This is a genomic window from Nocardioides ultimimeridianus, from assembly GCF_054777895.1.
Genome location: NZ_BAAHAB010000007.1, coordinates 171,254 through 228,924, shown reverse-complemented (window position 1 = coordinate 228,924; position 57,671 = coordinate 171,254). Strand labels below are relative to the sequence as shown.

Sequence of the window (57,671 nt, the reverse complement as noted above, 5' to 3'; positions counted from 1 at the left end):
CACTCGCTCGCCTCCGGCTTCGTGGCGCTGGCCGCCGAGGAGGCCGACGCGCTGGTCGCGGCGGGCGAGCCGCTCACCTTCGCCGCGCTCAACCTCGCCTTCCAACGGCTCACCCGCCGCGTCGTCCTCGGTGAGTACGCCGCCGACGACGTCTGGATCTCCGAGCGGCTCGGCGAGCTGATGGCCGCGGGCAACTCGATGCCCGGCTCTCCCGCCGAGGGGTACGAGGAGTTCCACGAGCACCTGGCGGCGTACGTCGACGCACCGGACGCCGCCGCGCTCACCGGCCTGATCGCGGGCGCGCCGCACGACGAGGCCACCGACGTCCCCGGCCAGCTGATCCACTGGCTGTTCGCGATGGGCGACACCCTGCCGGCCAACCTGTTCCGCGCACTCGGGGTGCTCGCGACCCACCCCGACCAGCGCGCCAGGGCGCTGGCGGAGGTCGCCGGGCACGCGTCCGGCGACGTCGCGGCGATCGCCGGGGCGTCGTACCTCGCCGGCTGCATCCTCGACACGATGCGACTGTGGCCGACGACGGGGCTGTTCGGCCGGGTGCAGGCCGAGGACGTGCGCTGGACCAACGGCGAGAAGACGCCGGCCGGGACGCCGCTGCTGATCCACAACCTGTTCAACCACCGCAACCGCGAGCGGATCCCGTACGCCGACCGGTTCGCCCCCGAGGAGTGGAGCGAGGGCACCGCCGGCGAGGACTGGTCGTTCAACTTCTTCAGCCACGGACCGCAGGGCTGCCCCGGCGCGGGCCTCTCGATCCTGCTCGGCCAGGCCTTCCTGGCGCGCATCCTGACGACCGCGACGCCGGTGCTGGAGTCCGGCCCGAAGCTGGACCCCGCCCACCGGCTCCCCCACGGCTTCGACGTGTACGCCGCGACGATCGGCCTGCAGGGGTAGGCGACCTCAGGCCGGGCGTCGCGCCAGCCGCGGCTCGGCCAGCCACAGCTCCTCGAACCGCGCGGCCGGCAGCGGCCTGGCGATCAGGTAGCCCTGGATCAGCGGGCAGCCCAGCTCGACGAGCAGTTCCCGCTGCGCGACCGTCTCGACGCCCTCGGCGACCACGCTGATGCCGCAGGCCGCGGCCAACCGGACCACGGCGGTCACGATCTCGGAGTCCACCCGGCTGCTGCCCAGACCGGCGGTGAAGGCGCGGTCGATCTTGACCACGTCGACCGGGAACCGCTGCAGGTAGGACAGCGAGGAGTAGCCGGTGCCGAAGTCGTCGATGGCGACCCCCACCCCGAGGGCCTTCAGCTCGACCAACGTCGCGATGGTGCGCTCGGTGTCGTTCATCATCCCGGACTCGGTCAGCTCCAGGCAGAGCTGCTCGGGCGGCAGGCCGGTGCGCAGCAGCACGGCCTCGACGTCGGCGGCGAGCCCCGGCCGGTTGAACTGGACCATCGAGAGGTTGACGTTGACCTTCAGCGGGACCCGCTCCGGGTGGGCGAGGGTCCAGGCCAGCGTCTGCCGGCAGGCCTCCTCCAGCACCCACGCGCCGAGCGGGACGATCAGGCCGGTCTCCTCGGCCACGGGCACGAAGCGCAGCGGCGTCACCACCCCGTCGGCGGAGTTCCACCGCACGAGCGCCTCCGCGCCGACGATCGCGCCCGACACGGTGTCGACGACCGGTTGGAAGTAGAGCTCGAAGTCGCCGTCGTCGAGGGCCCGGCGCAGCGCGGTCTCGAGCTCGAGGCGCGCCCGCGGATCCTCGGCCGTGGCCGGCGCGAACATCCGGACGGTCCCCTTGCCGGCCGCCTTGGCGGCGTACGTCGCGCTGTCGGCGGCCGCGACGAGGGCCTCGCGGGACGCGACCTGGTCGGTCGTGGCGATGCCGATCGAGGCACTGACGAAGACCTCGTGGCCGCCGACGGTGGCGCCCTCGGAGATGCCGTCCAGGATCCGCTCGGCCGCCGCGACCGCCTGCTGGGCGTCGGCGATGTCCTCGATGAGGATGGCGAACTCGTCGCCGCCCAGACGGGCGCAGGTGTCCTCCGGGCGCATGGTGCGCTTCAGCACGGCGGCGACATGGACGAGCAGGTCGTCGCCGATCGGGTGCCCGTAGGAGTCGTTGACGAGCTTGAACCGGTCCAGGTCGAGCATGAGCAGCGCGTGCCGGGTCTGGTGGCGGTCGGCCCGGATCAGCGCGTGCTCGACGCGGTCCTGGAAGAGGCGGCGGTTCGGCAGGCCGGTCAGCGGGTCGTGGAACGCGAGGAACGACAGCTTCTCCTCGAACGCCTTGCGCTCGGTGATGTCGTGCAGCACGAGCACGGCCCCGGCGTGCGGTGAGCGCAGGCCGGTGGCGGTCAGCGCTACCGGCGTACGCCGTCCGCCGACCACCAGGACCGCGTCCTCGTCGCGGATCGTGGCACCCGACGCGCACATCTCGGCGAGGCTGAGCCGGCCGGTCCCGCGCTCGACGGTGAACACCTCGTCGGCGTGGCGGCCGAGCAGGTCGGCCGAGGGCGTCACCAGGCCGCAGACGGCCGGGTTCGCGAACGTGACCACGCCGCTCGCGTCCACCGCGAGCACGCCCTCGGACTGGGCGTCGGTGACCGCACGCAGGTGTGCGACCAGCCGGGCGTTGCGCAGGGTCTCGGCGCCGACGCTCGCCAGGGTGCTCAGCGCGTCGCGCTCGGTGTCGATCCAGGCGCCCCCGCCGATCCGGTCGGCCACCCGCAGGTCGGTCTCGGCGTCGATCGGCGCGCGCAGCTCCCCGTGGCCGCGCGGCTCGTCGGGCGACACGTAGTCGGCGACGCGACAGTGCAGCACCTCCCTCGCCGCGGCGAGGAGGTGCGCGCGGACCTCGTCGGGCTCACCGGAGCCCCGGACCGCGACGACCCCTGCCTGCAGCGCCTCGGCGGCGAGGCGGCCCTGGCGCTGCACCACCACGGCGACGTACGCCGCTTCGATGGTCCACCCGAGCACGATGGCCGGCAGTGCCGCCCAGGGGTGGTCGCGGACGGCCACCCCGGCGACCAGGCCGAGCAGCAGGGCGCTGAGCGAGGCCACGCCGCGGCTGCGCCAGTGCTCCCACAGGCCGGTGAGGACGGGATCGCCCACGGCGAGCCGGACGATCCCCGCCACCGCCGCGGACGACACCAGCGCGAAGACCAGCCCACCGACGCCGCACGCCACCGCGGCGCCGAGGGCGATCGGCGCGGAGGTGTCGGCGTGGATGAGGTGGGCGACGGCGTAGCCCGCGAGGCCGGCCAGCACGGTCTGCCCGACGTTGAAGACCATCTTGATCGGCGGCCGCCGCGCGGCGATGTTCCCGGCGAGCGAGGCGACCGCGATCGCCAGCGCCGTCTCGACCGGGCTCAGCATCAGGATCATCAGCGGCACGAGTGCCTCGTCGAGGTGGTCGGACTCGACGGTCCCGTGACGGTGCACGATCCGGACCGGGCGCAGATGGGTGTAGGCCAGCAGCGCGGTGAGCACCGAGAACGTCACGGGCCGCGCGAGCGCCGGGCCGCCGTCGAGGAGGCCGGCGAGCAGGGTCGCCGCGACGGCACCCAGACCGACCGCGGCGCACACCGCGAGGATGCCGCCGGCGGGCAGCACCCGGGGTGCTGCCCGCCGGCGCCCGTTCAGTTCCATGCCGTCGACCAGAAGGACGTCGATGCCCAGCCGCCCGCGTTCCACGCGGTGGAGTTCCAGGCCGTGGAGTTCCAGGCGGTCGAGTTCCAGGCCGTGGAGTTCCACGCCGTCGAGTTCCAGGCCGAGGAGTTCCAGGCCGTCGAGTTCCACGCGGCCGAGTTCCAGGCCGCGCTGTTCCACGCCGAGCTGTTCCACGCCGAGGACGACCAGGCCACGCCGTCACCGGAGCTCGGGCTGCCGGCGGCGAGCAGGGAGCCCTCGGACGTGACCGGCGAGCCCGAGCCGTCGGAGTGGCCCAGCCCCTGGTTGGCGCCGGCCGCGGTGGGCGCTGCCAGGAGGGCCTCGATGTCCAGCTCGCCGGCACCCTGGGCCGAGGCCGGGGCGGCGGGCAACGGCACGGCGGTCCCGACGAGGAGCGCCTTGACCTGGTTGTTGGTGAGGTCGGGTCGCTGCTGCAGCAGCAGCGCCGCGGCGGCGGCCACCTGCGGCGCGGAGAACGACGTACCGGAGCCGCGGAAGTAGCTCGGATCGATCCGCGCGGCGGGGTACTGGTTGTCGACCGAGGACCCGGCTGCGCGGCTGGAGACGACATGGGAGCCGGGCGCGACCAGATCGGGCTTGGCGATCCCCGTCGCCGTCGGCCCGGTCGAGGAGAAGGGAGCGACGCGGTCGTCGGAGGCGTCGACCGTGGTCGCGTCGTCGGAGGTACCGACCGTCACGACGTACGGGTCGTCGCCCGGCTTGGAGATGCCGGCGGCGCCGGCGTTGCCGGCAGCGACCGTGACGACCATGCCCGCGCGCCACGCACCCTCGACCGCGGCGTCGAGCGGGTCGATCCGCCACGACTGGGTCGAGTCGGTCCCGAGCGAGAGGTTGAGGATCCGGATGCTGTCCTTGGCGGCGTGGTTGACCGCCCACTGGATGGCCGTGATGACGCGGATGACGTCGCTGGAGCCGTTGGCACCCGCGACCTTGAGCGAGACCAGGTCGACGCCGGGGGCGACGCCCTCGACGGCGTGTCCGGAGGCCGCGCCCGACCCGGCGATCAGCCCGGCGACGAACGTGCCGTGGCCGAAGCTGTCGGTGGTGGCGCTGCCCTCGCCGGAGAAGTCGTAGCCGTCGACGACCTTGCCGGCCAGGTCGCCGCCGGTGCTGATGCCGGTGTCGATGACGGCGACCCCGATGCCATCCCCGTCGACCCCGTCCGCCCAGGCGACCGGTGCGCCGTCGACCGCCGGGTAGACCGCGGAGGCGTCGTGGCTGCCGGCGCCCCAGTCGGCGTCGCTCACGGTGACGGGGACGTCCTCGGAGACATGCAGGCCGCGCGCGCCCAGGTCCTGGACCTGCCGGTCGGTCAGCTCGGCGGCGAACCCGTGCGCCACGGGCAGGCGGTGGAACCCGGGCACGCCCGCGAGCTGGGCCTCGGCATGGCGAACGGTCGTGCGCGACCCGGTGACGATCACCGGGCGTGCGGAGGCCGCCGGCCGGATCGGCGCTGCCGTACCGGAGCCGGCTGCTCCTGCCACGGCCGACGGCGCGGCCGCTGCGAGGGCGACTCCCAGCAGAGCAGGCAGCACCGCCGTCAGCCGGCGCGAGCGAATGCGCATGCGGGTCCACCTCCGGTCGGGTGCTCGGCGCGGGCCGAGGCATCGGGTGGCCCATCGGCTGCGCGGCGGGCCAGCTGAGCCCGGACGCCGACCGGGTTCGTGGAGGAGGGCGGTTCTGGGTACCGCACCGTCGTCACCGTCAGAAGGAGCCTGACCCGTGGACACCGAGCGATCCAGCAAGCCGATCGAGGACTACGCGCTGATCGGCGACCTGCACACGGCGGCGCTGGTCGCGCGCGACGGCTCGATCGACTGGCTGTGCCTGCCCCGGTTCGACTCGCCGGCCTGCTTCGCGGCGCTGCTCGACGACGAGGGCGCCGGGTGCTGGCGGCTGGCCCCGACCGATGCCGACGCGATCGCGACCCGGCACTACGACGGCGACACCCTGGTCCTGCGCACGCGCTGGCGCACCGCTGACGGCGAGGTGGACGTCACCGACCTGATGCCCCCGCGCGGCGAGGCGGCGGACGTGGTGCGGATCGTCGATGGCCGACGCGGCCGCGTGGAGCTCGCGTCCGACCTGCGGCTGCGCTTCGAGATGGGCCGGATCACGCCGTGGATCAGCCACCGCAGCGACGGCGAGATCGCGGCGATCGCGGGCCCGGAGGCGGTGTGGCTCGCGACGTCGGTGCCGATGCGCGCCGAGGAGGGCGACATCCGCGGCCGGTTCACCGTGGGCGCGGGTCAGCGCGAGACCTTCGTGCTCACCCACCAGAAGTCCTACCGCGACCGCCCGCGGCGGGTGGACGCCGAGCAGGCGCTGCGCGACTCGCTGGACTTCTGGCGGTCGTGGATGCGCACCTGCACGTACGACGGCGAGTGGCGTGACACCGTACGCCGCTCCCTGATGCTGCTCAAGGCGCTGACCTACCACCCCAGCGGCGGCATCCTGGCGGCCGCGACCAGCTCGCTGCCGGAGGCGATCGGTGGGGAGCGCAACTGGGACTACCGGTTCTGCTGGCTGCGGGACGCGACCTTCGCCCTGCAGGCTCTGCTCGGCACCGGCTTCGTCGACGAGGCGAAGGCGTGGCGGGAGTGGCTGGTGCGCGCGGTCGCCGGCGATCCGTCGAAGCTGCAGGTCATGTACCGCCTGGACGGGTCGCGGCGGCTCCCGGAGTCGAACGCCGACTGGCTCTGCGGGTACGCCGGCTCGCGGCCGGTCCGCGAGGGGAACGCCGCGGCGGGCCAGTTCCAGCTCGACGTGTGGGGCGAGGTCCTCGACGGGCTGCACCTGGCGCGCGCGGCCGGCCTGGCCGCGTCGGGGCACGCGTGGGACGTCCAACGCAAGCTCCTCGACTGGCTGGAGGGCCACTGGCAGGAGCCGGACGACAGCATGTGGGAGGTCCGCGGCCCCGCGCGGCCGTTCGTGCACTCGCGGGTGATGGCCTGGGCCGGCGTCGACCGCGCCGTGCGCAGCGTGGAGGTCCACGGCCTGGACGGCCCCGTCGACCGATGGCGCGCGCTGCGCGACGAGATCCATAGCGACGTGTGCGACAACGGCTTCGACGCCGAGCGCGGGACGTTCACCCAGTTCTACGGCTCGAAGGGCCTGGACGCGGCGCTGCTGCAGATCCCGCGCGTGGGCTTCCTGCCCTGGCGCGACGACCGGGTGCGCGGCACCATCGAGGCCGTCGAGCGTGAGTTGTGTCGTGACGGCCTGTTGATCCGCTACGACCCCGAGGTCGACGGCGAGACCGACGGGCTCTCGGGGAAGGAGGGCGCCTTCGTCGCGTGCAGCTTCTGGATGGTCGACGCGCTGCACGGCATCGGCCGCGAGCAGGACGCCCGCCGGCTGTTCGAGCGACTGCTGCGGCTGCGCAACGACGTCGGCATGCTCAGCGAGGAGTACGACGTCCGGGCCGGTCGCCAGCTCGGCAACACCCCGCAGGCCTTCAGCCTGGTCGGGCTGGTCAACAGCGCCCGTCAGCTCGGCGGCAGCAACACGCTCACCTCGGCGACCGGTGCGGAGCAGGAGCTCGGCCGCGGTTGAGCCCGAGGGTCAGCGCCAGGATCGCCCAGGACAGCGCAGCCGAGGCCAGGCACCAGCTGCACCACGCCCCCACGACGAAGGCCTGGACCGCGACCAACCCGACCCCGGTGAGGGCGAACGCGACCGCCTCGACCTCCAGGAGCAGCGCCGGCCAGCGGGGGGAGCGGCCCCGGTCGGTGGCCGTGACCAGGATCAGGGCGGCCTCGACCAGGTAGCCCAGCACGCCGAGCAGCGCGTCCGGGAAGGGCAGCAGGTTGGCCACCGAGGAGTTGATGACGGTGTCCGTGCCGTCGCCGAACAACGGGTCCCAGGCGTGGCCGATCGCGCCCATCTGCACGGCGGCCAGGTAGCCGGCGACACCGGCCCCGGCGAGCGCGAGGACCGCCGCCGCGGCCCGGCGGCCGGCCGCGTCAGGCACGGGAGAACAGGGCCCGCAGGAAGGGCAGCGGGTCCTGGAGGGCCATCCGCGCGCCGGCGATCAGGAACGCGATCGGGTTGACGACCCGCGCCACCCATCGCGGCGAGCGGGTCAGCGACGCCTGGAGGGACCGGCTCGACGCCTGGGAGTCGAAGCGGCCGTGGGCCCCGAAGTCGCGCCCGTCCGGACCGTCGGCCGGCTCCCACAGGTTGGCGGGGCGGTCCGGACCCGCCGGCTCGGGGGTCTGCTGGGAGTCGTAGCCGGTCAGTGCCAGGTAGCGGTCCAGGAACCCCGCGGCCAGCCGGTTGCCGAAGATCGTCGCGACGGCGCTGCCGCCGACGACGTACTCGCGGCGGCGGGGGTGCTCGGCGGCGTACACGATGGTCTCCGCGATCACCTCCGGCTGGAAGATCGGCGGGACGGGCTGGGGCCGGCGCGGGAGCCGGCTCAGCACCCAGTCGAACTGGGGCGTGTTGACCGCCGGCAGCTGCACCATCGTGGCGTGGACGCCGCTGCGGTCGTGCAGCAGCTCGCAGCGCAGCGAGTCGTGGAAGCCCTGGATGGCGTGTTTGGCGCCGCAGTACGCCGCCTGCAGCGGGATGCCGCGGTAGGCCAGCGCCGAGCCGACCTGGACGATCGCGCCCCGGTCGCGCGGCAGCATCCGGTCCAGGGCGGCCTTGGTGCCGTGCACGAAGCCGAGGTAGCTGACCTCGGTGGTACGCCGGAACTCCTCGAGCGTGGTCTCCTTGAACGGCGCGAAGACGCTGCTGAACGCGACGTTGACCCAGATGTCGATCGGCCCGAACCGCTCCTCCGCCCGGCGCGCCGCCTCCTCGACCTGGGCGGGATCGGCCACGTCGGCGGGTACGACGAAGGCCTCACCGCCCGCTCGGCGTACCTCCTCCGCGGCCGCCTCGAGCCCCTTCTCCCCTCGCGCGACCAGCACCACCCGGTCGCCGCGACGGCCGAACGCGACGGCGCTCGCCCGTCCCACCCCGGCACTCGCCCCGGTCACCACCACCACTCGATGCATGGGGTGCCGGTGCCCAGAACCCCTCGGCCGCACACCCGCCACCGGGACGCGGCGGCCCAGCAATTTCCAAGTTCCGGTCCCTAGCGTTCCCGCAACGCCTCTCCGGTCTGGGAGGGCGTCCCGCGCTGAAACCCCTACAGCGCGGTGCGGCGGAGCCGACCCCGCTTGCGGCAACCGCCCGGCGGACCTCCACGGCTGACCCCCGTGGAGGTCCGCTCGCCGTCAGGGAGGCCGGACGAGGCCAGGACGGGCCGGGGACGCCGGGCGGGAGCGACCGCAAGGAATTCCCAAGGTCGCCTTCGGATGGTGGGGGGATCCACTCCGACATCGAGGCAGGTTCGATCATGCTCCAATTGCGTCCTCGCCACAGCCGCCACTCGTCCGGCACCTCCCCTGCGGGTCGAACGCTCAGACGACGCCGCCCGCCGGACCACCGCAAGGCCGCGGGACGACTCGGCTCGCTCCTCTCCGCCCGCCGGTCCCGGGTCGCGCTCGCGACCGCCTTCGCCGTACCGCTGGCGCTCGGCATCCAGGTCGTCGCCACGCCCACGCCCGCGCACGCGGCCGTCGGGCCGGTCGGCAACGGCTTCACCGTCACCACCGGCGACCTGGCGTTCATCCTCAAGCAGATCAAGATCGCCGAGCGTCACTCGCTCACCCGCACGCCGGCGCACCCCTGCAGCACCTTGCTCAACCAGCCCGGCGACGGCATCCCGGACGCCGAGCAGGTCCCCGACATCCTGACCTCCTACGGTCTGCGCACCGTGGACGGCAGCTGCAACAACCTCAAGCTCGGTGACGAGAACTTCGCTGCGGCCGACCAGCCCTTCCCGCGGCTGACCAACCCGAAGTTCCGCCCGGCCGAGGACGTCCCGCCGGGCTTCGGTCCGGCGGGCTCGACGACGTACGCCCAGAAGTCCGGCAACGTCTTCGACTCCCAGCCGCGCGTGATCTCCAACCTGATCGTGGACCAGACCTCGACCAACCCGGCCGCGGTCGCCGCCGCCGAGTTCCCGGTCCGGTCGCAGGGCAACCCGGGCAAGTTCCCGTGCACGACCGACCCCGACCCGCTGGCGAACCCGCCGGTCGCGGGTGTCCCGACGGGCTGTGTGCCGTCGCACCAGACCCTGTTCATCCCGAACGTGACCACCGACGTCGGCCTGTCGCCGCCGTACAACAGCCTGTTCACGTTCTTCGGCCAGTTCTTCGACCACGGCGTCGACCAGACGGTCAAGAGCGGCGGAACCGTGTTCGTCCCGCTGAAGGACGACGACCCGCTGCGGACGCTCGGCCCGGACGGCAAGCCGAACACCGGCGACGAGGTTCCCGCCTCGCAGGCGTTCATGGTCTTGACCCGCGCCCAGAACCAGCCCGGTCCCGACGGTGTCCTCGGCACGGCCGACGACATCCAGGACGCCAACAACACGGACACCCCGTGGGTCGACCAGAGCCAGACCTACACCTCGCACGCCTCGCACCAGGTCTTCCTGCGTGCGTACGCGCCGTCGACGCGTCCCGGCCCGTACGGGGCGGACAACCCCGCATCGGTCTCGACGGGATTCCTGCTCGGTGGCGAGAACGCCGGCGCGATCTACCCGAACTCGCCGGACGGCACCGAGGGTGAGAGCACCTGGCACTCGGTGAAGGCTCAGGCGGCCTCGACGCTCGGACTGAAGCTGGTCGACCGCGACGTCACCAACATCCCGATGCTAGCGACCGACCCGTACGGCAAGTTCATCCCGGGCCCGGCCCGCGGCCTGCCGCAGTACGTGACCACCACCGGCCTCGTCGAGGGCAACCTCGCCAACCCGGTCCCGGTGCCGTCCAACGTGCTCCACTTCGACACGCCGTTCCTCACCGACATCGCGCACAACGCAGACCCGAGCCCGCAGTTCGGCCCCGGCACCTGCAACTGCGTCCCGGTGCCCGACGCCGACAACACCCCGTCGGCGGACTTCGCCGCGCAGCCCGCCGGCACCTACGACGACGAGATGCTCAACTCGCACTTCGCCTGCGGTGACGGCCGGTGCAACGAGAACATCGCGCTGTCGACGATCCACCAGATCTTCCACTCCGAGCACAACCGCCTGGTGAGCTACATCAACAACGTGCTCACCAGCGACACCTCGGCGGCCGGCGTCGCCGCGCTCGCGGACTGGAAGGCGATCGGCGTCTCCGGCTACGACTACGGCGAGCGCCTGTTCCAGGCGGCCCGCTTCGTCACCGAGATGGAGTACCAGCACCTGGTGTTCGAGGAGTTCGCGCGCAAGGTCCAGCCGGCTGTCCGGCCGTTCCACGTGTACTCGCCGGACATCAACCCCGCCATCGACGCGGAGTTCGCCCACGCCGTCTACCGGTTCGGACACTCGATGCTCGACGACACCGTCGCGCGGACCAACGGCGACGGCTCGGACAACTCCCTGCCGCTGCTGACGGCCTTCCTGAACCCGCCCGAGTTCTTCGACGGCGGATCATCGGGCACCCTCGGGGCGAGGGCGGCAGCAGGATCCATCGTGATGGGTTCCTCGGACCAGGTCGGCAACGAGCTGGACGAGTTCGTCACCGAGACCCTGCGCAACAACCTGCTCGGTCTCCCGCTCGACCTCGCGACGATCAACATGGCCCGTGCCCGCGAGGCCGGGATCCCGCCGCTGAACGACGTCCGTCGGCAGATCTTCGCCCAGACGAACGACGGTCAGATGCAGCCCTACACGAGCTGGAGCGACTTCGGACAGCACCTGAAGCACCCCGAGTCGCTGATCAACTTCGTGGCGGCGTACGGCACGCACCCGACGATCGTCAACGCCACGACCGTCGCCGCCAAGCGCGACGCGGCCCGGGCCATCGTCGACCCGCTGCCGACCGACACCGCTCCCGCGGACGCCGCTGACTTCATGTTCAGCACCGGCGCCTGGGCGAGCAACGCCGGCGGCGTCACGACCACCGGCCTCGACACCGTCGACCTCTGGGTCGGTGGCCTCGCCGAGGTCACCAACCTCAACGGTGGCCTGCTGGGCAGCACGTTCAACTACGTGTTCCAGACCCAGCTGGAGAAGCTCCAGGACGGCGACCGGTTCTACTACCTGGCGCGTACGCCGGGTCTGAACCTGCGCAGCCAGCTCGAGGGCAACTCGTTCTCCGAGCTGATCCAGCGCAACACCGACAACACCAACACCCTGAAGGCCGACGCGTTCGCGACCGCCGACTGCAAGTTCCAGCTGGCCCACCTCGCGGGCACCCCTGCGGGCTTCACCCAGTTCGGATCAACGGTGGCCGACGACCCGACCACGACCGACTGCGACGAGTCGCTGCTGCTGACCCGCTCACCCGACGGCACCATCTCGTACAAGACGAGGAACACCGTCGACCCGAGCGGCATCAACGGTCAGGCGGTCTACCAGGGCACCGACGGCGTTGACCGCGTCACGGGCGGTGTCGACAACGACACCTTCTGGGGCGGTCTCGGCAACGACCGGATCGAGGGCCAGGGCGGCGACGACGTGGCACTCGGTGGTGAGGGCAACGACGTCATCACCGACCTCGACGGAGCCGACGTCCTCAAGGGCGGTCCCGGCAACGACGCGATCGACACCGGTCCCGGTGACGACATCGCCACCGGCGGTGACGGTCAGGACTTCATCAACGGTGGAGCCAACGACAACGAGGAGTTCGCAGGCCCCGGCAACGACTACATCATCGCCGGCCAGGGTGCGGACGCCATCTTCGGAGACGGTGGCGACGACTGGGAGGAGGGCGGCACGGGTCAGGACCTGCTCCAGGGCGACCACGGCGCGCCGTTCTTCGACGACCCGGGTGAGATCGCACCTGGCAACGACATCTTCGTCGGCCAGCCGGGTGAGAACGACTACGACGCCGAGGGTGGCGACGACATCATGGCGCAGAACGCGGCCATCGACCGCAACGCCGGCGCCGGCGGCTTCGACTGGGCGATCCACCAGTACGACACCACCGCAGCCGACGACGACATGATGATCAACAACAACCTGGGCGGCCTGCCGATCCAGATCATCGTCAACCGCGACCGTTGGCAGGAGACCGAGGCCGACTCGGGCGGTCCTTTGAACGACGTCATCAAGGGCACCGACGGCGTCCTGGCCAACCCCCGCCTCATCACCGGCGGCGGCTTCCAGGGATGTGACGCCATCGACCAGGCCGGGATGAACCGGATCAAGGGCCTGGGCGCCCTGCTCCCCCCGGTCGCCCAGTGGCTGGGAACGGCCGCCGACGTGGCTGCCGGCTCCGCCTCCGGACGGTGCCCGCTCAGCGGCCCGGTCTGGGGCGAGGGTGACATCCTGCTCGGTGGTCCCGGCAGTGACACGATCACCGGCCGCGCCGGCGACGAGGTCATCGACGGTGACAAGGAGCTGCGCGTCGCGATCAGCGTGACGGACGGCAACGGGAACGAGCTCGGCCGCACCGACCTCATGGAGGGGCTGCCCACCAGCGGCAACTTCGGGCCGGGAACCGCCGGGATGACCCTGCAGCAGGCGGTCTTCGCCGGTCTCGTCGACCCGGGCAACCTGGTCAACGTCCGTGAGATCGTCGACAACGTCAACGCTCCGGCGGACTGCAGCGCCAGCGCACCGGTCAACTGCGACACCTCGGTGTACGCCGGTCCGCGCTCCCAGTACACGATCACGTCCAACCCCGACGGGTCGGTCACGGTCACCGACACCACCAGCGCGGCTCCGGCCCCCGGTGTGGTGTCGAAGGGAGACGGCTCCGACACGCTGTTCAACATGGAGCGGCTGCAGTTCAGCGACCAGTCGGTCCTGCTCACGGCACCCGATGCACCCACGATCGGAACGGCCACGGCCGGCAACTCCTCCGCTGACGTCACCTGGACGCCCGCGACCACCGGAGCCGCCCCCACGTCGTTCGACATCCAGGTGCTCTCGGGTGGTGTCCAGCAGGGCGCTCTCCGTACTGCTCCCTCGACCGACACGAACGCCCACATCACGGGCCTGGTGAACGGCACCACCTACACCTTCAAGGTGCGGGCGGTCGGACAGTTCGGGGTCAGCCCGTACTCGGCGGAGTCGAACGCGGTGACCCCGCACTCGACGGTTCCGAGTGCGCCGACGATCGGCACGGCGACCGCCGGGATCAACTCGGCGAGCGTCACCTGGACGGCTCCGGGCAGTGACGGCGGCTCGCCGATCACCGGCTACACCATCCAGGCGATCAACGCGTCGAACGCGGTGGTGGGCACGGCCTCAGCCGGACCCGCCGCCACGAGCGGCACCGTCACCGGTCTCACGCCCGGAACCTCCGTCCGGCTGCGGGTGTTCGCATCCAACGCCAACGGAGCGGGCACGACCAGTGCGCCGTCCAACGCGGTGACGGTCCTGGCGGACACCACGCCTCCGACCGTGACGGCACGGACGCCCGCGAACGGGGCGACCAACGTCCCGCTCAACAGCACGGTGACGGCGACGTTCAGCGAGCCGGTGACCGGGGTCAGTGGCACCACGTTCACCCTGCGCAGGACGTTGACCGGGGTGGCTGTCCCCGCGACCGTCACCATCACCGGCAACACGGCCACGCTGACGCCGAACGCTCCGCTGCCGACCAACACGCAGCTGACGGCCCAGCTGACCGGCGGTGCCACGGCGATCAGGGACCTGGCGGGCAACCCGCTGGCGACCACGACGTGGTCCTTCCGGACGGTGCTGGACACGACCGCACCCACGGTCGTGTCGAGGACCCCGGCGCCGAATGCCACCGGCGTCTCCACCGGAACCCAGGTGGTGGTCGGCTTCAGCGAGCCGGTGACCGGCGTGACGGGCGGGACGTTCACCCTGACCAACGTGGCCACCGGCCGCACGGTCCTGGCGATCGTCACCCTGAGCGTCAACGGGCAGACGGCGACCTTGACGCCGATCCTGCCGCTCACGGCGGGCACCAACTGGCGGGTCAACCTCACCAACGGCATCCGTGACCTGGCCGGCAACAGGTTGGTCGCGGTGAGCTGGACCTTCCGGACCTAGGAGGGAGTAGAGCACCACAGCACCACACGGATGCCCGTGGCCGACGGCCACGGGCATCCGTGCGTCCAAGATCCGTGCAAGGCGCTCGGCGCACCATCAGGACATGGATGCAACCGCTCTGCGCACCCGCGGCAAGCCGATCACCGTCCGGTGGGCGCTGATCGCCACGGTCCTGCTCCTCGCTGTCACGGCGTACGGCGGACTCCGGGCCGCCATCCTCCTGCAGACCGCCGGCGACGACCCTGCCGCGCTGCGGCTCGGGGACGTGACGTTCCGGGTCGTGTCCGCCGAGGAGGTCGTCGGCATCGCCAACGCCGACCTGATGGGCGGCATGGGGCACAACATCCAGGGCCTGGTCACCGAGGACCAGGTGATGGTCCAGGTGTGGCTGGACCTGTCCGCGGGCGGCCGCCGGGCGGCGTACGACGTCAGCCAGCTGCGCGCCTACCTCCCCGGCTCCAGCAAGCCGATCCTGCCGGCGAGCGGAACGCTCGACGACGGCGTCCTCGCTCCGCACGCGACCGTCGAGGGGTCGATCGGCTTCGTGGTCCCCCGGGGGATCACGCGCCTGCTCCTGGGTGCCGTCGGCACCCGCCGCACGATCGACATCCCCGCACTGCCCGCCGGGGCGCCGTACGTCCCGGATCCCAACAGCCCCGAGCACCACCACTGAGCGCCCGCGCTCAGCACGCCGACCCTGGAGGTCACCATGAGTACGCGACCCGCTTCCGCCGCTCTCGATCCCCGCTCCCCCTCCGTCACGCTCGCCGCCGACATGCTCACCGGCCTGGCCCTGTGCGTCGGTGGGGCCGCCTGGCTCGCCCTGCTCGAGCCGAGCCGGCACGCGGGTCACGACGGCGCGACCTCCCTGGTCGCCTTCGGCGCTCTCGTCGGCTACTCCCTCGTCCCCACCGTGACGGTGGTCGTCGGCCTCCTCGGCCTGCTCCGTCCGGCACGACGAGACCCCCATGAGCAGGAGGCGGGCGCAGCCCGGGAAGCCCTCCTGATCGGTCCCGCGGCGGCTCTCGCAGTGGCTGCTGGCGCGCAGCTGCACGCCTCCGCGGAGACCGGGACGCTCAGCATCGGCCTGTGGCTCGCCGACGCGGCGACGCTGCTGGTGGTGCTGCTGCCCCTCATCGCCCTGTTGCACAGGGCGCGCCGGGCCGCCGGGACCTTGTCGTCCCGGCGGGTCCGAGCACTTCTCGCGATCGCGGCCGGGACCACGACGCTGGTCGCGACGAGCGCCCTGACGGCTGCGTCGCCCGCCGGCGCGGCGACCTCGACCGCGGACTGCCTCTCGGGCGGTCCGGCCGACAAGTCCTTCGACGTGAGCGCGATCGACGTCGACATCCCGGTCAACCGGTTCGGCGACCACGACCCCCACGGCGTCATGTACGCCCTCGACGACGCGATCCCTGCGATCCGGCACCAGGAGCAGACCCAGCAGGTGTCGATCGGCGAACACGACGACCCGATCCAGCCGCTGGTGATCCGTGCCAACGAGGGCGACTGCGTGTCGATCACGTTCACCAACAAGTCCTCTCGCGGCCCGGTCGGCATGCACATCGACGGGCTCAGCTTCGACGTCAGCTCCTCGGGCGACCAGGTCGGCGCCAACCCCGACTCCACCGCATCGCTCGGCCAGACCGTGACCTACCGCTACTCCGTCCCCGACGACGCGCGGGCCGAGGGCGGCCACCACATCCACCCCGGCCCCGGCAACCGGGCAGCCGTCGACCACGGGCTGTTCGGAGCCCTCGAGGTCGAGCCCCCGGGATCGACGTACTGGGACGCCAGCACGCCCGGCCAGCCGCTCGCCTCCGGCTGGGAGGCCATCATCAAGCCGGCCGGGGTCAACGTGCCGTGCGACCCGATGAGCACCCAGCAGAGCTGCTCGTTCCGTGAGGCCGCGCTGCTGCACCACGAGATCGGCAACGACAACGAGCAGCTCACCGCCGAGGACGGCAGCCTCGTGCCGCTGGTCGACAACACGACCGGCTCCTACCGTCCCGGCGCCTTCGCGCTGAACTACCGCAGCGAGCCCTTCCGCAACCGCCTGCTGAAGTTCCCCACGGAGAAGGCCCACGCCTACAGCTCCTACACCTTCGGTGAGCCGTCGACCCCGATGATGCGGGGCTACCTGGCCGACCCGACCAAGATCCGGCTGATGCACGCCGGGGCCGAGAAGTTCCACATCTACCACCTGCACGGTGGCGGCGACCGGTGGCGCTTCAACCCGGTCTCCGACCCGACCTACAACTACGCGGACACCGGTCTCCGCAAGGATCCCCCCGCCTGGATGACGCCGTCGCAGCGCCTCGACTCCCAGTCGATCGGCCCCGGCGAGGCCTACAACCTCGAGATCGAGGGTGGTGCGGGCGGTGTCCAGCAGTCGGTCGGCGACTTCCTGTTCCACTGCCACATCGCCAAGCACTACGTCTCCGGCATGTGGTCGGTGTGGCGGGTCTACGACACCCTGCAGCCCGACCTGGTGCCGCTCCCCGACCGGCTGTCCCCGCCGATGCCGGTGGACTCCACCGGCCTGATCGGGCACACCTACGGCGGCACCACGATCACCGCCAAGAACCTGGACGCGTGGATCCGCCCCCAGCTGCCGCCGTCGGGCATCAAGGCCGACGCCCAGGACGCCACGGTGATGGACTGGAAGGTGGCCGGTACGGCGAGCAAGCCGCTCTACCTGGGAGAGCCCGGTGACCAGACCGACTTCATCGAGTCCGAGCACGTGATCCCCGGGCAGCCCAACCTGCTGCCCATCGACCAGGGCCACGTCGTGAGCGGACGCCCGGCGATCCTGTTCAACCCGCTGAACGGGCGGCCGGCGTACCCGCTGCTGCGCACGCACATCGGCCAACGCCCCCCGTTCACCGGCAACGGGCACACCGGAGCGCCGTACCTCGGCGACAACGCGGACACCCCGTCCGCGGGCAGGAGCACCGTCAATCCGTGGACCAGCCGTCCCGACGGGCTGTGCCCGGCCAATCGGCCCCTGCGCACCTACAACGTGGTCGCGATCGCCAAGCCGATCCGGCGCACGCCGAGCTTCGTCGACCCCGACGGCAAGATCTTCGTCCTCGCCCATGACAAGGACCGGATCCTCAACGCCGGGCCCGACGTCGGCGAGCCGCTCGCGATCCGCGCGAACCAGGGCGACTGCATCGCGATCACGTTGAACAACACGATCCCCGACGACAAGGCCTTCGACGGCTACTCCAAGGTGTCGATGCACATCCACCACGTGCAGTTCGACGTCCAGGGATCCGACGGCGTGAGCGCCGGCTTCGCCTACGAGCACAGCGTGCGCCCCTACCCGGTCACCGACCCCACGCTGACGAAGACCACCTCCGCCGGCGGCACGACGCTCACCCTCTCCTCGGTCGCCGGGCTGACCGGCACCGATGCCAACGGCAAGGCCGCCCAGAAGTGGATCGCCATCGGCCAGGGCACCGAGAACATCGAGATCCGGCAGATCAAGTCGGTGAGCACGACCACAAGGACGGTCACGCTCACGGCACCGGTGCAGAGGACCCACCCGTCCGGTGAGTACGCCGGCACCGAGTTCCTCCAGGAACGCTGGTACCCGGACACCCTCCTGGACAACATCTTCTGGCACGACCACGTCGACGGCATCCACGGCTGGGGCCACGGCCTGGTCGGCCAGCTGATCGTCGAGCCGAAGGGCTCGACGTGGACCGATCCGGTCACCGGCAAGCCGGTCGACTCCGGCACGCTCGTCGACATCAACACCCCGAGCCCGCTGGCTCCCGGACTCGTGGACGGCAGCTTCCGCGAGCTCGCGCTGTGGACGATCAACGACAACGACGCCGACGCCTACTCCACGCTCAACCTGCGGGCGAACCCGCTGGCCGACCGGCCGGACAAGGCCCACCAGTTCAGCTCGTGGAAGTACGGCGACCCGCTCACCCCGTTGCCGAGGCTCTACGCGAACGACCCGCTCGTGGTCCGGACGATCAGCATCTCGCCGACGCTCGACTCGCTGCACTTCCTCGGCGCGAACACGTTGCTCGAGCCGCGGCAGACGATGAACGGCGTGCCGAACGGCACCCAGATCGACGCGATCCACAGCGGCATCAGCGAGCGCTTCACCCTGGTGCTCAACGGCGAGCCCAGCTCGATGCGGCTGCGGCCCGGTGACTACCTCTACGCCAACGGCATGGAGAACCGCACCCAACAGGGCGCCTGGGGCATCGTCCGGGTGCTGCCCGGCATGGTCGGCAACCTGCAGCCGCTGTCGGGCGTGCAGACGCCGAGTGCGCCGTACACCGAGCCCACGATGACCGGGAACAACCCGCCGGCCGCTGACGGACCCGGCAACCCGTGCCCGTCCACCGCGCCGGCCCGGTCGTTCGACCTGACCGCGATGGATCGGTCGAGCACCTTGAACGGCAACCGGACGGCGTACGTGCCGACGACGGACGTCAACGCCATCAAGGTGGGCACGAAGGTCGCGCAGCCGCTCGTGATGCACGTGGTCGCCGGTGAGTGCGTGACGGTGACGCTCCACAACGCGCTGGCCACACCGGTCGGGTTCTCGATGGGCAAGCTGGACCGCGAGATCGGGTCGGGCGGTGTCGACGTGGGCTTCAACCCCGAGCAGAACGTCGACCCCGGCGGGGTGCGGACCTACCGCTACTTCGTGCAGACCGACAAGATCGGGAGCGCCGTGATCGGCGACCTCGCCAACGCGGGCAGCCTGAAGAACGGTCTCTACGGCACCGTCGTCGTCGCACCGGCGTCGACGGTCTCGGGCCAGCCGACGATCTTCCGGGACCCGGTCACCGGTGCCCTCAAGGACCTCGGCGCCCAGGTCCTGGTCCGGGCTCCGGGAACGGCGACGCCGAACTACCGGGACTTCACCGTCCCGTTCGCCGAGGACGACATCCAGATGGGTCGCGACATGATGCCGTACCCGACCAACGCCAACGCCGGCCGGACGCTGCTGGGCTACAACGCCGCACCACCGGGCAACAGCTTCACCGATCCCGGTGGGGTCCCCACGATGACGGCGTACGCCGGGGAGCCGATGCTGGTCCACGTGATGATGACGCCCGGCAGCGAGAACAGCCACGTGTTCACGCTCGGCGGGCTCAGCTGGCCGCAGGACCGGTTCATCCCGAACTCGAACTGGAACACCGCCCAGGGCATGGGGCCGTGGGAGACCTTCGACCTCGACGTGGTCGGCGGAGCCGGCGGCGGCCGGCCCGGTGACTACCTGTACGGCGACTCGCGGCTGCCGTTCGCGCTGGCCGGCGCCTGGGGCATCCAGCACGTGCTGCCCGCCGACAGCTGCACGATCCTCAAGGTCGACGGCAGTGCCTGCTGAGGCGCTCGGGCGCGCCCACCACGATCACCACGATCATCACGATCGCCACAAGGAGGATCCAAGGTCACCGCGGCACAGTGAGGGGATGGACCTTGCACTCGCTTCGGTGATCAGGAGGCCGCGTCCGGCGTACGCCGCCGACGTCGACCTCGTGACCCGCGCGGCCGTGGCAGGCACCCTCATCGGCAGCGCGATCGTGCACGGCACGGTCGCCGGCGAGCACTTCGGGGAGTGGGTGCCCGCGGGCCTGTTCTTCGTGGTGCTGCAGGTCGTCGAGCTCGGCCTCGCGCTGCTCGCGGTCTACGCCTGGACCCGCCCGGCGGCGCTCGCGGTCGTCGTCACCGGGCTGGGCACGGTCGCGATCTGGGCGGTGTCGCGCACCGTCGGCATGCCGATCGGGCCGGCGGACTTCCGGGTGCCGGAGGAGGTCGGCGTCCCGGATGTCGCCTGCCTCGTCCTCGAGCTGATGTCGGTCGTCGCCGCGGTGGTCGCGCTGGCCCTGATGCGCCTCCCGGCGGGCCGCGCCCACCGGCACTCCACCCGCGTCGGCGCAGCGGTCGCGGGCGTCCTGGTCGTCGCGGCCGTGGTCCTCACGGCGTGGGGCGGCCTGCCCGGCCTGTCCGGATCCGAGGCTCACCACCATGGGAGTAGCGCCTCGGCCTCGCAGCCGTGAGGGCGGCGTCCTCTTCGGTGTCCTCCTCCAGCGCCCGCGCGGCGTCGGCGCTCAGCACGAGCTCTCCTCGATGCACCGCCCGGACCGCAGCGACCAGCTCGCCCACGCTGGCGTCCTTGAGCACATAGCCGCTGGCGCCGACGTCGAGGGCGGCGCGGATGTGCGCGGCATCGTCCTGGCAGGTGAGGATCAGCGCCCGGGTGTCGGTGCCGCCCACGACGATCTCGGCTGCGGCCGCGAGGCCGCCGCTGCCGGGCATCGACAGGTCGAGCAGGACCACGTCGGGAGCCTGGTCACGGACCCGGACCACGGCGTCCTCCCCACTGCCCGCGACACCGCACACCACGATGTCCGGCTGCTCGGCGAGGATCGCGGCCAGGCCGAGCCGGATCAGCGGGTGATCATCGGCAACCACTACCCGGATCATGATTCCTCCTCCCGCCCGAGACCGGCCGTTCGACCGCTCAGCGCCCAGTCTCGACCGACGCCCCTGTGCATTCCTTGGACGGACGGAGGCAAGGATCCGACGCCAGATGATCAGCACAGGATCGGCAGAGGATCAGCGGTCGGCCTCCGGCACCGGGAACGATCCCAGGAGCAGCGTGCCCCCCTCCGGAGCCGGCCCGATGGAGAGCTCGCCGCCGTGGTCGGTGAGTGCGTCGAGGAGCAGGCGAAGACCGACGTGGCCCGACCGCGGGTCGGCGATCACGATCGGTCCGGCATCCGGCCCGTTGTCGCGCACCGACACCTGGATCAGATCGCCGATCGCGCGGACGACCACCCAGGCACGGGTCGCGGCGGTGTGCTTGACGACGTTGAGCAGGCCCTCGCGAACGATCCGGTAGGCCAGCTGGTTGGTCGCGAGACCCAGCGGTCGCTCGGTCTGCAGCTCGACGCTTACGATCAGGCCGGAGCGCTCCGCGCTCGTCGCGAGCTCGTTGATGGCGGTCGCGAGCTCGCCCTCGGCCAGGACGGGCGGGTAGATGTCGGCGAGCAGCGTCCGCAGGGTGGTGAGGTCGTTGCGGATCACCTCGGTGGCGTCGTCGACGATCCGGCGAGCGCCGTCGAGCCCGGAGTCGTCGCGCATCCGCGAGGACGCCGACGGCAGGGCGTAGCCGAGCCCGGCCAGGTCCTGGATGACCCCGTCGTGCAGGATCTGCGCGATCCGCGACCGCTCGAGGTCAGCCGCTCCGAGTGCGTGGCCGAGCAGCCGGTTGCGCTCCAGCACGCTCCGGCTGGCGTTGCGGGCGAGCTTGACCGCGATCGGCAGCATCATCAGCAGCATCAGCAGGATCGATCCGAGCGACAGCGGCGCGAAGTACCAGAACAGCCGCCGCTCGTCCCGGTGGATGCCGGCAGCCGACCAGTAGGTCTCGACGATGACCGGCTGGCCGTCGCCGTCGGTCGCGCCGACGTACACCTCGAGGAGGCGTCCCGATCCCAGCTCGAACTCGTTCTCCGGCTGATCCAGGCTGGTGACCTCGGCATGGACGAAGTCGCCGCCCACCTGGCTCCTGACCGGCTCCTCGAGGTCGAAGTGCTTGCCGATCAGGCCGGCCTCGTCGGCCCACAGCACGGTCCCGTCGACCGACCACAGCTTCATGTGCACGATCGAGCCGGCGTCGAGCCGGTTGTTCATCACCATGCTGAACAGCTCGGTCGCCTGGAGATCCCCGTTCCTGACGCCCTCGTTCACCAGCGGGGCGGCGACCCCGCGAGCGAACGCCTCGCCGCGTCCCGCGGCGGCCCGGATCGCGATCTTCTCCGACATCTTCTGGGCGACGACGACGCTCGCCACGCTGGCGACGATGATGGCGACCAGGACTCCCAGCGCGAACTCGAGGAGCGCCCGACGACCTAGCCCGCTGGAGACCGCACTGACACCGTCACGGCGCGACATTGCCGACGCCGACCAGACCGCTGCGCATGGCCAGTACGACGGCCTCGAGCTGCGAGTGGGCGCCGAGCTTCGCCAAGATGCTCTTGACATAGCCGCGACAGGTGTTGACCGAGATGCCCAGCTCGTGGGCGATGACGGAGGCGTCGAGGCCGGCAGCGAGGAACTGCAGGACGTCGCGCTCGCGGTCGGTCAGCACCGGCTGCCAGACCGGTGCGTCACGGGTCTCCGAGACCAGGTGGCGCAGCAGCTGCGGCTGGACCGCGAAGGTCCCGCTCCGCGCCGTCCGCACGGCCTGGAGGATCTCGTCGAGGTCGCCGTCCTTGGGATGCAGGGCACACGCGCCGGCCGCCGCGGCCCGGCGCATCAGCGCGCTGTCGATGTGCCCGCTGAGCACGGCGACGCGCAGGCCAGGGTTCCTGGCCACCAGCTCCGCGGTCGCGGCGACGCCGTCGCCGTCGCGCAGCCGAGCGTCCATCAGGACAAGATCGGGCTGCAGCGAGGAGACCATCGCCACGGCGGTGCAGACGTCGCCGGCGATGCCGACGACGTCCATGTCAGGTTGATCGTCCAGGGTGTTCGCGAGCATCTGGGCGAACATCAGGTGATCGTCGACGACGACGATCTTGATTGTCCCGAGAGGTGTTTCGTTGCGCACCATCGTTTGACTCATTGAGTTTCACCTCTAGGAACCGCAGAGACCCCCCCCACGCCCAACTGTGACCGCCTTTACCGAGCGACGGGACGTGTTCTCTGTTTCTTTGCCGAATATCGAATTCCTTGTCCTGCTTCGTCAGCCGTGGGCACCATTGCTCACGACATCGCGGCGATCACCCGGGCTGCCGCAGCGGAGAGCGCCGAGTCGCGCGCCGGCAGGACCGCACCCGGGGTCGCCGCGAGCGACTGGCGCAGGAGCAGCAGCAGGGTCGGCAGCTCCGCGCACGACAACCGCCTCCGATCGCCGTCCTCCGAGGAGTTCCGCAGCACGGCGAGATAGAGCTCGCGACTCTCCGGACCCGGCTCGTCGCCGAGCTCCTCGGCCATGACCAGGCGGAGGTCGGCGTACGCGCGGAGCGCCTCGCCGTGCCGGCCGGCGAGCCAGTAGGACCTGATGAGCTGCTGCCAGGCCAGCTCGCAGAGCCGGTCGAGCCGGACCGCGGCGTCCGCCAGCCGGATCGCGTCGCCGAAGCGGTGGGTGCCGTTGGCGAGCCCTGCGGCCCGGACGTACGCCGCCACGGCTGCCCGGGCGAAGACGTCGCGGGACCGATCCGCCCAGGCGGCGTACGGCTCGCTCTCCAGCAGGTCGCCCGACGCCAGCTGTACGGCGGCGAGCGCGTGGTCGACGACGGCGTCGGCGGAGCCGGAGGCGGCGAGGTGCTCGTGGACCTCGGTCAGGTCGACGGAGAGCTCCGGGCCGGCGAGCACGTAGCCGGCGGAGGAGGTCGCGAGCGCCGACGCCCGGCCGCTCTTCACGCCCAGGCTGTGGCGCAGGTTGCAGATGTAGCTCTCCAGGGTGCCCTGGTACGACGCCGGCGGAGCGCCGTCCCAGACCAGGTCGGACAGCCGCTCCTTGGCGACCGGTGCGCCGTTGGCGGCGGCGAGGATCTCGAGGATCTGGCGCGGTCGTCCGCGCAGTGCGCTCGCAGGCAGCCACCGCCCGTCCACCTCGACCGACGTCGCTCCGAACAACCTGACACGAATCATCGCGAGACCCCCACGGCTCGACGAGCGGATGCTGACCGTGTCCCACCCTCGTCGGAGCGCGCGCGGACCGGAACCCTCGTGTGAGGGGGTGCCGACCACCAATATTGAGTAGTCCGCCCGTCCGCCCCTGGTCGGGTCGGACCAGGTCCGTCAGGCGGTGGTGGTGAACGAGCCCCGGCCGCTGCCGGCGAGCCAGTCCGCCCAGGAGACGTTGTAGTCGGCGTACCCGTTGTCACCCTCGGCCTTGCCGCGCGGCGAGCCGGTCATCGTGACCGGGTCGCCCTGCTTGGCGAGGTTGTAGTACCACTCGGCGTCGTCCCACGAGAGGTGGACGCAGCCGTGCGAGCCGTAGCTGTGGCCCGGGTACGGGTCGGCCGGCGAGTAGTGCAGGAACGTGCCGGAGTTGGTGATCCGGACGTCCCACGGCAGCACGAGGTCGTAGAAGTTCGGGTCGCTCTTGCTGCAGGCGATGTTCACGCTGCAGGAGGTCATCCGGGTGGTGCGCTCCTTGTTGACCACGGCCATCGTGCCGTCCCAGGACGGGAACTCGGGGCTGCCGGCGTCGATCGACATCGTCCGGATCAGCTTGCCGTTCTTGGTCACGGTCGCCTTGTGCTTGGCGATGAAGACGTGGGTGCGGACGTCGGCGCCGATCGTGAAGTCGCGCGTGTAGCCGTGGGTGCCGTAGCGGCCGTAGCCGTTGCCCACGTGCTTGAGCGCCGCGACCATCGACACGGTGGTGCCGGCCGGCCAGAAGTGCTTCGGGCGGAAGTCGACGCGCTGGTCGCCGAACCAGTGCCAGGCACCGGTCACCGGCACCGAGGTCTTCAGCGAGATCGCCTGCTCGATGCCCGCACGCGCCGAGGCCTTGACCGGGTCGCTGAACACGATCGAGATCGGCATCGCCACGCCCACGGTCGTGCCGCTCAACGGCGCGATGCTGTCGAGGTACATCGGCGGGCCCTTGGGGTAGTGCTTCTTCGGCGTCGGCGTCGGCGTCGCGGTCGCCGTGGACGCACCCGCGGAGGCGTGGGCCGAGGTCGTGGCGCCCACCTGCTGCGAGGAGGCGTCGTTCGAGCCGGCGTCGAGACCGCAACCGGTCAGGGTCAGCAACAGGCCTGCGACTGCTGCCGCAGCGGCTCGGTGCTTCCACGTGATCTTCATGCGGGCTCTGTCCTCTTCTCCATGGTGGGCTCGCCGTGGCCAAGGGTAATCGGCGTACCCCTCCCGATCTGCCAGGTGAGGCGTGAGTGTGACGAGTCGCTCAGCGGTTCGGTTGCAGGACCGGCCGCCCGGGTCGGTGTCACGATGGTCACAGCACACGCGAAAGCCGAGGCCCGATGACCGTGCACCACCCCGAGCTCGCCGAGCGGGTACGCCGCCAGGCCGTGCTCCAGCCCGCGATGTACGGCGAGGTCGACCTGGCCGCGACGCCGTACCGCTTCACCACCGACCCGGACGTGAAGGCCTCGCTGCCCGGGTGGGTCGCTCCGCGTGAGCCGCTGCTGGCCGACGAGGCGACCGTCGAGCTGATGCGGACCGCGACGATGCTCGGGGACGTCGCGGCCGACCCCTACGCGGCGCTGATGGACACCTACGGCGTCAAGGGCCTGATCTCCATGCTCACCACCGCCTGCCGCGAGGGCATCGACGCGGTCGAGGACCCGCCCGAGGAGCTGCGGGCCTTCCTCGCCTCGATGGAGGCCGTCCCGGAGTGGCTGGACATGGACCTCGTCGAGGAGGGCGCGCGACACTCCCGCATCGCCGCGGCGTTCCTCGCGCCGTTCCTGACCCGCGGCGCCTTCCTGGCCACGTTCATCAACACCTACGCCGCCCTGCCGATGGCGCTCACCGGCGCGCTGTCGGACCGGCGGGCCGGGCGCCGGGTCATCGAGACCACGAGCTTCTTCGCCGTCACGACGCTGCCGGGCGCCCTGCGCAGGTACGGCGTGGGCTTCGAGACCACCGCCCACGTCCGGCTGATGCACTCCGTGGTGCGCTGCAACGCGCTCAAGCGGTCCGCGCGGTGGGACCAGCGGATCTACGGGATCCCGGTGCCGCAGGTCGACCAGATGCCGGCCGGGATGATCAACATCTACATCCTCGCCATGGCGGCGCTGCGGGCCGGCCGCACCGAGTGGACCCCGCGCGAGCGGGCGATCCACGAGTTCGTCCGCTACCGCTGCTTCCTGCTGGGGCTGCCCGAGGACCTGCTGCCCGGCGACCCCGCGGGCATCGTCCGGGTCTTCCACGCCCGCGCCGCCACGCTGCGCGACGACTTCGACGACGCCACCTGCGGCGAGCTCGTGCGATCGACCCTGGCGGCGTACCTCCGGCCCGGGCGGACGCCCTACGACCGCGTGGCCGATCGGGTCGAGAAGGCGTGGAGCAAGGTCTTCTTCACCCGCGCGTTCGGCCGCGGGCGGGGCCTCGCAGCGGGCTCCAGCGTGCGACTGACCCGGTTGGACCGGGTGCTGGTCGCAGCCACGACGCCGTACGTCCTCGGCCGGTTCACCCTCGTGGCCAGGGCCTCGGAGATCGCGCCGCTGCGGGTGCCGGCCGACGCGTACACCCTGCGGGTGCTCCGACGTTGTCTCGCGCGCTACGGCGTCAGCGAGACGATGACCGAGTCGCACGGGCAGATCGCCTCCTGATGGACCGCCGATGAACCACGTGGGGTTCGCGATCGGGCTGGTCCTGATCGGACTGCTGTCGGTCGGGATCGCGGGATGGTCGCGGCTCGAGCTCGGCTGGCAGCCGCTCACCGCGCTCGCCCGGGCGACGGTCCAGCTCGCCGTCGTGGCGCTGCTGCTGCGGGGCGTGCTGTCCGTGCCCGCGACGGCCGCGGCGTTCGTCGCCCTGATGGTGGCGACGGCGTCGTGGACCTCCGGCGGGCGCCTGGCCGCCGTCCCCCACGGCCGGCGGCTGGCGCTGCTCGGCGTGGTCGCCGGCGCCGGGGTCGCGCTGGTGCTGGCCTTCGCGACCCGGATGGTCGCGTTCGACGCCCGCCACGTCGTGGCGCTGGCCGGCATCGTCATCGGCAACGCCATGAACGCCTCCACGCTGGCCGGCCGGCGCTTCGCCCAGAGCGCCCAGCAGCGTCGCGACGAGGTGGAGGGCTGGTTCGCGCTCGGCGCGACCCCCGAGCAGGCGTACGACGAGATCGCGCGGACCGCCGTACGGGAGGCCCTGCTGCCCAACCTCGACCAGACCCGCGCCACCGGGCTGGTCACCCTGCCGGGCGCGTTCGTCGGCGCGCTCTTCGGCGGCGCCGGCCCGGTCGCTGCGGCCGAGTTCCAGCTGGTGGTGCTGTCCTGCGTGGTGCTGGCGATGCTGGTGTGCGGGCTGGTCGTCGCGAGGACGGCAGCCCGCACACCCTTCGTGTTCGTCGCGGCGGTCTAGTTCTCGACGTCGCCGCGCCAGGCGCCGGTCTCGGTGCCGCGCGACTCGATGAAGTCGCGGAACCGCTCGGCGTCCTTCTTGACCTGGTGCTCGTCGACGTTGATCGCGGACCCGGCCTTCTCGACGAGTCCGGAGGGCTCCCACTCGAGCTGGATCATCGTGCGGGTCGTGGTGTCGTCGAGGCGGTGGAAGGTGACGACGCCGGCGTGCTGGGTGTCGCCGCCGGTGGTGCGCCACGCGATGCGCTCGTCGGGGTGCTGCTCGGTGATCACGGTGTCGAACTCGCGCTTCACTCCGGCGATGTTCGTCACCCAGTGGTTGTGCGTGTCGTCGATCTGCGTGACGGACTCGACGCCGGTCATGAAGTTCGGGAACGACTCGAACTGCGTCCACTGGTCGTACGCGACCCGGACGGGCACGTGGACGTCGACGGACTGCTGGATCTGGCTCACGGGGGCTCCTCGGGGTGGTCGGTCGGTCGACCTCCCGTGCCCCGGAGCCCCGATGCCAAACGGTCCGGAGCGATGATGGGGCGCAGGTCACCTCACGATCACCCCACGATCACCTCATGGTCACCCCACCGCGGCCCGGTACGCCCGCCAGCCGCCGTAGGAGGTGATGTCGGTCCCCTGGTCGACGCCGTCGGCCGTGCACACGAAGCCGAGCACCTGCCGGCCGTCGGCCAGGCTCATCGGGCCGAGGGCGAGCGGCGGCAGCACCAGGGCGGCGAAGCCGGCGAGCTCGGCGGCGGGCAGCGCCCACACCTCCACCTCCGGCCCCCGACCGACGGGCGGCTCCGGGCTGCGCGGCCCCACCCGCGACAGCCCGGGCCTCGGCAGCGGGCCGGGGACCGCGAACATCCGGTAGTCCCCGGCCGCGTGCGTCGCCTCCACCAGCCGGGCACCGCGCTCGACCAGCTGGTGGTTGAGCGGCTCGCCACGGAGGTGCGCACCGGCCACCGCGAGCAGCACCTCGGCCCGCGGCGGCGCGGCGGGACGAGGCTCGCCGAGCCAGTCGGCCGCCGCGGCGTGCACGACGTCGTCGTGCCCGGCCGGGGCGAGCAGCTGGACGCCGAACGGCAGCCCGTCGGCGCGCTCGGGCCCCGGCACCGCGACCGCGCACAGGTCGAGCAGGTTGGTCATGTTGGTGAACCGGCCGAGGCGCGCGTTCACCCCGATCGGGTCGGCCGCCACCTCGGCAAGGGTCGGGTGCTCGCGGGTGACCGGGAGCAGCAGCGTGTCCACGCCCACCCACACCTGCTCGGTACGCCGGGCCAGCGCGGCCAGGCGCTCGAAGGCCGAGAAGGCCGCGGCCGCGGTGATGTCCGCACCGGGGCGCACGATCCGGCGTACCGCAGCGTCGACCGCGGGGTCGTCGTCCAGCGCGGCGCCGAACGACGTCCAGCGCTCGGCCACCCACGGCCCGTCGTACAGCATGCCGGCGACCTCGAGCAGCGCCTCGACGTCGACCGGCACGACGGTGCCGATCCGCTCGGCGTGCGCGAGGGCGCGGTCCCAGGCCTCGGCGTGCAGGGGCTCGAGGTCGAGCGGTGCGGCAGGCACGCCGATGACGAGCGGCCGCACCGGGACCGGCTCCGAGGGGACCCGCCGCGCGAACGGGTCCTCGGGATCGAAGCCGGCCATGACGTCGTACGCGCGACGTGCGGTGGCCAGGTCGCGGGCGAAGACGGTGACGCAGTCCAGGCTCCGGCAGGCCGGGAGCACGCCGCGGGTGGAGACCAGCCCCCGGCTCGGCTTGATCCCGACGATGCCGTTGAAGGCCGCCGGCACCCGGCCGCTGCCGGCCGTGTCGGTCCCGAGTGCGAAGTCGACCTCGCCGCGGGCGACGACCACCCCGCTGCCCGAGCTGGAGCCGCCGGAGACGTGCTCCGCCGAGCCCACCGCGTGGCAGGCGCCGTACGGCGAGCGGGTGCCCACCAGCCCGGTGGCGTACTGGTCCAGGTTGGTCTTGCCGACCAGGTCCGCCCCCGCGGCGAGCAGCCGCTCGACGACGGCGGCGTGCGCCGTGGCGGGATCGGTACGCCGGGGATCGGCGGCCGTCGTCGCGAAGCCGGCCACGTCGATGTTGTCCTTGACCGCGAACCGCAGCCCGGCCAGCGGACCCTCGGCGGCACCGGCGACCTCGCCGCGGGCGATCCAGGCCGTCATCCGGCCCACCTCGTCCGCTCGGCGTCGAACGCGGCACGACGCTGCCGGCGGAGCCGGTCGATCTCGTCGGCGCCGTCGCGCTCGATCCGGCGTACGTCCTCCAGGCTGAAGGTCCCGGGACGGACGTCGAGACCGGTCCGGCCGGCCTTGATGTCGGCGCGCGCGTCGGCGAGCTCCTCCGCCGACACCGCCCGGAACCGGATCCGGTCGAACTGGCGCAGCAGCCAGGGCCGCTCGTCGTCGGCCGTGCCGCCGAGGCGCCAGACCGGCACCGTGCGGCCGACCAGCTGGTAGCCACCAGGCCCCTCCATCCCGTAGATGCACAGGTAGATGCCGCCGATGCCGACGGAGTTCTGGGCGGTCCAGGTGCGGGCCGGGTTGTACTTGGTGGTCACCAGCCGGTGCCGCGGGTCCAGCGGCACCGCGACGGGCGCCCCCAGGTAGACGTCGCCCAGCCCGATCACGAGGTACGTCGCCGCCGACACCACGTCGAAGACCTCGTCGCGCTCGGTGAGGTCGTTGACCCGGCGGATGAACTCCACGTTGTCCGGGCACCACGGGGCGGTCGGGTTGACCGACGCGTAGCGCTGCATGGCCTCGTGCGCGGTGGGGTGGTCGAAGGCGATCGGCAGCACCACCTCGCGCGAGGCCAGCACGACCGTCGAGGGATCCGGCAGGTCCGCGGCCAGGTCGGCCAACAGCGCGCCGACCACGTCGATCGAGGTGTGCAGCCGGTCGACGGCGACGAGCAGCGAGCGCACGCCCTCCACGATCTCGACGACACCCCGGAGCCGCCGGCGGCGCAGCGCCTCGGCCAGCAGGTGGACCCAGACCCGGACCTCGAGGTCGAGCTCGGTGGATCCGGCCTCGACCAGCACGTGGCGGTCGCCGGAGGCACGGATCGACCAGGTGGGGGCGGAGGCAGGGGCGAGGACCGGACCGGTGGCCGCCAGCGTCGCCGGCCGCGCCGTCGTCGCGGGCGCCCCGGCGAGGTCCACCGGGACCAGCCGCACGGTGTCCGAGGGCCGCAGCTGGCCGAGCTTCCAGCGGTCCTCCTCGACCACGACGGCCGGCACGACGAAGCCGCCGAGCGACGGGCCGTCGACGCCCACGATCACCGGGGTGTCGCCGGACAGCATGATCCCGCCGACCGGGTACGCCGAGTCGTGCAGGTTCGACGGGTGCAGGCCGGCCTCGCCGCCGTCGGTGCGCGCCCAGCGAGGTGCCGGGCCGAGCAGCCGGATACCGGTGCGGTCGGCGCGGTGGTCGACGGTCCAGGTCGCACCGAAGAACTCCGCGACGCCCTCCTCGCTGAGGTAGTCCGGCGAGCCGTGCGGCCCGGGGATCACCCGCAGCTCCCAGTCGTGGCCGATCGCGGGCAGCGTCACGGCGGTGGGCTGGCGCAGGTTCTCCAGCCGGCCGAGCGCGAGCACGTCGCCGTCGCACAGGGCACGACCCTCGACGCCGCCGAAGCCGCCGAGCAGGAAGGTCGAGCGGCTGCCGAGCACGCGCGGGACGTCGATCCCGCCCTGCACGGCCAGGTAGCCGCGCAGCCCGGCGCCGTCGAGCGGGCCCAGGTCGAGCACCGTCCCCGCGCGCCACAGGTGCGGCGTGCCCGGTACGACGGGCCGCTCGTCGACCGTCGCGTCGTGGACGCCACCGCCGACGCAGATCATCCGGTCGACGTCGGTCACCAGACGCGGCCCGCGGATGACGCACTCCAGCCCGGCCGCGGCGCCCCCGTTGCCGAGGGCGTCGTTGAGCAGCCGCAGGGTGAGGTCGTCGAACGCGCCGGACGGCGGGACGCCGACGTCCCAGTAGCCCTGCCGGCCGCGCTCGTCCTGGACGGTCGTCTGCGCGCCCGCGTCCAGGACCGTGATCGCGCCCCTCACCAGTCCCCCAGCAGTCGCACCGGCGTCGGGTCCCACCCGTTGCAGGGGTTGTTGAGCTGCGGGCAGTTGCTGATGAGCGTCAGGATGTCGCGGCTGGCGGTGATGTCGACGTACTTGCCCGGCGCGGAGAGTCCGTCGTCGAAGTGCAGCCCACCTTGCGGATCCACCGGCACGTTCATGAAGAAGTTGATGTTGTGCCCGAGCTCGCGCTGGCCGATGCCGGCCGGAGCGCCGTACTTCAGGAAGGTCTGGCGACAGGCGTGCTGGTGCCGGGTGTGCATGCCGTAGCGCACGACGTTGCTCTCCTGCGCGCACGCGCCGCCGATGGTGTCGTGGCGGCCGCAGGTGTCGTCGGTGATCACCGCCAGCTCGTCGAGGCGCGAGGAGAGCAGCCGCGACCCGGTGGTCAGGTAGACCGCGCGCTGCTCGCGGATCGTGTCGAACGCCGAGTAGCGGTTGGTGATGTCATCGGCGTCGTAGAGCAGCGTGTCGACGGCCTGGTTGCCGTGCAGGTCCACGATGCGCAGGGTCTGCCCGGCGGGGACCCGCACGAGCGCGCCGTCGCCGGCGGCCACGACCAGGTCGACGGCGGTCCCGGTGATCGCGGAGAGCGTGGTCATGCCGGCACCCCCGTCCGCGCCCAGGCGCTCATCCCGAGGGCGCGCGCGGACTCCTCGCGCCACGGGGCGCACGGGTCGTCGCCGTCGTACGTCGTGACCTCGAGACGCACGCCGCCGGTGGCCGGGCTCGTGGCGAGCGGGTGGATCGCGGTGCTGAGGACCACCAGCACGTCGAGGTCGGCGCGCAGCCTGACCCGCTGGTCAGCGCCCGCGGGCCGGAGCGCACCGAGACCCGCGCCGGGCTCGATCGCCACGGACGAGAACCAGTTGACGGGGGCGTGCAGGTCCGCCTCGCCCAGGCCGTACTTGGCGAGCTCGAGCACCAGGCCGGCCCGCGCCGAGCGGCGCCACTCGTTGCGCTCGACGCCGTACGACGTCGTACCGAAGGCGTCGACGTGGACGTCGTGACTCATCCCGCCCAGGCAGTCGTGCCACGGCGTCGTGGACCCCACGACCGAGGCCAGCGCGCACCCGCGATCCGACATCAGCACCATCGGCGCGGTGACGCACGCCGACATCTGGGCCTTCATCGTGTCGGGCACGTTGAGCCGGTCGAGCCGGTCGGCGGCGAACAGCTGCATGGTGACGTTCGTGACCGGCGAGAGGCTGGTCATGGACAGGGCTTCGCCTGCTGCCAGCGGGAGCGTGAAGCACGCTCCCCCGGGCAGCTCGTGGACGCGGCTCACGCCTCGGCCTCCGCGAGGCCGTCGACACCGTGGAACACGTGCAGTGCCGCGCCGATCCGGGCCAGGTAGGCCCTGCGCTGCAGCGCGTGCGCGAGCGCGCCGATGCCGAACACCGCGAGCAGGGTCAGCAGCGGCAGGTAGTGCAGGTACCACCCGGCGTCGGCCGGGTCGTAGACCTCGGCGCGCGGCCAGCCCAGGTTGAGGGTCATCGCGATGCCGAAGACCACGGCGAGGGTGTTGACCACGACCCCGGTGCGACCCAGGGAGAACAGCGGACGGCCGGTCTCGTCGACGCCGCCCTCCAGGCCGCGACCGCGCACGCGGGCGACCAGCAGCGGGATCGTCACCATCAGGTAGGCGATGTAGAGCAGCATGATGCAGACGCTGGTCAGTCCGATGAACAGCCCGGCGTTGCCGATGTTGACGAGCAGGCAGACGCCGGCGAGCACGCCCGGCACGACGGTCGCCAGGACCGGCGTACCGGTGCGCGGCGAGACCCGGCCCAGGGCGTTCGAGAACGGCAGCACGTGGTCGCGCGACATCGAGAAGACCATGCGGGCGGCCGCGGTCTGGATGGCCAGGGTGCAGACCGAGACGGCGAAGGCGACGTCGATCAGCAGCAGCTTGCCGACCGGCGAGCCGAGCCGGCTGGTGAGCACGTACGGCAGGCCGCCGGTCGACAGGTCGCCGTCGGTGAGCGAGGGCGCCGCCATCAGGGCAGCGACGATCAGGAAGGCGCCGGCGACGCCGGACACGACGACCGCGCGGACGATCGTGCGCGGCGTGGTCGCCCGCGGGCGGTGGGTCTCCTCGGCGAGCTCACCGGCGCTGTCGAAGCCGACCAGGACGTAGGCCGCCATCAGTGCCGAGATGAGCAGCGGGACGACGTACCCGGTGTGCGCGTCGAGGCCGGTGTGGTGCAGGACGACCGACGGGCCGCGCTCGGCCTTGGTCATCAGCAGCACGACCAGGAGCACGATGCCGACCAGCTCGCAGGTGACGCCGACCGAGTTGACGATCGAGGTGATGCGGACGCTCAGCGCGTTGAGCGTGGTGGTGACCGTCAGCAGGATGCAGCCGAGCACGACGGCGTTGGTGGCACCGGTCGAGGTGACGACGCTGGGGTCGCCGCCGACGAGCTGGAAGCCGGACCACACCGTCGGCAGGACGACCTGCAGGGCGATCGCGGCGGCGGCCAGGGTGATGATCTGCGCGACGATCATGGTCCAGCCGGCGAACCAGCCCAGGGTGGCCCCGCCGAAGCGGCGCGACCACTGGTAGATCGCACCCGAGATCGGGTAGCGCGCCGCCAGCTCGGCGAAGCACAGGGCCACCAGCAGCTGGCCGGCGAAGACGACCGGCCAGGTCCAGAAGAACGCCGTACCGCCGAAGCTGTAGCCCAGGCCGAACAGCTGGAAGACGGTGGTCAGGATCGAGACGAAGGAGAAGCCCGCGGCGAAGGACGCGAACGTCCCCACCCGGCGGGAGAGCTGTTGTCGGTAGCCGAAGTGGCTCAGGTCGGATGAGGCAGCGATGTCGGGAGAGACCGAAGCAGTGGCCACGGTGGTCGCCTTCCGTTGTGCCCGGAAGCGCACGCGTCCCGGGGCCGTTGGGCCTCCCGGGCTTTTCTCCCGCCGTGGAACGCTGCGGCACCGCTGCCGCCTCGCCTCCCCTCTCGGACCAGGCCTTCGCGAGAAGCGGAACCCTAGGGGCGCTCCACCTCTGCGGTGGATCGGGACCCACTCAACCCAGCGCGGGTTACGGCCGCGCTGCGTCGTGTGTGAAGAACGTGTTACGCCGGTCAGCGGCCGAGCAGGTACGGCAGCCGGCGGCCGAGGAACGCGCGCGGGAACTCGTCCCGCAGCCGCCACAGCCCCGCGTCGACGACGAAGTGGGCCATGACCAGGCCCAGGTACGCGCCGTAGATCGCCCGCGGAAGACCGTGCGCCGTGTGGAGGTGGGAGGCCTGGTTGAGGAGCAGGCCGGCGACGAGGGCGCCGTTGACCAGGAGCAGCACGCCGAGCTGCGGACCGGTCGCCGACTCGACCGGCGCACCGGCCAGCATGCCGAGCAGCAGCAGGTACTGCAGCCCGTGCGCGATGGTCAGACCGGCCACGGCGGCGTACGGCGAGGAGAAGGCGAAGACGGGGGCGAAGAACAGCAGGGACACGGCGTACACCGCGACGAACGCCGGCGACCGCGCGCCCGGCGGCCGGCGCCACACGGCCGCTACCCCCACGGCGACGCTGGCCGCGAACACGACGGCACCGGCCGAGAACAGCCCGGGCACCACGAGATCAGGTGCGAGCTGGAGCAGCGCGGGGTGCCCGACCAGCGCGAGGATGCCGCCGCAGCCGGCGCCGATCAGTGCCCGCCGCTCGATCTGCGTCAGCCCGGGGAGGCGCAGGGAGCGGGCCGCCAGGGCGGCGATGCCGAGGTTCTGCTTCTGGAAGTGGAGGAACTGCCAGCCGAAATAGCCCAGCAGCGCGTCGAGGAACCAGGCCGACGGGGTCACGACCGCCGCGGCCGCGGTCCCGAGCACGAGCAGCACCGGGACGACGACGTACCGGGAGCGGTGCCGGCGGATGTGCCCGCGTACCTCGGGCACCGTGTAGAACCATGCGGTCGCGCCGACGTGCGTGGACGAGCCGACGAAGAGCAGCCAGACCAGCGCACTGCCGGGGCGTGCGCCCGGCGGCGGTGCAAGCGCGACCGCTGCGACGAACGGGGCGATCGTGAGGACCAGGGTGGCGCCCAGCCACCAGCGCACCGGCCTCGTCGGCGCGGCCGCCGGTGCGGCGAACGCCTCAGCCGCCACCGCAGTCCCCCGCCGCCCCGGCCGACGACCCCGAGACGATGAGGAAGACCGCGACCACGAGGGTCACAGTGATCAGCAGGGCCAGGGCCAGCACGAGCAGCACCGTACGGCGCCTCCTCGTGTCCTCCGTCCCGCCATCGTCCTCGGTGCCCGGTTCGGTCCACTCGCCCACGCTCGCGTCGCTCATGTGCCGTGAGACGCGCCGGCGGTCCGAAAGGTTGCAGCCTGCGCGAGACTGGGCGCCCACCCGCCCGACGACTCGTGCCCGGAGCAGCTGTGACCGATCCCCAGACGACCCCCGCTCCCGCAGCTCCGCGCCACGGCGGCCTGATCTACGGCTGCATGGGCATCGGCCGGTGGGACGGGCAGCCGCTCACGGCGGCCGACCACGAACGGGCGGAGGCGGCCGTCACCGCTGCCCTCGAGATCGGGATCACCCGCTTCGACCACGCCGACATCTACGGGCACGGCACGGCCGAGGAGGCCTTCGGGCACCTCCTGGAGCGGGATCCCGGGCTGCGCGGGCGGATCGGGATCCAGTCCAAGTGCGGCATCCGGCTCGCCACCGCCGAGCATCCCCAGCTCTACGACCTACGCCCGGCGACGATCCGGATGCGCGTCGAGCAGAGCCTGGAGCGGCTCCGCACCGACCACCTCGACTGCCTGCTGCTGCACCGCCCCGACCCGTTGGCCGACCCGGCCGACATCGGTGCCACCCTCACCTCCCTGTACGACGAGGGCCTGGTCGGCTCCGTCGGCGTCTCCAACATGAGCGCCGCCCAGATCGCGGCGCTCCAGCCGCACACGCGGGTGCCGATCGCGGTCGACCAGCTCGAGCTGGGGCTGCACCACCGGGGCTGGCTCGAGGCCGGCGTACTGGTGAACACGGCGGCGGCCGCCGACGTGGGCTTCCCGCACGGGACCCTGGAGCTCTGCCGCGCCGAGGGGATCGAGGTCCAGGCGTGGAGCCCGCTCGCGGGCGGCCGCTTCACCGGCGCGCCGCGCGAGCCCGGCGACGAGGACGTCGCGGCGCTGATCGCCGAGCTCGCCCGCGAGCACGGGACCAGTCCGGAGACCGTCCTGCTCTGGTGGCTGCAGCAGCACCCGGCCCGGGTCGTGCCGGTCATCGGCGCCACCAGCCCGGCCCGGATCCGCGCCTGTCGCGACGCGCACCACGAGCCGTCGCGCCTCACGCACGAGCAGTGGTACCTGCTGTGGGAGACCGCGCGCGGGGCCCCGCTGCCCTGAGACCTACCGCGCGCGCAGCAGCCGGTCGACCGCCGCAGGCGCCAGCACCGCCGAGAGGGCGAGGTGTGCGCAGCCCACGACACCCGCGCCGTCGGAGCCGAAGCTGCTGGGCAGGATCTCGAGCTCCTGGGACGCGGCGGCCGTCGCCCCGGCGTAGAGGGTCTCCCGGATGCCCGCCACGAAGATGTCGTACGCCGCCGCCATGTCGCCGCCGACGACCAGTCCGCCGGGGTTGAGCAGGTTGACGACGCCCGCCAGGACCTCACCGACCCGGCGCCCGCTCTCCCGGATGCGGTGACGGGCGGGCGCGTTGCCGCCGAGCGCGGAGGCGACCAGCTCGCGGATGTGGGCGACGGGCTCGCCGTCGGCCGCCGACTGCTGGACCAGCGCCCAGCCGCTGGCGACGGTCTCGAGGCAGCCGACGTCGCCGCAGCGGCACGCCCGCCCCTCGGCGGCGGCGACCTTGGTGTGCCCCATCTCCCCCGCGGCGCCCTTGGCGCCGACGACGAGGCGGCCGTCGACGAAGAAGCCGCACCCGAGGCCGGTCGATGCCTTGAGCACGACCAGGTCGCGGTGGCGCAGGAGGTGTCCGTGCAGCTCGGAGAGCGCGAGGGCGTTCGCGTCGTTCTGCACGGCGACCACGCCGGCGCCCAGCCCGGCGAAGTACGGCGCCAGCTCCACCCCGTCCCACTCGCGCAGAACCAGCGAGGACACCCGCCCGCTCGCGGCGTCCACGGCCCCGGGAACGCTCAGCCCCACCCCGCGGACGTCGCTGTCGGGCCGGCCGAGCGAGCGCAGCAGCTTGGCGAGCTCCTTGCGCGCTCGCGGGACGAGCGCGTCGGGCGGCCCGCCGTCGGCGTGCTCGACCTCCGAGCGGGCGAGGACCTTGCCGTCGAGGTCGCACACGGCCAGCTGGGTGCGGCTCCGGCCGAGCGCGACGGCGAGAACGACCCCGGACTGCGCGTTGAACTCCAGCTGGGTGGGCGGGCGGCCGCCGGTCGACGGGGCCTCGTCGCCCTCGACCACCAGGCCGGCCCGCATCAGGGCGTCCAGGCGCGCGGTCACGGCCGTCCGCGACAGCCCGGTGACCGACGCGGCCTCCGCCCGGGTGGAGACCTCGCCGCGCCGGATGAGCTCCAGCAGGCTGCCCGCCGTGGGGGTGACCGTCGAGAGTCGCTGCGCCATGCGCGCGATGCTACGCGTCGGGCATCCCGATGACACCCGACTCCCGAACATCAGGTAGTGCACTTAGGTATCTTTTCTGTACAAAAGTCCGTAGGCTTCGACATGTGACATGCGTAACAGACGGGCAGTCTCCCGCCGAGCAGTGGCCGGGCCAGAACTGGCCCCTCGGCGCCACCTGGTCGGCCGAGTCCACGAACTTCGCGGTCCACGCCCCCGGCGCCACCCGGCTGTGGCTGTGCCTGTTCGACGAGGACGACCGGGAGACGGCGTACGAGCTCACCGAGCGGAGCCTGGGCATCTGGCACGCCCGCATCCCCGGCGTCGCGGCCGGCACCCGCTACGGCTACCGCGCCGAGGGTCCGTGGGATCCCGCGAACGGGCTGCGGCACAACCCCGCCAAGCTCCTGCTCGACCCCTACGCGCGGGCCGTGTCCGGACACGTGACGCCCGACCCCGCCCTCTACGCCCACGACCTGACCGAGCCCGCGAAGCCCTCCCCGCTCGACTCCGCTCCGGTGACGGCCCGCAGCGTCGTCGTACGCGACGACTTCGACTGGTCCGACGACACTCCGCTGCGGCGGCGCTGGCGCGACACGGTCGTCTACGAGCTCCATGTCCGAGGCTTCACCCGCCTCGACGAGCGCCTGCCCGAGGAGCTGCGGGGCACGTACGCCGGCCTGGGGCACCCCGCGACCATCGGCTACCTCACCGATCTCGGGATCACCGCGGTCGAGCTGCTCCCCGTGCACCAGTTCGTCTCCGAGCCGGCGCTGCTCGACCGGGGCCTGGAGAACTACTGGGGCTACAACTCGATCGGCTTCTTCGCCCCGCACAACGCCTACGCCGCCGGAGGCGACCGCGGCCAGCAGGTCACCGAGTTCCAGCAGATGGTGAAGGACCTCCACGCGGCCGGGATCGAGGTCATCCTCGACGTCGTCTACAACCACACGGCCGAGGGCGGGCCGCTCGGTCCGGCGCTCAGCCTCCGCGGCCTGGACGACCTCGGGTTCTACCGCCGGGTGCCGGCGGCCGACCGGGACGAGGACGTCGCCGAGGACGTCTACTGGGACGTCACCGGCTGCGGCAACACCGTCGACAGCACCGACCCGAACGCGCTCCGGCTGATCCTGGACTCGCTGCGGTACTGGGTCACCGAGATGCACGTCGACGGCTTCCGGTTCGACCTGATGTCGGCGCTGACGCGCACCGGGTACGACGTGGACATGCGGGCCGAGCTCCTCACGATCATCAGCCAGGACCCGGTGCTGCGGCACGTGAAGCTGATCGCCGAGCCGTGGGACGCGTCGATGGACGGCTACCGGGTCGGCCAGTACCCGCCGCCGTGGGTGGAGTGGAACGACCAGTACCGCGACACGATCCGCGACTTCTGGCGGGACAGCTCCGACGGCATCCGCACGGTCGCGACCCGGATCGCCGGCTCCGCGGACCTGTACGCCGACGACGGGCGCTCGCCCTACGCCTCGGTCAACTTCGTCACCGCGCACGACGGCTTCACCCTGCGCGACCTGGTCTCCTACGACGCCAAGCACAACGAGGCGAACGGCGAGGACAACCGCGACGGCACCGACAACAACCGGTCGCACAACTGGGGCGCCGAGGGCGAGACCGACGATCCCGCCATCCTCCGGACCCGGCACCGGATCGCCGCCAACCTGCTGGCCACCCTGTGCCTGTCCAACGGCGTGCCGATGATCACCGCCGGCGACGAGCGCGGGCGCACCCAGGGCGGCAACAACAACGCGTTCTGCCAGGACAACGAGATCTCGTGGGTCGACTGGGCGGACGAATCCTGGCTGGACCTGCACGACCTCACCCGGGCCGCGCTGCGGATCCGCCGCGAGCACCCCGCGCTGCGCCAGCGGCACTGGTACGAGGGCCGGCCCACCGTCCCGGGCGGCCCGAAGGACCTGGCCTGGATCCATCCCACCGGCCGGGAGATGACGGCCGACGACTGGCACGACGAGCAGCTCCGGGTGATCGGCATGTTCGTCTCCGGCTCGCCGCTGCGGGAGGCCGGGCCGCGCGGCGAGGTGCTCCACGACGCGTCCTTCCTGCTGTGGCTCAACGGCTCGCCGAACGCGTGCGAGTGCCTGCTCGCCGACAACCCCTGGGTGACCTCCGGGGTGGTCGTGCTCTCCACCGACGAGGCACTGCCCGTCGGCACCCCGGTCGAGGCGGGGCGCACCATGCCCCTGTCCGCCCACTCCCTCGTCCTGCTCCAGACCCGAACGGATGGCCCCGATGACCAGCCCGATAACCAGCACTGAGCAGGTGATCGGGCGGATCCCGATCCTGGAGGTCTCCCCCGTCATCGAGGGCGGCGCGCTCCCCGCGAAGGCGGCGGTCGGTGAGCCCTTCGACGTAACCGCGCTCGTCTTCCGCGAGGGTCACGACGCGTACGCCGCCGAGGTGGTCCTCACCGACCCGCGCGGCAAGGACCGCGCACCACTGCGGATGCGGCCGCTCGAGCACGAGCGGGCCCGGCTGAGCGCGACCGTGATCGGCGACCGGGTGGGTGCGTGGACCTTCCGGATCCAGGCGTGGAGCGACCCGCTGGCGACCTGGCACCACGCGGCGACGGTGAAGATCCGGGCCGGGGTGGACGTCGACCTGATGCTCGCCGAGGGTGCCGCCCTGTTCGACCGGTGGCTGGGCGCGACCCGGATGAGCCGTGCCGACCGGTCGGCCGCGACGCGGGTCCGCCGGCTGCTCGGGGACGCGCGGACCTCCCTCGACACGCGGCTCGCCGCGATCGAGTCGCCGGAGCTGCTGGAGATCTTCGAGCGCCAGCCGCTGCGCGAGATGCTCACGGTCAGCCGCCCGTACCCGCTCTTCGTCGATCCCGAGCGCGCGCTCGCCTCCAGCTGGTACGAGCTGTTCCCCCGCTCCGAGGGCGCGTACGCCGATCCGGCGACCGGCCGGCTCGTCCCGGGCACGTTCCGCACCGCGGCCGAGCGCCTCCCCGCCGTGGCCGCGATGGGCTTCGACATCGTCTACCTGCCGCCGATCCACCCCATCGGCGAGGTCAACCGCAAGGGCCCGAACAACGTCGTGCTGGACCCGCCCGGCGAGCACCCCGCCGACTGGGTCGGCTCGCCCTGGGCGGTCGGCTCGAAGGACGGCGGCCACGACGCGATCCACCCCGACCTCGGTACCGAGGAGGACTTCGCGGCGTTCGTCGCGACCGCCCACGGGCTGGGCCTCGAGGTCGCGCTCGACTTCGCCCTGCAGGCCGCGCCCGACCACCCGTGGGTGGCCGAGCACCCGGAGTGGTTCACCACCCGCATCGACGGCTCGATCGCCTACGCCGAGAACCCGCCGAAGAAGTACCAGGACATCTACCCGGTCAACTTCGACCACGACTATCCCGGCATCCTGGCGGAGTCGGAGCGGATCCTGCGGCACTGGATGCGGCTGGGCGTGCGCACGTTCCGCGTGGACAACCCGCACACCAAGCCGGTCCACTTCTGGGCCGACCTGCTGGCGGCCGTCCGGCGTACCGACCCGGACGTGGTGTTCCTGTCCGAGGCCTTCACCAAGCCGGCGATGCTGCAGGCGCTCGGCGCGGTCGGCTTCCACCAGTCCTACTGCTACTTCACCTGGCGCAACGAGCGCCGCGAGATCGAGGACTACCTGCGCGAGGTCTCCCACGAGACCGCCCACAAGGTCCGGCCCAGCTTCTGGGTCAACACCCCCGACATCCTGCCCACGTTCCTGCAGTCCGGACTCCGGGCGGCGTTCCAGATCCGGGCCGTGCTCGCCGCGACCGGCTCCCCCAGCTGGGGCGTGTACGCCGGCTTCGAGCTGCTCGAGCACACCCCGATCCGGCCGGGCGCCGAGGAGTACCTGAACTCGGAGAAGTTCGAGCTGAAGGTGCGCGACTGGGCCGGTGCGGAGGAGCGCGGCGAGTCGCTGGCGCCGTACCTCACCCGGCTCAACGAGGTACGCCGGGACCACCCCGCGCTGCGGCAGCTGCGCAACGTGACCGTCCACCGCACCGACGACGACGCGGTCCTCTGCTTCAGCAAGCACGACGTCGTGACCGGCGACCTGGTCATCGTGGTGATCAACCTCGACCCGGCGAATCCCCGGGAGACCACGGTCCACCTCGACATGCCCGCACTGGGCCGGGACTGGCACGACGTGCTCGAGGTCGAGGACCTGCTCGCGCCGGGCAGCTGGCGGTGGACCGAGCACACCTACGTCCACCTCGACCCGGCCACCCGGCCGGCCCACGTGCTGGCCGTGCGCCCGGTGGAGGAGGCCCGATGACGGCACCGATGGGCCCGCCCGCCCTCGGCGAGCTGGACCTGCACCTGATCGGCGAGGGACGCCACGAGCACCTCTGGCAGGTGCTCGGCGCCCACACCGGCACGGTCGGCGACACGACCGGGACGTCCTTCGCCCTGTGGGCGCCGAACGCCCGCGAGGTGCGGGTCATCGGCGACTTCAACTCCTGGGACGGGCATGCGCACGCGATGAGCCGGCTCGGCGCCTCGGGCGTGTGGGAGCTGTTCGTGCCCGGCCTCTCCCCCGCGTTCGCCTACAAGTTCGCGGTGCTCGGCGCCGACGGCCGGTGGCGCGAGAAGGCCGACCCGATGGCCCGGCGCACCGAGGTGCCGCCGCGGACCGCGTCGGTCACCTTCGAGAGCACCCACGCCTGGTCCGACGCGGCATGGATGGCGGCGCGGACCGACCGGCCCGACCTCGCCCCGATGTCGGTCTACGAGGTGCACGCCGGCTCGTGGCGGCGCCACCCCGACGGCAGCTCCTACTCGTGGGACGAGCTGGCCGAGCACCTCACGGCGTACGTTGCAGAGATGGGCTACACCCATGTCGAGCTGATGCCGGTGATGGAGCACCCCTTCGGTGGCTCCTGGGGCTACCAGGTCAGCTCCTACTACGCGCCGACCGCGCGGCACGGCGACCCCGACGGCCTGCGCCGGCTCGTCGACGCGCTGCACAACGCCGGCATCGGCGTCATCCTCGACTGGGTGCCGGCGCACTTCCCCAAGGACGGGTTCGCGCTCGCGCGCCTGGACGGTACGCCGCTCTACGAGCACCCCGACCCGCGCCGCGGCGAGCACCCCGACTGGGGCACCTACGTGTTCGACTTCGGGCGGCCCGAGGTGCGCAACTTCATGGTGGCCAACGCGCTGTACTGGCTCGAGGAGTTCCACGCCGACGGCCTGCGCGTCGATGCGGTGGCCTCGATGCTCTACCTCGACTACTCCCGCGACGAGGGCGAGTGGCAGCCCAACATCCACGGCGGGCGGGCCAACCTCGAGGCCGTGCAGTTCCTCCAGGAGCTCAACGCCACCGTCTACCGCCGGGTGCCGGGCGCGTTCACGGTCGCCGAGGAGTCGACGTCGTGGCCGGGCGTCACCCGCGCCACCGAGCACGACGGCCTCGGCTTCGGGTTCAAGTGGAACATGGGCTGGATGCACGACACGCTGCACTACGTGGAGCGCGACCCGATCCACCGCGGCCACCACCACGGCGACCTCACCTTCACCCTGGCCTACGCCTTCTCGGAGAACTACCTGCTCCCGCTCAGCCACGACGAGGTCGTGCACGGCAAGGGCTCGCTGCTGGACCGGATGCCCGGCGACCGGTGGAACCGGTTCGCGCACCTGCGCTCGCTCTACGCACTGCAGTACGGCCACCCGGGCAAGAAGCTGCTGTTCATGGGCGGCGAGCTCGCCCAGGCCGCCGAGTGGGCCGAGCCGCGCGAGCTGGACTGGTGGCTGCTGGCCGAGCCCGAGCACGAGGGCGTACGCCGCCTGGTGGCCGACCTGAACGCGACGTACCGGAGCCTGCCCGCGCTGTGGGACGCCGAGGCCGACCCCGGCCGGTTCCGCTGGCTCGACACCGGCAGCCGCGACGTCCTCGCGTTCGTGCGCTGGTCGGCGGAGGGCCGGCCGATCGTGGTGGTGGCGAACACGGCCGGCGTGACCGTCGAGGACTACCGGCTCGGACTCCCGGCCGCCGGGCGCTGGATCGAGGTGCTCAACACCGACGCCTCGGCGTACGGCGGGAGCGGTGTGGGCAACCTCGGCGCGATCGATGCCACCCCCGACCCGTGGCAGGACCAGCCGGCCTCCGCGGTGCTCGTCGTCCCCCCTGCCGGCGTCCTCTGGCTCACCCCCGCACCCAGCCCCACATCCAGCCCCCCACCCAGCACCACCCCCACCCACGGCACGGCAGTGCCGCCGAACGATGGAGACACCCCATGAAGGTCCTGTCCCTGATCCTCGCCGGCGGCGAGGGCAAGCGACTGATGCCGTTGACCGAGGATCGGGCCAAGCCCGCGGTCCCCTTCGCCGGCAGCTACCGGCTGATCGACTTCGCCCTGTCGAACCTGATCAACTCCGGGTTCCTCAAGTGCGCGGTGCTGACGCAGTACAAGTCGCACTCCCTGGACAAGCACATCTCGCTGACGTGGCGGATGTCGAGCATGCTCGGCAACTACGTCACGCCGGTGCCGGCGCAGCAGCGCCGCGGCAAGCAGTGGTACCAGGGCAGCGCGGACGCGATCTACCAGTCGATGAACCTGATCGTCGACGAGCGGCCCGACATCATCGTGGTCTTCGGCGCCGACCACGTGTACCGGATGAACGCGCGCCAGATGGTCGACGCGCACATCGCCTCCGGTGCCGGGGTGACCGTGGCCGGCATCCGGGTGCCGCGCAGCCAGGCCAACCAGTTCGGGGTGATGACGGTCAAGGCCGACGGCACCACGATCGACGAGTTCCTCGAGAAGCCGGCCGACCCGCCGGGCCTGCCGGACTCCCCCGACGAGATCCTCGCCTCGATGGGCAACTACGTCTTCACCGCCGACGTCCTGATCGAGGCGCTCGAGGCCGACGCCAAGAACCCTGCCTCGCTGCATGACATGGGCGGCGACATCGTGCCCGCGATGGTCGCCCAGCAAGTCGCCGCGGTCTACGACTTCAAGGAGAACGACATCCCCGGCTCGGTCGGCGACGACCGGTGGTACTGGCGTGACGTCGGCACCATCGACTCCTACCACGACGCCCATCTCGACCTGGTCTCCGCGTCGCCGGAGTTCAACCTCTACAACCAGCAGTGGCCGATCTACTCGCTGCCCGCGCAGCTGCCGGGCGCGAAGTTCGTGCACGGCGCCTCGGTGCGCGACTCGATCGTCTGCGCGGGATCGATCGTCTCCGGCGCCAACACCGACGCCTCGGTGATCGGCACCGGCGTACGGGTGGACGACGGTGCGGCCATCCAGCGCACCGTGCTGATGGACGGCGTGCACGTGGGCCGCGGCTCGATCCTGCGTGACGTGATCGTGGACAAGAACGTGGTCATCCCGCCCGGCACCCTGATCGGCATCAACCACGACGAGGACCGCCGCCGCGGCTTCCACGTCAGCGAGGGCGGCATCGTCGTGATCGGCAAGGGGCAGCAGGTATGACCGAGGACCTGAGGGATCTCAGGGTCAGCATCCTGACCCGCGAGTACCCGCCGTACGTGTACGGCGGCGCGGGCGTCCACGTGGACTTCCTGGTCCGCGAGCTGCGGCACCTGGTCGATGTCAGCGTGGTCTGCATGGGCCCGGAACGGCCGGGCGCCACCGCCCACTCCGAGGACGACCCGCGGCTCGCCGACGCGAACCCCGCGCTCCGCGTGCTCTCGGCCGACCTCGCGATGACGGCCGACTGCGCCGACGCGCAGGTCGTCCACTCGCACACCTGGTACGCCAACATGGCCGGGCACTGGGCCAAGCTGCTCTACGGCGTCCCGCATGTGATCACCGCACACTCCCTGGAGCCCGACCGGCCGTGGAAGGCCGAGCAGCTCGGCGGCGGCTACCGGGTGTCGAGCTGGGCGGAGCGGACGGCGTACGAGGCGGCCGACGCGGTCATCGCGGTCTCGTCGGCGACCCGAGACGACATCCTGCGGGCCTATCCGGCCGTGCCGCCGGAGCGGGTCCACGTGATCCACAACGGCATCGACACCGACCTCTACTTCCCCGACCCGAGCCGGGCGACGCTGGAGCGGATCGGCGTCGACCCCGACCGGCCGTACGCCGCCTTCGTCGGCCGGATCACCCGGCAGAAGGGCGTCCCGCACCTGCTTCGGGCGGCCCTCGACTTCCATCCCGACCTGCAGCTGGTGCTGCTCGCCGGCGCTGCCGACACCCCCGAGCTCAAGGCCGAGACCGACGCCGCGATCGCGGCGCTCCACGAGCAGCGCACCGGCGTCTTCGTGGTGTCCGAGATGCTCCCGCCCGAGCAGGTGCGCGAGGTGCTCAGCCACGCCCTGTTCTTCTGCTGCCCGTCGGTCTACGAGCCGCTGGGCATCGTCAACCTCGAGGCGATGGCGTGCGGCACGGCCGTCGTCGCGAGCGACGTGGGCGGCATCCCGGAGGTGGTCGAGGACGGCCGCACCGGCATCCTGGCGCCGTACGACGCCTCCGACCCGGCCGCGTTCGAGGCCGGCCTGGCGGCGGCCGCCAACCGGCTCGTCGCCGACCCGGCGCTGGCCGACGCGCTGGGCCGGGCGGGCCTGGAGCGGGTGCGCGACCACTTCAACTGGCGCCCGATCGCCGAGCGGACCGTGGAACTGTACCGCTCACTGCTGTAGCGCGGCGCCCACGATCTCCTTCGCCTCCGCCTGGACGGTGGCGAGGTGCTCGGCGCCGCGGAACGACTCGGCGTAGATCTTGTAGACGTCCTCGGTGCCCGACGGCCGGGCCGCGAACCAGGCGGACTCGGTGGTCACCTTGAGGCCGCCGATCGCCGCGCCGTTGCCGGGGGCCGTGGTCAGCCGCGCGGTGATCGGCTCGCCGGCGAGCTCCACCGCGGCGACGTCCTCCCGCGCGAGGCGGGCCAGGCGCGCCTTCTGCTCGCGGTCGGCCGGCGCGTCGATGCGCGCGTAGGCGGGCTCGCCGTGCCGCTCGGTGAGCGCGCGGTAGAGCTCGCTCGGCGACTGACCGGTCGCGGCCTGGATCTCGCCGGCCAGCAGGGCCATGACGATGCCGTCCTTGTCAGTGGTCCAGGTGGTGCCGTCCCTGCGCAGCAGCGACGCGCCCGCGGACTCCTCGCCACCGAAGCCCATCGAGCCGTCGATCAGCCCCGGGACGAACCACTTGAAGCCGACCGGCACCTCCTCGAGCGGGCGGCCCACCTCGGCCGCGACCCGGTCGATCATCGAGGAGGAGACCAGCGTCTTGCCGATCCTCGTGCCCTCGGCCCAGCCTGGCCGGGCACCGCCGAAGAGGTAGCCGATCGCGACCGCGAGGTAGTGGTTGGGGTTCATCAGCCCGTCCGGCGTCACGATGCCGTGCCGGTCGGCGTCGGCGTCGTTGCCGGTCACGATGTCGAAGTCGTGGCGCCGCTCGAGCACGCTCGCCATCACGTACGGCGAGGAGCAGTCCATCCGGATCTTCCCGTCCCAGTCGACGGTCATGAACCGCCACGTCGGGTCGACCAGCGGGTTGAGCACGGTCAGGTCGAGCCGGTGCCGCTCGGCGATCGCGCCCCAGTAGTCCACGCTCGCGCCACCCAGCGGGTCGGCGCCGATCCGCACACCCGCCTCCCGGATCCGGTCCAGGTCGATCACGGAGGGGAGGTCGTCGACGTACGCGCCCAGGAAGTCGTAGCGACCGGCCCGCGCCAGCGCGACGCTGACCGGCACCCGGCGTACGCCGCCCAGGCCGTCGGCGATCAGCTCGTTGGCCCGCTCGGCGATCACGCTCGTGGCGTCGGTGTCGGCCGGGCCGCCGTGCGGCGGGTTGTACTTGAAGCCGCCGTCGGCCGGCGGGTTGTGCGAGGGCGTGACGACGATGCCGTCGGCGAGGCCCGGACCCTCGGTGCGGCCGCCGTTGGCCGTGATGATCGCGTGCGAGAGCGCGGGGGTGGGCGTGTAGCCGTCCCGGGAGTCGACCAGCACGGTCACGTCGTTGGCGGCGAGCACCTCGAGCGCGGTCACCCACGCCGGCTCGGACAGCGCGTGCGTGTCACGGCCGAAGAAGAGCGGCCCGGTGTAGCCGCAGCCCGCGCGGTAGTCGCAGATCGCCTGGGTGATCGCCGCGATGTGCGCCTCGTTGAAGGAGGCGCTCAACGACGAGCCGCGGTGGCCGCTGGTGCCGAAGGCGACCCGTTGGGCGGGGTCCTCGAGGTCGGGCTCCGTGGTGAAGTACGCCGTCACCAGGCGTGGCACGTCCACGAGATCGGTCGTGGTGGCGGGCGTTCCGGGCTGGGTCATCTGGTGGGGCCTCTCATCGACTGGTCACTTGCACCGTAGGGTGCGACTTTTGTCCCCGCAATACCTAACTGCGGGATTTCTGTGCACAATTGCGGGGTGGTCGCCACGCTCCGCTCCCGCAACGCCGTCCTGCTGACGTTCCTGCTCAACGGCGTCGCGATCGCGTCCTGGGTGTCCCGCATCCCCGAGGTGCGGTCGCGACTCGCGCTCGACAACGGCGAGCTCGGCCTGCTGCTGCTCACCTTGGCACTCGGCTCGGTGATCACGCTTCCGACCGCGGGCGCGCTGGTCCACCGCGTCGGCGCCGCCGCCGCGGTCCGGATCGGGATCGCGGTCGCCATGGCCGGCTTCGGCGTCACCGCCCTGGGCGCCGGGGTGCTCGAGAGCGTGCCCGTCACCGCGGGCGGCCTCCTCGCGTACGGCCTCGGCACCGGCGCGTGGGACGTCGCCATGAACGTGGAGGCCGCGGCGGTCGAGCACCGGCTGCAGCGCACGATCATGCCGCGCTTCCACGCGGCGTTCAGCCTCGGCACCGTGGTCGGCGCGAGCCTCGGCGCGCTCACCACGGCGCTGGCCGTGCCGTTGGCGTGGCACCTGCTGGTCGTGGGCGCGGTCTGCGTCGCCGTCCTCATCCCGGCGGCCGGCCGGTTCCTGCCCCGCCGCGACGAGGCCGCCACGGAGGTCGCTGCTGCCCCGGCAGCGACGACGGCGTGGCGGGAGCCGCGCACCGTGCTGATCGGGGTCCTGGTCCTGGCCCTCGCCATCACCGAGGGGAGCGCCAACGACTGGCTGGCCGTGGCGCTCATCGACGGGTACCGGGTGCCGCACTGGGTCGGTGTCGCCGGTCTCGGCGTCTTCGTGGCCGCGATGACGACCGGCCGCCTGGTCGGGCCGGCGGTCCTCGACCGGCACGGACGGGCTCCGGTCCTGTGGGCGACTATGGCCGCCGCCGGGATCGGCATCGTCGTCATCGCCCTCGGCAGCCCGGCACCACTGGTCGTCGCGGGCATCGTGCTGTGGGGCCTCGGCGCCTCGCTCGGCTTCCCCGTCGGCATCAGCGCCGCCGCCGACGACCCCGCCCGCGCGGCCGCACGCGTCAGCGTGGTGTCGACGGTCGCGTACGCCGGCTTCCTGGTCGGCCCTCCCCTGCTCGGCTTCCTGGCCGACAGCGCCGGCACCCAGCAGGCACTGCTCGCCGTCGCCGTGCTGCTGGTGCCGGCAGCGCTGCTCGTGCCGGCGGCGCGCCCGCCGCGCTGACGCGTCATCGGGCCGCGCTCAGCCGGGCCGGCGGTCGTCGGCGACCTCGTCGGTGATGCGCGGGATCGCGCCGGTGGGCAGGTCGGGCAGCACCTCGTCGAAGTAGTCGCGGGCGGCCTCCGACGTGCTCACGTCGCGGCCGGCCCGCTCCGAGAGCAGCCACCGGTGCTCGAGCACCTCGTGGAAGACCTCGGGCTCGTCGCGCTTGCTGCGCAGCTCGTGCGGGATGGTGGAGACCACCGGGTCGTAGCAGTCGACGAGCCACTGCGACGCCGCCGCGGCCTCCGAGACCGGCCGACCGGTGCGCTGCTCGAGCCAGGCGCGGAAGCTCGCGATGTCGGCGAGCAGCCGGCGCGCCTGCCGGTCCTGCGCGACCAATCCGGTCCGGCTGCGGAGCATCCGCTGCCAGCGTCCGGGGTCGGCCACGCGCGTGCGCAGCCGCACCTTCGACCCGTCCTCGGCCGGCAGCAGCTCGACCTCGTCGACGTCGAAGCCGAGCTCCTCGATCCGGCGCATCCGCTCGCCGATCAGGTAGCGCTGCTCCGCGCGCGGGATCACCTCGTCGCGGGTCACCTCGCACCACAGCGCGTCGTAGCGCTGCCGGATGCCGTCGGCCGTCCCGACCGGGTCGATCCCGGCATCGAGCAGCCCACCGGCCTCGAGGTCCAGCAGCTCCCCGCCGATCCGCTCGTAGGCGAGGTCGAGCTCGAGGCGCCGCTGGCCGTCGGTCAGCCCGGGGTGGCGCTCCATCGTCTCGGCGTCGACGAGGTAGGCCTCGAGGTCGCCCGCGTCGAGCTTGAACAGGGTGTTCGACAGCGAGCAGTCGCCCCACAGGTAGCCGGCGAGGTGCAGCCGCACGAGCAGCTCGACCATCGCACCGATCAGCGCGTCGAAGCGCGGCCCGGCCTGGATCGTGCTGAGCAGGCGGCGGTACGTCGCCGAGTAGGCCAGGAAACGGGTCACCAGGATCGAGTCCTGCCCCTCGCGGTCCAGGCACGCGCCCACCACCTCGACGGCCGGGATGCTCTCCGCCGCCAGGTCGCGCAGCACGGCGTACTCACGGCGCGCGAGGTCGGCGGGCAGCTCCTTGAGCACGAACATCCCGCTCGCCGTCTCGACGAAGCGGACCACGTGGCGGTGGATGCCGGCCGTCGGGACCTCGACCAGGCAGGGCTCGTCCCACTCGGCGAGCGGTGTCCCCCAGGGCAGGTCGAGCAGGTCGACGGCGCCGTCGGCAGGTGGGTTGAAGACGAACCTCATGCGGGCAGCAGGGCCGCACGCCGAGGCGGGTCGGCCCCCGGCCGCGAGACAGTCACCGCGGCACAGCGCGCGGCGAACCCCACCAGGTCACGGACCTCCTCGGCCCCGAGGCCGTGCAGCGCCGCGGCGCGGTCGCGGCCCAGCAGGCCGGCGTCGGCCAGGGCGGCCAGCAGGCCGGCCATGAAGGAGTCGCCGGCCCCGATCGTGTCGACGACCGTGGTCGGCGCGGCCGGCACCTCCGCGTGCACGCCCCGCGCGCCGGCGGCGTACGCACCACCCGCCCCGGACGTGACGACGACCAGCGCCGGCCCCAGGTCCAGCCAGCGGCAGGCGACCTCCTCCGGCGTGTGCCCGGGGAACAGCCAGGCCAGGTCCTCGTCGCTGGCCTTCACGACGTCGGCGAGCCGCACGAACGACTCCACCGTGGCCCGGGCGACCGCGGGCTCCCCCATCAGCAGCGGCCGGACGTTGGGGTCGTAGGACACGGTCGCGACCGGGCGCAGCGCCTCCACCGACTCCCGGACCGTCGTCGCACCCGGCTGCAGGACCGACGCGATCGACCCGGTGTGCACCAGCGCGGGCTCGTACGCTGGAGCCGGGCCGACCGACCACCCGATGTCGAAGTCGTACGTCGCCGCGCCGTCCGCCCCGAGCACGGCGGCAGCGCTCGACGTCGGACCGGGGCCGATCGAGTAGGCCACCAGCTCGACGTCGTTCACGTCGAGGTGATCGACCACCAGCGCGCCGTACTCGTCCTCGCCGATGCTGGTCTGCAGGGCCACCGGGACCCCCAGCCGGCTCAGCCCCACGGCGACGTTGAGCGGACTGCCACCGACCCGGGCCAGCTCGGGGAGTCCCGGCCGCCGGATCAGGTCGATGAGCGCCTCGCCGATGACGAGCGCGTCAGGCCGAGAGGCGCTCACCGGTCTCCTTGTCGAAGACATGGACGTTGGCCGGGTCGGTCGTGACGTGCATGACGGCACCCTTGGCCGTGGTGTCCCGGCCGGGGACGCGGACGATGACGTCGTGCGGCGCGCCCTCCGCCTCGCAGGTGCCGTAGACGAACGCGTCCGCGCCGAGCTCCTCGATGACGTTGACGACGATCGGGATGCCCTCGCCGGCACCGACGATGCGCCAGCTCTCCGGGCGGATCCCGATCACGACATCGCCGGTCGCCTTCGCCGCCGCCGCACGATCGACCGGGACGGCGAACTCGCCGATCCGGACCTCGCCGTCGACGGCGGTGCCGGTGAGCAGGTTCATCTGCGGGGAGCCGATGAACCCGGCCACGAACAGGTTGGCCGGCTTGTCGTAGAGCGCCAACGGGGTGTCGACCTGCTGGATGAGTCCGTCCTTCATCACCGCGACCCGGTCGCCCATCGTCATGGCCTCGACCTGGTCGTGGGTGACGTAGACCGTGGTGACGCCGAGCTCGCGCTGCAGCTTGGCGATGTCGGTGCGGGTCTGGACGCGCATCTTCGCGTCCAGGTTCGACAGCGGCTCGTCCATGCAGAAGACCTGCGGCTTGCGGACGATCGCGCGGCCCATCGCGACGCGCTGGCGCTGGCCACCGGACAGCGCCTTGGGCTTGCGGTCCAGGTAGTCGGTGAGGCCGAGCAGCTCGGCCGCCTCGCGCACCCGGCGCGCACGCTCCTCCTTGGAGACCTTGGCCATCTTGAGGGCGAAGCCCATGTTGTCGGCCACGGTCATGTGCGGGTAGAGCGCATAGCTCTGGAACACCATCGCGATGTCGCGCTCCTTGGGCTCCAGCGTGGTGACGTCCCGGTCGCCGATGTGGATCGAGCCCGCGTCCACCTCCTCCAGCCCGGCCAGCATCCGCAGGGTGGTGGACTTGCCACACCCGGAGGGGCCGACGAGCACCATGAACTCGCCGTCCTCGATGTCCAGGTCGATGCCGGGGACCGCCGGCTTGTCCATGCCGGCGTACCACCGTTGGGTCCCGGTGAAAGTCACTCGTGCCATTCCAGTTCTCCTTGCTGTGTTGTCTCGGTCAGCCCTTGACGCCGCCGGCGGTGAGCCCGTCGACGATGCGCCGCTGGAAGGCGAGGACCATGAGGATGAGGGGGATCGTCACGACCGTGCCGGCCGCCATCACGGCGGCGTACGGCTCGACGTGCGGAGTCGATCCGTTGAAGCTCGCGATCGCGACGGTGACCGGTGCGGTCTTGTCGCTGCTGAGCTGGCTGGCGATGAGGAACTCGTTCCACGACGCGATGAACGCCAGGATCGCCGTGGTGACGACGCCGGGTGCGGCCAGGGGCAGCATGATCTTGGTGAACGCCTGCCGCTTGGTGGCCCCGTCGATCCGCGCGGCCTCCTCGAGCTCCCACGGCATCTGCCGGAAGAACGCGGTGAGCGTGTAGATCGTCAGCGGCAGCACGAAGGAGATGTCGGGGATGATCATCGCCTGGTAGCTGCCGAACCACCCGATGTTCCGGAACAGCTGGAACAGGGGGGTGACCAGGGCGACGCCCGGGAACATCGAGGCCGCCAGGATGATCGTCAGGATGAACCGCTTGCCCGGGAACGCCATCCGGGCCAGCGCGTACGCCGTGAAGACGCCCACGAGCAGACCGATCGCGGTGGTCACCGCGCCGATGAGGACGCTGTTCGCCAGTGCCCGGCCGAAGTGGTTCTGGCTGGTGTCGAACACCGCGCGGAAGTTGTCCCACGTGACGTGGCTCGGCCACGGCGTGGTGCTGAAGGTGAACTGCACGTCGCGGAACGCCGTGACGATCATCCAGTAGAACGGCGCCAGCCCCCAGACCAGGATCAGTGCGATGCCCAGGTAGGTGCGCACGCTGCTCCAGCGCACCTTCTTCTTGGCCGTCGTGGCGGTCATCGGGCCTCCTCCTCGGATCCGGTGGCGTTGGCCCCGAGGAACTTCACGAACACGAACGCCACGGCGAAGATGAAGATGAAGGTCAGCGTCGACAGGGCGGCTGCGCTGTTGAAGCCGTTGCGGACCTGGTTCACGACCAGGATCGACAACGTGGTGGTGGCGTGACCGGTGCCGGCGCCACCGCCGGTCATGATGTAGGGCAGGTCGAACATGCGCAGCACGTCGAGGGTGCGGAACAGCACCGCCACCACGATCGCCGGCCGGGCCAGCGGGACCGTGATCGACCAGAACTGCTGCCACTTCGACGCACCGTCCACCCGGGCCGCCTCGTAGACCTCCGAGGGGATCATCTGCAGCCCCGCGAGGATCAGCAGCGCCATGAAGGGTGTCGTCTTCCAGACGTCCGAGACGATGATCGCGGTCCGTGCGGCCCACGCGTCGCCGAACCAGATGACGTGGGCGTGCAGCAGGTGGTTGGCGATGCCGTCGTAGCTGAAGATGAAGTACCAGAGCTTCGCCGTGACGGCCGTGGGGATCGCCCACGGGATCAGCACGGCGGCGCGCACCAGGCTCCGGCCGCGGTACTTGCCGTTCATGATCGTGGCGAACCAGAAGCCCAGGGCCAGCTCGATCGTCACCGAGACGACGGTGAAGAAGACGGTGATGCCGACGACGTTCCAGAACGCCGAGCCGGGGTTGCCCGGCGGGCACGCGGTGCTGCCGCACCGCTGGAAGAGCCAGTGGGTGAAGTTCTGGAACCCGGCGAAGCCACCCGGCACGAAGAAGCCGGCGGGGTCCAGGTGCGGGTCGTTCTGGAACGACATGTAGATCGCACGGCAGACCGGGTAGCCGATGACCAGCGCGAGGACCGCCATCGGCGGCGAGATCAGCAGGAACGCGCGCCGGCGCTCATGCGGGTCCAGGGACTGGCCCCCGGGCCGGCGGCGCAGGAAGCGCCGCCGGCCCGGGGCCTGTGCAGCCTCGCCGCTCACTGGCTCGACGCCGCCGTGATCGCCGCTGCCATGTCGCTGACCGCCTGCGGCACCGGCTTGCTACCGGTGATGGCGGCGTACGCGTTGTCCTGGATCGCCAGCGTGACACCCGGGTAGAACGGGGTGATCGGGCGCGGGACGGCGTTCTCGATCGAGGTCAGCAGGGTCGGCAGGTACGGGTACTTCGCGACCAGCGCGGGCTTCTTGTAGACGTCCGCCCGGATCGGCGCGAGCGAGCCCTTCTCCATGAACGCGGTCTGGGCCTCCTCGGACTCCATGTACTTGATGAAGTCCAGGGCCGTGGCCTTGTGGGTGGAGTAGGCGTTGATGGCCAGGTTGTGGCCGCCCAGGGTGGAGGCGCCGGGGCCGTTGAAGCCGGGCAGCGGGGCGACCGCGAACTTGCCCTTCACCTTCGAGCTCGCGTCACCCGCGGCGAGACTGTAGACGTAGGGCCAGTTGCGCAGGAACAGCAGCTTGCCGGACTCGAACGCCTGGCGCCCCTCCTCCTCGGAGTAGGTGATCGCGGACTTCGGGATGTCCCCGTCCTTGTACGCGTCGGCCAGCACGCTGAGGCCCTTGATCGCCTCCGGGCTGTTCACCGTCGGGGTCGACCCGTCGGGGCCGACGACCGAGCCGCCGGCGCTGTTGATCGCCTCCGTCGCGTTGACCGTGAGGCCCTCGTACTTGTTGAACTGGCCCGCGTAGCAGTCCATGTTGTTGCGCTTGGCGATGGCGCAGTCGGCGAACATCTGGTCCCACGTCTTCGGCGGGGTCTTCACCAGGTCGGTGCGGTAGTAGAGCAGGCCGCCGTCGCTGGTCGCCGGCGCGGCGTACTGGGTGCCGTTGTACTGGCCGGCCTTGACCGCCGCCGGGAGCAGACCGTTCGTGTCGAGCGCCATCGCGCCGGTCAGCGGCTGGAGGTAGCCCTTGGCGGCGAACTCCGCGGTCCAGACCACGTCCACCGAGACCACGTCGTAGTTGGGGTTCTTGGCGTCGAGGTTGCGCACCAGGTCGTCGTGCTGCTGGTCCGCGATCGCGGTCTGCTCCTTGAGCGTGACCTTCTCGTCGGGGTGCATGGCGTTCCACTTGGCGATGATGCCGCGGGTCGCGTTGTCGTTGACCTTGCCCTGCACGTAGGTGATCGGGCCGCGGTCGCTCAGGTGCTGGCCGAAGGCATCGTTCGAGGAGCCGCCACCGCTGCCGCAAGCGGCGAGCGGAAGTGCGCACAGACTGAGCGCGGCGAGCGAGATGACGGTGCGTGATGGACGCATGGGACTTCCTTCTGTGGAGGGGTGGGGCAGGGTTGGGTCAGGGACGGCGCAGCCAGACGGCGCTCGCCGGGGCGAGCACTCCGGACCGGGCACCAGGGACGGAGGCGAGGAGGACCTCGCCCTCGGGCAGCTCGACCGGGTCGGACCCGGTGTTGAGCCAGACCTCGACGTCGCCGTGCCGGAACGCGACGGTCGTCTCGGACGTGTGCACCCACGCGAAGCCGCCGGCTCCGACGAAGTGGGCCCGGCGGAGGCGCAGCGCCCGCCGGTAGAGGTTGAGCACGGAGTCCGCGTCGGACTCCTGGTCGGCGGCGCCGTACGTCGCCCAGTCGGCCGGCTGCGGGAGCCACGGCTCCCCCGTGGCGCCGGCGGGGCTGAAGCCGGCGGCAGCGCCGTCCCCGCCCCACGGCAGGGGCACGCGACAGCCGTCGCGGCCCGGGTCGCCGTTGGTGTTCTGGAACCAGGTCGGGTCCTGGCGGGCGTCGTCGGGCAGGTCCTCGACCTCAGGAAGGCCGAGCTCCTCGCCCTGGTAGAGGTAGACGGTGCCGGGCAGCGCGAGGACGAACATCGCGGCCGCCCGGGCGCGGCGCCGGCCCAGGGCCACGTCGGCCGGCTCCGAGGGCCACCGCAGCCGGTCCCACGTGGACTCGACCATGTGCTCGGGCTGGGAGCGGGCGTAGCGGGTGACGTGGCGCGGGACGTCGTGGTTGGAGAGCACCCAGGTGCTCGTGCCCCCGGCCGCCAGGGTCGCCGCCAGCGCGTCGTCGACGACCTCCTTCATGTAGTCGGCCCGGAACGGCGCGCGCAGGAAGTCGAACTGGAAGGCGGTGTGCAGCTCGTCGTGGCGCAGGTACGCCGCCAGCCGCTCGTTGTCGCGCACCCACGCCTCCGCGACGAAGACCCGGTCCGGCGCGTACTCGTTCGCGACCTCGCGCCACCGGCGGTAGATCTCGTGGACTCCCTCGTTGTCCCAGGCCGGGTGCGGCTCGTTGTGCGGCGCGGCCGGGTCGTGGGCGCCGACGTCGGGCAGGCCCTCCTGCTTGACCAGGCCGTGGGCGACGTCGATGCGGAAGCCGTCGACGCCGCGGTCGAACCAGAACCGCAGGATGTCCTCGAACTCCGCGCGCACCTCGGGGTTGTCCCAGTCGAGGTCGGGCTGCGCCGGGGCGAAGAGGTGGAGGTACCACTCGCCCGGGTTGCCGTCGGCGTCCGGGACGCGGGTCCAGGCCAGGCCGCCGAAGATGCTCTCCCAGTTGTTGGGCGGGAGCTCGCCGTGCTCGCCGCGGCCCGGCCGGAAGACGTAGCGCGCCCGGGCGGCCTCGTCGCCGGCCAGGGCCGCCTGGAACCAGGCGTGCTGGTCGGAGGTGTGGTTGGGGACGATGTCCAGGATCACCCGGATGCCGGCGGCGTGGGCCTCGGCGATCAGCCGGTCGGCCTCCTCGAGG

40 protein-coding genes and 1 riboswitch (2 of these 41 running past the window's edge) are annotated in these 57,671 nt (G+C 72.0%); of the genes, 15 read left to right on the top strand and 25 right to left on the bottom strand.

The features are described from left to right. A protein-coding gene (locus ACYU8V_RS07815; protein ID WP_460846425.1) for a cytochrome P450 crosses the window boundary here: on the top strand, positions 1-912 show its 3' portion. 414 nt of this gene lie to the left of the window's left edge; only the last 912 of its 1,326 coding nucleotides appear in the window; its start codon lies off the left edge, out of view; its stop codon occupies positions 910-912. A gap of 6 nt (positions 913-918) precedes the next feature. Here ACYU8V_RS07815 and ACYU8V_RS07810 read toward each other — a convergent pair whose 3' ends face one another. Together ACYU8V_RS07810 and ACYU8V_RS07805 are read right to left on the bottom strand one after the other, a co-directional pair. Then, positions 919-3,612, bottom strand: a complete 2,694-nt coding sequence (locus ACYU8V_RS07810; RefSeq protein ID WP_460846423.1) for a putative bifunctional diguanylate cyclase/phosphodiesterase — start codon at positions 3,610-3,612, stop codon at positions 919-921. Continuing rightward, positions 3,603-5,219 carry a S8 family serine peptidase gene (locus ACYU8V_RS07805; RefSeq protein ID WP_460846422.1) on the bottom strand — a complete coding sequence of 539 codons (1,617 nt, stop codon included), beginning with the start codon at positions 5,217-5,219 and terminating at the stop codon, positions 3,603-3,605. Before ACYU8V_RS07805 ends, ACYU8V_RS07810 begins: the two co-directional genes overlap by 10 nt. Positions 5,220-5,376: 157 nt before the next feature. Between ACYU8V_RS07805 and ACYU8V_RS07800 the strand changes: the two genes are divergently transcribed. Beyond that, positions 5,377-7,209, top strand: coding sequence for a glycoside hydrolase family 15 protein (locus ACYU8V_RS07800; RefSeq protein ID WP_460846421.1), 1,833 nt, complete (start codon positions 5,377-5,379; stop codon positions 7,207-7,209). Here the strand turns inward: ACYU8V_RS07800 and ACYU8V_RS07795 are convergent. Further along, a complete protein-coding gene (locus ACYU8V_RS07795) occupies positions 7,166-7,627 on the bottom strand; it encodes a vitamin K epoxide reductase family protein (RefSeq protein ID WP_460846420.1) in 462 nt (153 codons plus the stop codon). The genes ACYU8V_RS07800 and ACYU8V_RS07795 overlap by 44 nt on opposite strands. Then, positions 7,620-8,660: an SDR family oxidoreductase gene (locus ACYU8V_RS07790; RefSeq protein WP_460846419.1), complete on the bottom strand. Its 1,041-nt coding sequence runs from the start codon at positions 8,658-8,660 to the stop codon at positions 7,620-7,622. The genes ACYU8V_RS07795 and ACYU8V_RS07790 overlap by 8 nt, the downstream gene beginning before the upstream one ends. Positions 8,661-9,004: 344 nt before the next feature. Here ACYU8V_RS07790 and ACYU8V_RS07785 point away from each other — a divergent pair, with 344 nt between their 5' ends. From ACYU8V_RS07785 to ACYU8V_RS07770, 4 genes are all read left to right on the top strand, one after another. Further along, the gene (locus ACYU8V_RS07785; protein ID WP_460846418.1) at positions 9,005-14,671 is read left to right on the top strand and encodes a peroxidase family protein; all 5,667 of its coding nucleotides are present in this window, start codon (positions 9,005-9,007) and stop codon (positions 14,669-14,671) included. Positions 14,672-14,774: 103 nt separating this feature from the next. Further along, positions 14,775-15,344: a hypothetical protein gene (locus ACYU8V_RS07780; protein WP_460846417.1), complete on the top strand. Its 570-nt coding sequence runs from the start codon at positions 14,775-14,777 to the stop codon at positions 15,342-15,344. A gap of 36 nt (positions 15,345-15,380) precedes the next feature. Continuing rightward, the gene (locus tag ACYU8V_RS07775; protein ID WP_460846416.1) at positions 15,381-20,033 is read left to right on the top strand and encodes a multicopper oxidase domain-containing protein; all 4,653 of its coding nucleotides are present in this window, start codon (positions 15,381-15,383) and stop codon (positions 20,031-20,033) included. An 85-nt stretch (positions 20,034-20,118) separates the two neighbouring features. After that, a complete protein-coding gene (locus tag ACYU8V_RS07770) occupies positions 20,119-20,706 on the top strand; it encodes a hypothetical protein (protein ID WP_460846415.1) in 588 nt (195 codons plus the stop codon). On the opposite strand, the gene ACYU8V_RS07765 is transcribed toward ACYU8V_RS07770, so the two are convergent. The 5 genes from ACYU8V_RS07765 to ACYU8V_RS07745 all read right to left on the bottom strand — a co-directional run bounded on the left by ACYU8V_RS07765 (position 20,624) and on the right by ACYU8V_RS07745 (position 25,471). Next, complete coding sequence (locus ACYU8V_RS07765) at positions 20,624-21,133, bottom strand: response regulator (protein ID WP_460846413.1); 510 nt, start codon at positions 21,131-21,133, stop codon at positions 20,624-20,626. The two genes, ACYU8V_RS07770 and ACYU8V_RS07765, sit on opposite strands and share 83 nt — an antisense overlap. A 132-nt stretch (positions 21,134-21,265) precedes the next feature. After that, positions 21,266-22,606 (bottom strand): sensor histidine kinase, encoded by a 1,341-nt coding sequence (locus ACYU8V_RS07760; protein WP_460846412.1) that lies wholly within the window; start codon positions 22,604-22,606, stop codon positions 21,266-21,268. After that, on the bottom strand, positions 22,593-23,264 hold the full coding sequence (locus tag ACYU8V_RS07755) for a response regulator transcription factor (RefSeq protein WP_460846411.1): 672 nt from the start codon (positions 23,262-23,264) through the stop codon (positions 22,593-22,595). Before ACYU8V_RS07755 ends, ACYU8V_RS07760 begins: the two co-directional genes overlap by 14 nt. Before the next feature lie 152 nt (positions 23,265-23,416). Beyond that, positions 23,417-24,307 carry an AfsR/SARP family transcriptional regulator gene (locus tag ACYU8V_RS07750; protein WP_460846410.1) on the bottom strand — a complete coding sequence of 297 codons (891 nt, stop codon included), beginning with the start codon at positions 24,305-24,307 and terminating at the stop codon, positions 23,417-23,419. 150 nt (positions 24,308-24,457) lie between these two features. After that, positions 24,458-25,471, bottom strand: a complete 1,014-nt coding sequence (locus ACYU8V_RS07745; RefSeq protein WP_460846409.1) for a L,D-transpeptidase — start codon at positions 25,469-25,471, stop codon at positions 24,458-24,460. A gap of 176 nt (positions 25,472-25,647) precedes the next feature. Between ACYU8V_RS07745 and ACYU8V_RS07740 the strand changes: the two genes are divergently transcribed. Together ACYU8V_RS07740 and ACYU8V_RS07735 are read left to right on the top strand one after the other, a co-directional pair. Further along, on the top strand, positions 25,648-26,961 hold the full coding sequence (locus ACYU8V_RS07740) for a hypothetical protein (RefSeq protein ID WP_460846407.1): 1,314 nt from the start codon (positions 25,648-25,650) through the stop codon (positions 26,959-26,961). Between the two features lie 10 nt (positions 26,962-26,971). Further along, positions 26,972-27,709: an ABC transporter permease gene (locus ACYU8V_RS07735; protein WP_460846406.1), complete on the top strand. Its 738-nt coding sequence runs from the start codon at positions 26,972-26,974 to the stop codon at positions 27,707-27,709. On the opposite strand, the gene ACYU8V_RS07730 is transcribed toward ACYU8V_RS07735, so the two are convergent. From ACYU8V_RS07730 to ACYU8V_RS07700, 7 genes are all read right to left on the bottom strand, one after another. Continuing rightward, entirely contained in the window at positions 27,706-28,161 is a 456-nt protein-coding gene (locus ACYU8V_RS07730) for an SRPBCC family protein (protein WP_460846405.1), read from the bottom strand. The two genes, ACYU8V_RS07735 and ACYU8V_RS07730, sit on opposite strands and share 4 nt — an antisense overlap. Before the next feature lie 120 nt (positions 28,162-28,281). Then, a complete protein-coding gene (gene atzF, locus ACYU8V_RS07725; protein WP_460846404.1) occupies positions 28,282-29,877 on the bottom strand; it encodes an allophanate hydrolase in 1,596 nt (531 codons plus the stop codon). Further along, the gene (locus tag ACYU8V_RS07720; RefSeq protein ID WP_460846403.1) at positions 29,874-31,769 is read right to left on the bottom strand and encodes a 5-oxoprolinase/urea amidolyase family protein; all 1,896 of its coding nucleotides are present in this window, start codon (positions 31,767-31,769) and stop codon (positions 29,874-29,876) included. The genes atzF and ACYU8V_RS07720 overlap by 4 nt, the downstream gene beginning before the upstream one ends. Beyond that, on the bottom strand, positions 31,766-32,389 hold the full coding sequence (locus ACYU8V_RS07715; RefSeq protein WP_460846402.1) for an urea amidolyase associated protein UAAP2: 624 nt from the start codon (positions 32,387-32,389) through the stop codon (positions 31,766-31,768). The genes ACYU8V_RS07720 and ACYU8V_RS07715 overlap by 4 nt, the downstream gene beginning before the upstream one ends. Beyond that, complete coding sequence (locus ACYU8V_RS07710) at positions 32,386-33,075, bottom strand: DUF1989 domain-containing protein (RefSeq protein WP_460846399.1); 690 nt, start codon at positions 33,073-33,075, stop codon at positions 32,386-32,388. Before ACYU8V_RS07710 ends, ACYU8V_RS07715 begins: the two co-directional genes overlap by 4 nt. Continuing rightward, positions 33,072-34,637: an amino acid permease gene (locus tag ACYU8V_RS07705; protein WP_460846397.1), complete on the bottom strand. Its 1,566-nt coding sequence runs from the start codon at positions 34,635-34,637 to the stop codon at positions 33,072-33,074. The genes ACYU8V_RS07710 and ACYU8V_RS07705 overlap by 4 nt, the downstream gene beginning before the upstream one ends. 51 nt (positions 34,638-34,688) lie before the next feature. Further along, a riboswitch (guanidine-I (ykkC/yxkD leader) is annotated at positions 34,689-34,795 on the bottom strand. 81 nt (positions 34,796-34,876) lie between these two features. Beyond that, on the bottom strand, positions 34,877-35,893 hold the full coding sequence (locus ACYU8V_RS07700) for a hypothetical protein (RefSeq protein WP_460846396.1): 1,017 nt from the start codon (positions 35,891-35,893) through the stop codon (positions 34,877-34,879). A gap of 276 nt (positions 35,894-36,169) precedes the next feature. On the opposite strand from ACYU8V_RS07700, the gene ACYU8V_RS07695 reads away from it, so the two are divergent. Next, complete coding sequence (locus tag ACYU8V_RS07695; RefSeq protein WP_460846395.1) at positions 36,170-37,141, top strand: aldo/keto reductase; 972 nt, start codon at positions 36,170-36,172, stop codon at positions 37,139-37,141. A gap of 3 nt (positions 37,142-37,144) precedes the next feature. Here ACYU8V_RS07695 and ACYU8V_RS07690 read toward each other — a convergent pair whose 3' ends face one another. After that, on the bottom strand, positions 37,145-38,326 hold the full coding sequence (locus tag ACYU8V_RS07690; RefSeq protein WP_460846394.1) for an ROK family protein: 1,182 nt from the start codon (positions 38,324-38,326) through the stop codon (positions 37,145-37,147). A gap of 104 nt (positions 38,327-38,430) precedes the next feature. Here ACYU8V_RS07690 and glgX point away from each other — a divergent pair, with 104 nt between their 5' ends. The 5 genes from glgX to glgA are packed head-to-tail and all read left to right on the top strand — an operon-like array spanning position 38,431 to position 46,960. Continuing rightward, positions 38,431-40,614: a glycogen debranching protein GlgX gene (gene glgX, locus ACYU8V_RS07685; protein WP_460846393.1), complete on the top strand. Its 2,184-nt coding sequence runs from the start codon at positions 38,431-38,433 to the stop codon at positions 40,612-40,614. After that, positions 40,589-42,619, top strand: a complete 2,031-nt coding sequence (locus ACYU8V_RS07680; RefSeq protein WP_460846392.1) for a maltotransferase domain-containing protein — start codon at positions 40,589-40,591, stop codon at positions 42,617-42,619. Before glgX ends, ACYU8V_RS07680 begins: the two co-directional genes overlap by 26 nt. Next, positions 42,616-44,583 (top strand): 1,4-alpha-glucan branching protein GlgB, encoded by a 1,968-nt coding sequence (gene glgB, locus ACYU8V_RS07675; protein ID WP_460846391.1) that lies wholly within the window; start codon positions 42,616-42,618, stop codon positions 44,581-44,583. The genes ACYU8V_RS07680 and glgB overlap by 4 nt, the downstream gene beginning before the upstream one ends. Next, positions 44,580-45,788 (top strand): glucose-1-phosphate adenylyltransferase, encoded by a 1,209-nt coding sequence (gene glgC / locus ACYU8V_RS07670; protein ID WP_460846389.1) that lies wholly within the window; start codon positions 44,580-44,582, stop codon positions 45,786-45,788. Before glgB ends, glgC begins: the two co-directional genes overlap by 4 nt. Further along, positions 45,785-46,960: a glycogen synthase gene (gene glgA, locus ACYU8V_RS07665; protein WP_460846387.1), complete on the top strand. Its 1,176-nt coding sequence runs from the start codon at positions 45,785-45,787 to the stop codon at positions 46,958-46,960. Before glgC ends, glgA begins: the two co-directional genes overlap by 4 nt. Here the strand turns inward: glgA and pgm are convergent. Beyond that, complete coding sequence (gene pgm, locus ACYU8V_RS07660) at positions 46,949-48,583, bottom strand: phosphoglucomutase (alpha-D-glucose-1,6-bisphosphate-dependent) (RefSeq protein WP_460846386.1); 1,635 nt, start codon at positions 48,581-48,583, stop codon at positions 46,949-46,951. The two genes, glgA and pgm, sit on opposite strands and share 12 nt — an antisense overlap. Before the next feature lie 96 nt (positions 48,584-48,679). On the opposite strand from pgm, the gene ACYU8V_RS07655 reads away from it, so the two are divergent. Next, a complete protein-coding gene (locus ACYU8V_RS07655) occupies positions 48,680-49,840 on the top strand; it encodes an MFS transporter (RefSeq protein WP_460846385.1) in 1,161 nt (386 codons plus the stop codon). Positions 49,841-49,858: 18 nt separating this feature from the next. Here ACYU8V_RS07655 and ACYU8V_RS07650 read toward each other — a convergent pair whose 3' ends face one another. The 7 genes in view from ACYU8V_RS07650 to ACYU8V_RS07620 are tightly spaced (at most 37 nt apart) and all read right to left on the bottom strand, a layout consistent with a single transcriptional unit that may run on beyond the window. Then, positions 49,859-51,100, bottom strand: coding sequence for a DUF4032 domain-containing protein (locus tag ACYU8V_RS07650; protein ID WP_460846384.1), 1,242 nt, complete (start codon positions 51,098-51,100; stop codon positions 49,859-49,861). Beyond that, positions 51,097-52,023: a carbohydrate kinase family protein gene (locus tag ACYU8V_RS07645; RefSeq protein ID WP_460846383.1), complete on the bottom strand. Its 927-nt coding sequence runs from the start codon at positions 52,021-52,023 to the stop codon at positions 51,097-51,099. The genes ACYU8V_RS07650 and ACYU8V_RS07645 overlap by 4 nt, the downstream gene beginning before the upstream one ends. Then, positions 52,004-53,083: an ABC transporter ATP-binding protein gene (locus ACYU8V_RS07640; RefSeq protein ID WP_460846382.1), complete on the bottom strand. Its 1,080-nt coding sequence runs from the start codon at positions 53,081-53,083 to the stop codon at positions 52,004-52,006. The genes ACYU8V_RS07645 and ACYU8V_RS07640 overlap by 20 nt, the downstream gene beginning before the upstream one ends. Positions 53,084-53,111: 28 nt before the next feature. Next, a complete protein-coding gene (locus ACYU8V_RS07635) occupies positions 53,112-53,963 on the bottom strand; it encodes a carbohydrate ABC transporter permease (RefSeq protein WP_460846380.1) in 852 nt (283 codons plus the stop codon). After that, entirely contained in the window at positions 53,960-54,955 is a 996-nt protein-coding gene (locus ACYU8V_RS07630) for a carbohydrate ABC transporter permease (RefSeq protein ID WP_460846379.1), read from the bottom strand. Before ACYU8V_RS07630 ends, ACYU8V_RS07635 begins: the two co-directional genes overlap by 4 nt. Next, complete coding sequence (locus ACYU8V_RS07625; protein ID WP_460846378.1) at positions 54,952-56,226, bottom strand: ABC transporter substrate-binding protein; 1,275 nt, start codon at positions 56,224-56,226, stop codon at positions 54,952-54,954. Before ACYU8V_RS07625 ends, ACYU8V_RS07630 begins: the two co-directional genes overlap by 4 nt. Before the next feature lie 37 nt (positions 56,227-56,263). Beyond that, positions 56,264-57,671 carry the 3' portion of a glycoside hydrolase family 13 protein gene (locus ACYU8V_RS07620; RefSeq protein ID WP_460846376.1) on the bottom strand. 287 nt of this gene lie beyond the right edge of the window, so only the last 1,408 of its 1,695 coding nucleotides appear in the window; its start codon lies beyond the right edge, outside the window; its stop codon occupies positions 56,264-56,266.

What these genes read in the sequence shown, in the direction of transcription:
- ACYU8V_RS07810 (WP_460846423.1), bottom strand. Translation starts at nt 3,612, where the DNA reads ATGGAACTGAACGGGCGCCGGCGGGCAGCACCCCGGGTGCTGCCCGCC.
- ACYU8V_RS07805 (WP_460846422.1), bottom strand. Translation starts at nt 5,219, where the DNA reads ATGCGCATTCGCTCGCGCCGGCTGACGGCGGTGCTGCCTGCTCTGCTG.
- ACYU8V_RS07790 (WP_460846419.1), bottom strand. Translation starts at nt 8,660, where the DNA reads ATGCATCGAGTGGTGGTGGTGACCGGGGCGAGTGCCGGGGTGGGACGG.
- ACYU8V_RS07785 (WP_460846418.1), top strand. Translation starts at nt 9,005, where the DNA reads ATGCTCCAATTGCGTCCTCGCCACAGCCGCCACTCGTCCGGCACCTCC.
- ACYU8V_RS07780 (WP_460846417.1), top strand. Translation starts at nt 14,775, where the DNA reads ATGGATGCAACCGCTCTGCGCACCCGCGGCAAGCCGATCACCGTCCGG.
- ACYU8V_RS07775 (WP_460846416.1), top strand. Translation starts at nt 15,381, where the DNA reads ATGAGTACGCGACCCGCTTCCGCCGCTCTCGATCCCCGCTCCCCCTCC.
- ACYU8V_RS07770 (WP_460846415.1), top strand. Translation starts at nt 20,119, where the DNA reads ATGGACCTTGCACTCGCTTCGGTGATCAGGAGGCCGCGTCCGGCGTAC.
- ACYU8V_RS07765 (WP_460846413.1), bottom strand. Translation starts at nt 21,133, where the DNA reads ATGATCCGGGTAGTGGTTGCCGATGATCACCCGCTGATCCGGCTCGGC.
- ACYU8V_RS07760 (WP_460846412.1), bottom strand. Translation starts at nt 22,606, where the DNA reads ATGTCGCGCCGTGACGGTGTCAGTGCGGTCTCCAGCGGGCTAGGTCGT.
- ACYU8V_RS07755 (WP_460846411.1), bottom strand. Translation starts at nt 23,264, where the DNA reads ATGGTGCGCAACGAAACACCTCTCGGGACAATCAAGATCGTCGTCGTC.
- ACYU8V_RS07750 (WP_460846410.1), bottom strand. Translation starts at nt 24,307, where the DNA reads ATGATTCGTGTCAGGTTGTTCGGAGCGACGTCGGTCGAGGTGGACGGG.
- ACYU8V_RS07745 (WP_460846409.1), bottom strand. Translation starts at nt 25,471, where the DNA reads ATGAAGATCACGTGGAAGCACCGAGCCGCTGCGGCAGCAGTCGCAGGC.
- ACYU8V_RS07740 (WP_460846407.1), top strand. Translation starts at nt 25,648, where the DNA reads ATGACCGTGCACCACCCCGAGCTCGCCGAGCGGGTACGCCGCCAGGCC.
- ACYU8V_RS07735 (WP_460846406.1), top strand. Translation starts at nt 26,972, where the DNA reads ATGAACCACGTGGGGTTCGCGATCGGGCTGGTCCTGATCGGACTGCTG.
- atzF (WP_460846404.1), bottom strand. Translation starts at nt 29,877, where the DNA reads ATGACGGCCTGGATCGCCCGCGGCGAGGTCGCCGGTGCCGCCGAGGGT.
- ACYU8V_RS07715 (WP_460846402.1), bottom strand. Translation starts at nt 32,389, where the DNA reads ATGACCACGCTCTCCGCGATCACCGGGACCGCCGTCGACCTGGTCGTG.
- ACYU8V_RS07690 (WP_460846394.1), bottom strand. Translation starts at nt 38,326, where the DNA reads ATGGCGCAGCGACTCTCGACGGTCACCCCCACGGCGGGCAGCCTGCTG.
- ACYU8V_RS07680 (WP_460846392.1), top strand. Translation starts at nt 40,589, where the DNA reads ATGACCAGCCCGATAACCAGCACTGAGCAGGTGATCGGGCGGATCCCG.
- glgB (WP_460846391.1), top strand. Translation starts at nt 42,616, where the DNA reads ATGACGGCACCGATGGGCCCGCCCGCCCTCGGCGAGCTGGACCTGCAC.
- glgC (WP_460846389.1), top strand. Translation starts at nt 44,580, where the DNA reads ATGAAGGTCCTGTCCCTGATCCTCGCCGGCGGCGAGGGCAAGCGACTG.
- glgA (WP_460846387.1), top strand. Translation starts at nt 45,785, where the DNA reads ATGACCGAGGACCTGAGGGATCTCAGGGTCAGCATCCTGACCCGCGAG.
- pgm (WP_460846386.1), bottom strand. Translation starts at nt 48,583, where the DNA reads ATGACCCAGCCCGGAACGCCCGCCACCACGACCGATCTCGTGGACGTG.
- ACYU8V_RS07650 (WP_460846384.1), bottom strand. Translation starts at nt 51,100, where the DNA reads ATGAGGTTCGTCTTCAACCCACCTGCCGACGGCGCCGTCGACCTGCTC.
- ACYU8V_RS07640 (WP_460846382.1), bottom strand. Translation starts at nt 53,083, where the DNA reads ATGGCACGAGTGACTTTCACCGGGACCCAACGGTGGTACGCCGGCATG.
- ACYU8V_RS07635 (WP_460846380.1), bottom strand. Translation starts at nt 53,963, where the DNA reads ATGACCGCCACGACGGCCAAGAAGAAGGTGCGCTGGAGCAGCGTGCGC.
- ACYU8V_RS07625 (WP_460846378.1), bottom strand. Translation starts at nt 56,226, where the DNA reads ATGCGTCCATCACGCACCGTCATCTCGCTCGCCGCGCTCAGTCTGTGC.